We start from the raw sequence: 57,671 nt of genomic DNA, 5'->3' as shown, positions 1-57,671 counted from the left end.
TTATGCGATCGCTCTTTAGAGCATACAGCAGGAGTTATTGAGGGGGCTTCTGACAAAACAGACAAGGGGGGAAAGGGAGGAAAGAATCGCGAACAACCCCAAATCCTCCCATTAACTATACAACGCTATCTTTTAGCTGAACTGGACAAAAGTTCTCCCCCTTGTCTCCCTATCTCCCTTGTCCTGCTATTACCCAGTTTCTAGTCCCTAATCCAGTCAAGCCCTAACTTTTGCAAACAATTTACCCCAGCCAGATCAGTGAGGTTGTACTGCAAAGGTGTCACAGTAATATACCTATCGCGAATTGCTTGAACATCTGTCATCACATCCTGAGGAAGGTGAAGATGTTCTGGTTGTTCAACATCCTCAAGCACTTCACCAGCTAACCAGTAATAAGTTTTGCCTCTGGGGTCAACTCGCTGATCAAAAATATCGAAATAACGACGAATTCCTTGGCGGGTGATTTTGACGCCAGCAATTTCTGAGAGTTTTACTGGTGGCACGTTGACATTAAGCAACATCCCCTCTGGGAGGGATTGCTTCTCTAACTGAGATATCAGTCTCTGAGCGAACATTGCCGCTACTGTAAACTCTTGGGAGACATAGCTCGCGAGACTAAAAGCAATGCTGGGAATGCCTTCAATCGCACCTTCCATCGCCGCTGAGACTGTGCCAGAATAAAGGACGTCAGTGCCCAGGTTGGAACCATGATTGATGCCAGAAACAACCAAATCCGGTGGTTGGTCAATCAATGCACCTAAAGCTAGCTTTACACAGTCTGAGGGTGTTCCAGAACAAGACCAGGCATGGACTGCGGGATCAAACATCTTATGGACGACTTCGGCGCGGATTGGGTCATGGAGTGTTAAACCGTGACCGGTAGCAGAACGCTCTCGGTCGGGACAAACTACAGTAATATCATGACCAGCTTCGGCAAGAGTGTTGGCAAGAGTGCGAATACCCAGGGCGAAAACACCGTCATCGTTGCTAATGAGCAATTTCATGAAACAGTTTGGCAGCCTAGATAAAAGTCGTTGTTCGATTTTAGCCTGACAGTTAGGAGCTTTTTCGGAAAGCGGTTGTAAAAATTCATTCCCAAGGCAGAAGGCAGACTTGTCGAGGAAAAATAAAACCTTTGAGAGAATTACTTCGCTGCTGGGTAAACTGGTAAAGATAATCGGCTTCGGTAAATTAACAATTAAACACTAGTGCTGCTCTTGACAGGAGTAATTAAGCAAGTCGAAGCCGTTTGTCGTTTTTTATGTGTTGCGCTGACCTAACTAACCTAGGCAGGTTAACTCAGCAGGTATCCTCACAAAACTCGAAACTCAAAACTCATTACCTAGCATGACCACTTCGCTCAACGAGCTTGAGACCCAATTAGTCGCACTCAAAGAAGAAGCGACCAAAGCGATCGCACCCGCTGATACCCTAGAACAATTAGAACAGTTACGTGTCAGTTACCTGGGTAAAAAAGGGCAACTGTCTCAGGTCTTGCGGGGCATGGGTAAGCTTTCCCCAGAAGACCGACCCCGCATTGGTGCTTTAGCTAATGAAGTAAAAGAAGCCCTCCAAGAGAAACTAGAGCAAAAACGCCAAGACCTGCAAAAGGCGCAAATCGAGGCGCAATTAGCAGCAGAAACCCTTGATGTGACGATGCCGGGAGTTTATCATCCCCAGGGTCGAATTCACCCAGTTAACAGTATCATTGACCGAGCTTTAGATATCTTCGTCGGCCTCGGCTATACCGTTGCTACTGGCACGGAGATGGAGACAGATTACTACAACTTTGAAGCCCTCAATTTCCTGCCTGATCACCCAGCGCGTGATATGCAGGATACGATGTATCTGCCCGATGGGAATTTGCTACGCACCCACACCTCTACCGTGCAGATTCATTACATGGAAGAGAATGACCCCCCGATTCGGATTGTGGCACCAGGTCGATGCTATCGACGGGATACGGTTGATGCTACCCACGCGGCAGTATTTCATCAGATAGAACTGTTGGCAGTAGATGAGGGACTGACATTTACTGACCTCAAAGGCACTCTTAAAGAGTTTGTTCAGGCAATGTTTGGCGAGGAACTGCCGATTCGCTTCCGTGCCAGTTATTTTCCTTTCACCGAACCTTCGGCAGAAGTAGACGTGCAGTGGAAAGGTGAATGGCTAGAAGTTTTAGGCTGCGGTATGGTTGACCCCAATGTAATCAAGTCAGTCGGCTATGATCCTGAAGTTTACACAGGCTTCGCCGCTGGCTTGGGGGTTGAGCGCTTTGCGATGAAAATGTACGAAATTGATGATATCCGCCGATTGTACAGCTCTGACTTGCGCTTTTTACGGCAATTCTAGCTAAATTTGTAGAGACGTTACTTATAGCGTCTCTACAGCAGGATTAATTTCTCACCAAAACTCCTGGTTCTTTTTGAATTGGCAGAACCTCTAGAACATCGGTTTGAGCGCAGTAATTTAAATCATCATGTCCATCCATGAGCAACAGGCGTTGACCATGACTGGCTTGGCGGAACATCTCCAATAAATTATCCTGCCACTGGGAATATAGAGCGATTGCAGCGATCACTTCATCATTGCCCGCTAGTTCATCTACTGAATTAGTGGTTTGTTGAAGAAGACTATGAGCGATCGCACCAGCACAGACGGTATCTTCGAGAGAGTAAGCTCCTTGCCAACCTGAACCTACCAGCCAAACCGTCTCTGGGGAATTGGCAAGAAGATACTGCACTGCGGCAGCACGGTTAACCAAGGCGGCTGCTAACACCACAGGAGAAGCCTGTACACACTGTAAGGCACGGGTGCCATTGGTGGTACTGATAAATAGTCGTCGTCCCTTTACTCTTTCTGGTGTGCAATCTAAAGGAGAGTTTCCCAAATCACAGCCAGATACTTTGGCACCGCCTCTTTCACCTGCCCTCAGACGTTTTTCTACTGGCCACTCTTCACTTACTCGCATTAATTTTTCCAGATCACTGAAGGCTTGAACCGCCTCAGCACCGGCATTTAATGCTGTAGCAATAGTGGTTGTTGCTCGTAGGACATCAATTGCGATCGCACAATCTGGCACCTTGTCTGTAGGAGTTAGTTCAGGCGTGTGGTAAACAAATAGCTTCACAAAACCTCCACGAAGTTTGGAAGCCCACCTTTTCGGGGTGGGTTGAGCAGCCATTTTGGCTCTTGGCTTAGGTCGTAGGTTGTTGAATATTGCATCTTGACCTGCTTTTTTGACTGCCGATTTTGAATTCTATCAGGTTTTGGCAACAAAACTTTGCTAATCCCTCTCAGTGCTAATTTTGCTGCCTACGAACTGACAATAGCTATCAAATCTGATCAGTTAATTGATGATATCCAAGACAAAAGAACGCATCAGAGTTAATACAGAGGGTCGAATCTCATGTCCCATGTCAAATTCTTGATACTTCAGTTTTACTCCCAGAGCTGTTAAAGTCTCCTTAGCCTGCCGAGCTGCAGCAAGAGGTACAACCTGGTCTTGCTTGCCATGCACAAGTAATACAGGTGGTAAAGATTCTCTTGCCACTGGTTCAGGTTTTGAATGCAAATAGCCACTTAGAGATATTAAGCCAGCCAGAGGCAAAGTTAACCCCACATCCAGCGTCATCGCTCCACCTTGGGAAAATCCACTGAGAATAGTGCGCGACAGAGGCACACCAGTAGTACTCTCTAGAGATTTCAGCCAACTCCTAAGCTGCTGCCGACTGGATATTAACCCCTGATATTCCTTGCTGTTCAAGTCATACCACATCCTACCTCCGGGCTGATTGGGATAGGCAAAAGGAGCATCGGGAAAGAGGAATTGATATTCCGGCAGATTCAGCAATGGGGCAAAAGATGCCAAATCTTGAGCATTTGCGCCAAAGCCATGCAAGCAGACAATCAACTTAGTTGGTGATTGAGAGGTTGCCGGAGGAACTGAGATAAATTGTAAAGACAATGATTGCTCTCCTGAACCAGAATTGATCGAATTTTTGATAGCAGAACTATAGTCTCTTTGGCAAGCTGGCAATAGCAGCGCCATTGAGAGCATGCTACAGCTTTTGAGAATAAATTTACGCCGACTCAATTGACCCTTGCTTTGACTAATTAAGGTTCACTTCTTTAAGGGATTTTAGTTCATTAGTCGATTGATTAACACTCAAGACTCACCTTGTTGATGAGACTGGCAAACAAATCACAAACTCTGTCCCTTTACCAATCTCCGAATTCAACTCAATTTTACCGTGGTGTTTTTCTACGATTTGGTGAGAAATTGATAGTCCCAACCCTGTGCCTTTACCTACTTTTTTAGTAGTAAAAAATGGATCGAATAGTTTGTTTTTAATTTCTGGTGGTACGCCAGGCCCATTATCACAAATTTTTATTCTGATTTGCTTATTAGCGATGTTTTCTGTTTGGATTAAAATCTGGTGTTTTTTCTTGTGGTAATTATCTTGTCTTTTACCATTATTAGTTGGTACATAGTCTCTAGTTTCTGATTCCTCTAGGGCATCAATTGCATTAGCAATAATATTCATAAATAGCTGATTTAGTTGTGCTGCATAGCACTCAATTAAGGGTAGATTGCCATACTGTTTAATTACTTCAACAGAGTTCTTGAGTCGATTGTTAAGAATTAGCAGTGTACTCTCAATACCTTCGTGAATATCCACAGCCTTCATCTCAGCTTCATCCAAGCGGGAAAAGTTACGTAAAGAGACTACAATTTGACGGATGCGGTCAACTCCGAGTTTCATTGATGACATCAATTTTGATAAATCTTCGGACAAGAACTCTAGCTCAATTGCTTCAATTCTTTCTTGAATTTCTGGTTGTGAGTTGGGATAGTGTTGCTGATAAAGTTGAACTAATTCCAGCAAGTCTTCGGTATATTCTCTGGCATATTGAAGATTGCCGAAGATGAAATTAACAGGATTGTTGATTTCATGAGCAACACCAGCAACTAGTTGCCCTAAACTAGACATTTTTTCACTTTGAATTAACTGGGATTGGGTTTGTCCTAGTTCCTGGAGTGCTTGTGTAAGTTCCTGAGTTCTTTCCTCTACTCGCTGTTTCAACATCTGGCGAGCTAGTTCTAGTTGGTGAGTGTATTCACCTACCCATTGAATTAACTGATTTAGAGAGGTGGCTAAAGAACCAACTTCATCTTCTGTAGTGACGGGTGTTCGGAGATTAAAATTAGATTCCTGGGTAACTCGCCTAGCAACACTAGTAACTGTTTTCAGGGGAGAGGCAATTTGGTGACTTGTATAGATTGAGAGTATGCTAGCAATCGCTACACTGAGCAGCATGGTTACTAAAATGATTTGTAATCGTAGTGCTTGAACTCTTTCAATGGTCGTGATTGCTTGTTTTTTTTGAGTTTCTGCTGCTGCTATAATCTGATTTAAATTTTCTGAGAGAAGTTCAAATTCGCTATCTATTTGGTTTGTTGTACTACCGCTCATAAAAGCTAATATCTTTTGCCGTGCGGCGGGGATTTCCTCTAATTCTAAATTGGTAGGATCAATTTCTTGCAAGAGAGAATCAAGTTGCTCAGAGTAAGAGTTAGTGGTGACTTCGTAACTCTTCAGTAACTTCTTAAATTTTGTGGTGTCTACTGCGGAGTAATTAGGGTTAGTTTCTAAGAAATTGGCAAGATTTAATAGTTGATCTCTAACCTGCTCAACATTGGCAGAAAATTTGTAACTTTCTAAGTCAAACCAAATTGATTTTCCTAGTATTGGTAGAACTTGTTGTGGATGCGATCGCATGCCAATTACAGCTTTTTCTAAGTTAGTTACGTGTTGTTGTTGTTCATCCGCCAGAACCAGGGTTTGCAGAGCTTGTTTTTCGTAGTATCCTCCCAAAGCAAGTCCCGCTGTTGTGCCAACAACAGGAATTCCAATTGCTAGAGCATAGCTAAAACCAAATTTTTTTGCTATGCTTAGTCGGTTAATCAGTTTACCAATCCACATTGAGCGAATTTTCTGAGATGCACGGTGAATTGTGTCTGAGATTACCATTTTCTTACCTTGCTTGGTCTGAGCTGCTACATGGCAATTTTTTTGATCCCTATGGGAATTGTTAGAGTCTTCAAGCGGCATGAGAAAACCCCTCTGTTTCTGGTTGAGCTGGCTGCGTATTTGCCTTATTACTGATTATCTTGAACGAAGAAGTACGGCTGTTAGTCTTAACTATAAGAAACAGTGTTCCATAAATATTTTCAGAAAAAAATCTTTCACTGCGACAACTCCACTACTAGATTACAGCTCAAAGCTTAGGGAGCAAGAATTGCTCAGTAGATTAGTAGAGCCTGATTAGATGTAGATGCAGTAAAGTTGGGTAGTTAAAAGAGATTAGTTGCTAAATTGCCATGCTGATACTAACACGTCATAACATTTAGTATCTCATGCTCTGGTAATAGAAGTTAATTATTATTTGCTGAATAAATAATAATTAACTTCTAAAATCTAGCTTAAAATTATGTTTTATCTAGTTGGATACACCTTATTTATTCTCGCTATATTGGCTTAAAATTTACGTTTGTCTGGTCAATTAATGCATCTAAATCTAATAGAAATAGCCTGAATAAATTGTAAAAATGTATATTTTATCTGTCTGTATCTCTAGATAATTTTTTCATAAATCATCGAGGATTATTCTATTTACTTTGCTCAATAAGTTTTTAAAATAAAAAACAACACCCACCTGAAAGAAACTATGACTTGAGGTGCATTTCTAGTCTACACTCAAAAAAATTAGGAGCTTCTACGCTTCCTCTGATAGTTGGCGAATTATGCCATACTTATCAAAGATAAGGTTAAGCTCCTAATAAAAAACTTTTTAAACTCTGAATAAAACTAGATAAGGTATCAAAGGGCGTAATTACCTTTTGTTGGAAGGCGGAATTACCAACAATTCTAAGCTAGCGTTACTAAATCCGTACAACTTCTCTAGGCTAAAGATCAGAAGACAAATGATTATTTGAATTGGCCAAGGTGCAGCAGCAAAGCCAGAGATTGAACAAAATATAGCAGAACCCACACCCAATAATCTAGGAATTTCGTAGGAAGCTCGTAGAGATATCAGGATGCTAACCGCTGCACTAACAAAAAGAATTAAAAAATTCGGAAGCATAATAATTACCTCTAATCTCATAAAAAATTTTATAGAGGGTTTCTTTGAGCCTAAATGACTTAAAAAACCCTCTTGTTCTTAAGCTAACACTGGAACAAAATAAAAGCGTGTATTCTAAACAACAGCTCTCGATTTGTTCAAAAATCTTTGCATAACTTTGTAGAGAATTTTTAGGACTGCACAGCTTCTTCTAAAAACTTTGCCAACCAGTCTTTAAGTTTATAAGTAGCACGACAGTCATCCTCGTTATAGCGTTCAACAGCATCAAGCAGAGAACGATCACCCGTCTCTAGCCATTGATCGTACAAACAGACGGTTTGGGAACCAGTCATACTGGCATCACGCCACTCAAAACCCAACCATCTAGCCAGATGTTTGAGAGAATAGCTTTCAACCGGCAGCTTTACATTATCCATGACTAGCTCATGAACATCCACAAAGCGGGAGAGCAGTTGTTTTACTTGCTCTGGTGGTGTGTTGTAGAGTGAACCTAAACGCCTGACTGTTTCGGCTTCATAATCAGCAAAATGGAAAATTGGTGCATTGGGGTAAAGCTCAGCCAAAGTTAAAAAATTTTGCCAAATTAAGGCTTCATCCCTGGGATGTTCTGCTAAAAAAGGGTAAAATACTTCAGTGTGGTTGAGTCTATCAATTACCAGTACCCCAAGCAAATAGTCAACGTTCAGTTCCGGTTCTGCCTCAATATCGAAGTAAAACTCAATAGATGCAGTTGGTAATAATACTTCTTCGTCTTCATTAAGAGTTTCGGGTTTCTTGCCGTTAGTGGACTCCGTAGAAATAGTCGCAGTATAGCTAGCTTGACGGAGAATTGCCCGACCCTGTACGGTGGAACGAGCCTGCTGCAAAAGCTCAGAAGCAACTTTAATTTCAAAGACTGGCTCTAGGTTGCCAATGGTAGATTGAGCAAGCGATTCTACGGTCATGATGCCTAAACCTTGTAAGTCTTCATAGCGCGTCGGCGTCACTCCTGGCAACAGAGAGATGTGTTTTGTCGATTGCGCGATCGCATAGCAACTGCTGTACCAGCGACATAAACTACATTTTTGACGGGAGATAAACACCTCTGGTTCGTGGCGCTGCAACAGCATCTGAATACATCCCGATAAAGCTTCTTCCATAAGTGGCACCCATTTGTCAAGATGCACTGGGTAAGGATGGGGACGGCGCAACACTAACCAAGCTTTACTTGGCCAGGCTTCCTGGACAGATGCTAGTAACTTGGCATGAAAGGCTGCAAGAATTTTATATTCTGGTTTAGGACGCTTACCTAGCTTAATGCTAGTAGGCAGATACATCCAATCACCAAACACCGATTGTCCGGGCTGTTTTTCCAACAAATCAGGACAGCTTAGCAGCGTCACCCTCTCACTTAGCTGCCTCAATAGTACGCCACCAACAATACACTCTGTTCCCTGCTGCATTAATTCCCAAGTCGCTTGAGATCCAGCCTCCCAATCTCCCCAGTGATAGTTAGGGCGTTGATAAACAGTATTGGCGAGAACCCCTTGCTTATGGGTGCGGCTATCTTGTCGCAATTTCAGCAAAAAGTCTTGTCCTGGATCTTGCTTAGTTGAGTCTCCGTGAATGTTCAGAAACCCCCGACGCTTACAGCGTTTGTAATCTAGCAGTAATTCATCTGTCAGTAGTATGCCTTCAAACCGGTCGAAAAAAGACATTGATTGTATAGATTTATTCTTTGGTCAAGGCAAGTTCTGTTACCTTGTGCTTGGTGATGTCTTCAAAACTTCCTGGGGACAAACTAGCCTTCCTTGAGCATTAAAAACAGAGCGAATTTTTTCAGAATTCCCAATTACTCTAACATCAGAGCCATAGACTTAAGGTGCCAACTTTAACAGAGTCTTCTGTTGAGTTTATTTTGCCGAGTACCAACCAGCGCCACAGGAGGTATCAAGCCTCTGATCTGGTTAATCTGCAACCTGTAAAGCTAATAACGCCGTACCATAAGCGGCTGCTGTGTGCTTTGATGGCAGTACAGGCACTTGTAGATGACGCCCTCGAATTTTTGTCCAAGTAGCATTTTTTGCCCCACCACCAGCAGTATAGACGCGACTGAGTTGGGTTGCGCCTAGTTGTTGCAACAGATGATATCCCCGTGCTTCAATCCTCGCCATTGATTCTAGCAAGCCATGAAGGAATTCTACCGAGCTGGTTGGTTTTGGTTCCAGTTTGGGTGGTAAAAAAGGATCATTAATGGGAAAGCGATCGCCTGGTTTAAGTAAGGGATAGTAATCTAGGGAACTTTCTTGGCGGGGATCTATTTGGCGACTGATATTTTCTAATTCGGTATCCCTAAAGAACTGCCGCAGCACGGCACCACCGCTATTAGATGCGCCCCCTGTAAGCCATAAATCTCCTAGTCGGTGGCTATAAATTCCATAACGAGAGTCATTGACACGCTTGTCACTTAAAAGCTTGAGGACGATCGTTGAACCGAGAGAAGTCACTGCCTCACCTGGTAGTTGAGCGCCGCTGGCAAGAAAAGCGGCAATACTATCAGTGGTGCCAGTAACAACCAAGCAGTCTTGTCGCAACCCCAAATCACAGGCAATTTCAGAAGTTATCTCAGCTACTGGTGTACCGGGAGCAAGGACTTGTGGTAGTACCGGCCAGTCTGGTAGCTGTTCCATCCAGGTAGGATAGCGTAGTTGCTCAGGATCATAACCCAGTTTTAAAGCATTATGATAGTCACTAATGCCTAGCTTGCCGTGCAACAAAAAAGCTAACCAGTCGGCTTGGTGAAGGAAGTAACAGTTTTTAGTAGAGAGGTGATGTTTTGCCTCTTGCTCACACCACCAGAGAAACTTGGCAAGGCTGGAGGTAGCACTGATCACAAGGTGGTTTGGGGGAGCGATCGCTTTTAGTTTTTCGATCTGGGCAACCCCCCGTCCATCGTTGTAGAGGATTGGTTGATCTACAGGCTGACCACTCTGATCACACAAGAGTACAGTAGCAGAAGTGCCATTAATAGCGATCGCTTGGATTTGCTGACGTATGTCTTGGGGAATTTGCTCAATTAAGGCAAATAAAGTTTTCTTCCAGCTAACATGCAGTAAAATCGTTTGGCTATTACCCAATGTGCCAAAGGAATATTGTGCTTCGGCGTGGATAGTAGCTTCAGCATCAATTACCAGTGCTCGTGCGCCAGAAGTGCCAAAATCAATGCCGAGGTAGAAGTTCATCGCTAATTGTCACAGTGGTTGGGATCAGACCAGAGTAAGGGAGACAAGAGGGACAAGAAAGTACCTCTTTGCCGATTTATCAAACTACGTTCTTAATCCTTCCCCGTTCCCTAGTTACTCTACTAGATAGCGTTGTCCACTCCTGAGAACCTCGTTATCGGAGGTGATCTCGACTAATGCCCATTTTTCTTGAACATAGCTTAAATCTTGGGTTTTAGACAGGTAGTTTTCCACATAACCGCAAGTTGTACAAACATAGGTATCAAGGAAAGCGTAGCGATTACTAGCTTTTTGAGCTCCTACTGTGATGGTGTTTAGAGGAATCGATTTTCTATTAGTATTGGCGTAGACATGGCGAGAACCACACTTAGGACATTGACCATTTTTCATTTTGATGACTGCCTCAATGCTAAAACCTGACTAATTTTTTCTACCTTGGTAGAATACAATCAGGATAAAAAGACACTTTTACGGTGATAACTGCTGGCAATCATTGAATAATTGGCGATCGCTCCGAGAGCCTCTCCTATTTATCGGCAATTCGTTCAATTAGGCTAAACAAAGCTTTCTCTTAGCCAGCAGCTTTGAGTTTCCTCTGGTTGAAAAGCGCAAGATGTTATAGTAGCAAGTTTATTCAATTAGAGTTTGTCATCAGGAACAAAAATAACCATCTTACGTCTTAAAATCTAGATAAGGCTGGGTAGATAGCTGAGATGAAAAAGCCAATTTTGAACTTGATTAAGCTGTTGCCAGTAATCTTAATCGCCGCAGGTCAAGGTTTCGCTAATAATGGAGGTAATCTGGCTCAAAACCTCCCGAAATCTCTCTCAACCTGGCAAACACCCCTGATGTCAAAATCTTTGCTAACTCAGCAATCCTCGTTGATACCCGTTAGCTTTCTCAAGCAAGCACAAGCAACTACCCTAACTCGCTGCAATCAAACATCTTCTTCTATCAATACTGGGTACTCGATAAAAACGTCAAGTGGTCAATGGAGTCAGTTGACAGGATGGACGACCATTAAACCTCAAAAGTGTGATCAGGTTTCCTTAGGAATATATAGCGGTTCGGTGAGAATTTACAAAAATATTAATGGTAATAGTCAATTAGTCACCACAATTAGCCTTGATTCGGGGAAAAATGAGTACGCGTTTCGGTAAATAATATTAGCAGCAATAGCTTTAAAGAATCAGCCTTATTTTTCCTCAAACTTAGCAACTGATTGATTACCATAGCGCCCAACCAGGGAAATCCCCTGACAAAGTTGGTGTTCTTGCCGACTGATAGTAGTGTTGTGGTTGAGATAGTCATCCACAATACCACAGCCGCGCTTGAGTAGATAATCTAGTTCCGGATTATCGAGTTCCTCTAGCTTTAAGTTCCACAGGAGTACTGTATCATCCCCACTAGCAGAAGCTAATTTGTCAATATCATAACCAAAGCTTACTGCTAAGACCGCAGCTTGATGACCGGAGAGGGTTCTGAGTTCTTGACCATCGATACTCCAAAGCTTAATAGTTTGGTCATCACTAGCAGAGGCAATAGTTTTACCGTCATGACTGAAACTCACGCTGTTGACTTTATCGCTATGTCCTCTCAAAGTTGCCATTAATTTACCGTCTCGGAGACGCCAGAGTTTGACAGTGGAGTCAAAACTGCCAGAAGCAATCATCTTGCCATCTGGACTGAAACTCAGGCTAGTGGGACTTAGACAGATTTCAAGCCCAAACAAAGCCCAAAGCAGCTTTGTGAGCAAAGAATACGTCCCGATTGTGGTTCAACCACTCCATAAAACGAAAAGACATCGCTGTCCGAAACGCCTCTAATGCTTCAGTAAAGGTGTTTAAAGGTTTCGATGCCCAACGCCGTCTTAATCCTCCGGTTAAAGTGTGCCATAAAATAAATGTATAGGCACAAAACACAAGCATGAAATGTCTTATCAGGCTTCTATAATCTCTGACTTGATATTCAGATAAACCCAACCAGCCTTTGGCTTCCCGATAGAAAACTTCTACCCAATTTCTTTGAGAGTAGGTAGTTACTATCCAATCGGCTGTGGCTTTTGTTGATTCAACATTGGTAATAAAATAGTCAACATCACTAGCTTGGTCGAAGGTTGAGGCATTCATGACGATAGCAATTGTTCTCTTTCCTTCAAGCTGTGAGAGTTCAACTTCTACAGGAGCCACCCAAACGGTTTTCAGTTTATCTAGATTGATTTGAACAGGGGTAAAATCTTTTGGTGACAAGGATTCGGCTAACTTATCTAGGCGAATCTCTTCTCGTTGACTTATCCCTATTTCAATTATCACCTTACGGTTTTTGGCTAATCCTCCTATATACTTGAGTTTCCTTTTTTCCAGTTCCAGCAAAAACGTTGTGTTATTTCCATACCCAGCATCAATTAATACGATACCCGGTCGATATCCTCTGTTCATGCTGCGGTCAATTAATGCTAAGCCTAACTCCGGCTTTTTGGAATTCAATATCTTTTTTTCCTTCAGCTAAAGAACTAGCGTGTTGAGATAACTCTATATCTAACGGTAGGCTTTTTTTCCCATCATATAGATGAGTTGTTACCACTACTATTCCGTTGTCTGTCTTCCCGATTTCTCCAATGTACTGTCGTCCTACTCCCGCCGTGAAATTGCCACTTTTCCTATGTCCTGAGTCATCTACAATTAACGTGAATCCTCTACTTATTCGGGTTGGGCTACACTGATTCATCACCAGTAGACGCCGCTCATTTACCTGTTGAGCATTCCAGGGGGCTTCCGTTAAAAAATGATGTAATCGGTGGTAAGTCACTCCCACCGCGTTATCCGCCATTTGAGACAGGTTTTTTCCTTCACTTTCCCCTAATAATCCCCCAATATAGTTCCTAAACTCCCTTTTTGCGCTTGATGTCTCCAGACATCATCAAAGCGTTTGCACCATCTATCGAAGCAAGGAGGCATGGCGGCGGGGGTTGTCTCTTTCATGTCTTACACTCTAATGTCAAATGGCTGCCATGCCTAAATTATATTTTTATTAACTCTTTATTTTCGTTTAAGTCCCGCTAGAAATACTGTCAGTATGTCCCCGTAAAGAATTGAGCAATTTGCCGTCAACACTCCAGATTTGCACGGTGTTATCAGAACCAGCAGAGGCAATTAGCTGACTATTAGGACTAAAACTCACATTGTTGCCAACATCGCTTTGCCCTTTTAAAGTGTTCAGTAATTTACCATCGCGATTCCAGAGTTTGACAGTTTTGTCCAAACTAGCAGAGGCAATTAGCTGGTTATCGGGACTAAAAGCCACACTCACGACTGGCGCAGTATGTCCCCTTAAAGTTTTCAGCAATTTGTCATCAAGGGTTTTGAGTTTTATTACGTACTCAGTGAGCAAGACTCCCTGTTTAACAGATGTATCATCGCTAGCAATAGATATCTCCGGAATATAAACAGAGCGTGGGATAATAGCGACAAATGCAAAAAGTCAATCGCTCGTACGGAGTGTTATGGGTGCAATTTTAGAAGCCATCGAAAATAACCCCAAGGAGATTAAGCGCTTGCTTGGCATCGACCAAGAGCAATTTCGACAACTGATAGCTAAAACCGAGTTGCTGCATAAACAGAAGCAGGAGGAAATTGAGATAAAGAAGCTTCGAGTCAATAAAAAAGGGGGCGGAAAAAAACCTAAGTTATCTCAAAAAGAGCAAATTCTCTTGACTTTAATATACTTACGACATTCCCCAACATTTCAGTTGCTAGGTATCCAGTTTGGAGTCAGCGAAACTACGGCGAATGATATCTTCCACTATTGGCTACCAATCATCAGTGAAGCTCTCCCACCAACATTGATAGAACAAGTAAAAAAGTGCGAGGGAGATTATGAATGGTTACAGGAACTTTTAAGTGAACTCCAGCTAATAGTAGATACTTCAGAACAAGTTAGAGAGAGACCTGGAGGCTACCTAGAGCCAAAACAGTTCTACTCAGGGAAGAAGAAAACTCATACCATGAAAAATCAATTTATTGTCTTGCCAGATGGAAAGGATATCGTAGATATTCTCCCCGGAGTACCAGGATACCTAAAAGCGACATAAATTTGTTGAGAGAACGCTTTCGACAATTTGCCCCTAAGCAAAAATTTGGTGGAGACAAAGCCTATCAAGGAGAGGCACAGGTGACAACTCCATGCAAAAAACCTAAAGGTGGACAGTTAACTGATGAACAAAAACAACAGAATAGAGAGTTTTCTCAACAGCGAATTTTTGTAGAACACGTTATTCGTCTTATCAAAATATTTAACGTAGCCCGCGAGAGATTCCGTTTGAATTGTCTTAATTACAAGCCAGTAATCCTGGTTATTTGCGGATTAGTCAGACTCCGAATTAAGGCTTTAATTCTATCCTGTTAAAGTTCAGGTAGTAAAGGTGTTAAATGAGTTAATGGGGTGGCTATTTACAGAACAGAATTTAACAGCAACTACCTAAAAGCCTGATTTTGACGTTAAAACTGACTGGGTTGGCAGGTCTCGTTTAATCCTGGAAAAGCCAGTACCAGACGGGCATTGGGAGTTTTCGGAGATGTCTAATAGCAATTAGCTGACTATCGGGGCTAAAAGTCACACTATTAACCACACTATTAGCCACACTTTGCTGATTGCCAAAATTGGGGAGTAACTTGCCATCACTTTGCCAAAGTTTTGCCGTTGCTTGGTCACTAACAGAGGCGATAAGCTTCAAGTCAGGACTAAAACTGACTTTGGTGACAATACCAGTATCGCTGTGACCGTGGAGAGTTTCAGATTCTCCACTATCTAGCTTCCAGAGTTTAATGGTTTTATCATTACTCGCCGAAGCCAGTATCTCGCCGTTGTGGCTAAAGCTAACGCTATTGACCAAATCGCTATGTCCATTAAGGGTTAACAGTTCTCTTCCTTGGAGATTCCAGAGTTTAATGGTTCTATCATCGCTAGCTGAAGCAATCATTTGACCATCAGGGCTAAAAATTACGCTGTTCACTTGGCCACGATGACCAGTCAGAGTTAAAAGTTCTTTGCCTTGAAGATTCCAGAGTTTAATGGTTCTATCATCGCTAGCCGAAGCAATCATTTGACCATCAGGGCTAAAAATTACGCTGTTCACCTGACCATTATGTCCCGTCAGGGTAAGCAGTTCTTGACCCTGGAGATTCCAGAGTTTGACAGTTTTGTCACTGCTAGCCGAGGCAATCACTTGACCATCAGGACTAAAACTTACGCTGTTCACCTGACCATTATGTCCACTCAGGGTTAACAGTTTTGTGCCTTGGAGATTCCAGAGTTTGATGGTTCCGTCACTGCTAGCCGAGGCAAGCATTTGACCATCGGGGCTAAAACTGATGCTGTTGATTTGACCATCGTGACCAGAGAAAGTTCGGAGTAACTTGCCCTGGTAACTCCAGAGTCTCATGGTATTGTCGATACTAGCTGAGGCAATTATCTGGTTAACTCCTCTGGAGAACGCTGACACTCCTTCGTCGCTATCGCTTCGTGTCAGGGGAACGGGGCTAAAACTGACGCTACTGACCCAATTATCATGTCCTTCCCAACGGTTGTATTCTCTGACTCCATAAACCGCCTGCCGTAATGCAGCCACAACCTGAGTTTTAGTTGCCTCTTTGAGCCAGCTAGCTAAGATTCGCGGTTTCAGTTGTCTACCTGCACTTAAGCTTTTGAGTAGCGCCTCAAACTTTTTATCTGAGGCAAAAAGTACTTCTGAAGAGGCGGCAAGTTCAGTAAGACGGGCATTATTTACACTGCTTATGGCTGACCATCCCAGTGCCCCGAAGATCAAGGCAATTACTGATAGGGCTGTTCCTTGGATCAAAACTCGATTAAGCTTGTCCTCAATACTCTTTTGTTTAGCAGTTGCTTGAGTGAGTCTTACTTGTAGTTCTTTTTCTCGAAGTAGTTGGTCAATTGTATCTTGACTTTGCTGATTTTTCTGACGTAGTTCCTCTAATTCTTATTCGAGATAAATTTGTTGTTTCTGGCGGATGAAATCTACCAAATAATCATGAATTAATTGATAGCGGTTTACAGGAAATTCTGGCAAGAGAAATACTAAACCTGATTTTTCTAAAATCTCTAAGATGAGATTCAATTTCGCAGACTCTATACCTGATTCTCTGGCTAACTCAGCACTAGTTTTGAGGGGACGATTGTTGTTTTCATCGGTAAGCAAATACAAAATTAACAGAGCCGACTGTTCGTTTTCCGGGCCACAGTCTCTAACGACTCCTTCTAAAAAGCGCTCTGCTAGTTTTTCTACAGAACCACCTTGCCGATATTGCTCCAGAGTTTTGATATTGTCTGTTTGTAGTTGTGAACCTACAACCTGCAATTCAATAGGACGAACTTCCCCCAAATCAACAGCCAAATCTCTGACTAATTCCTTAATTAGTGCTGGTTCTAAATAAAAAGAGCGTTCAGTTAAGCTTTGAATGAGTTGTTCAGCATCTTCTGGAGGCAAATTACCGAAAGAGTAGCGAAATTCTTTATTGAGAAAATCATTGTTAGTTATTTCTAAAATGTTTAGGCGATCGCATTCTAGGAGGTAATGTAAATAATCCTCTCGCAGCGAGATAATTACTTTTACATAGGGCAGCTCAGAACTATCCAGGCAAATATGCAAAAAATCCCAAAACTTTTTCCTTTGTTCTGGCTTTGGGCAATTGAAAAAAAATTCCTCGAACTGGTCAAAAATTAGAATAGTCAACAAGTTACTATTAGCATTTATTTGCAATTGCTCAGTAATTAATTCTAATGAGTTTAAAGCAGTAGATAAGTTTACGCGTCCAATTTTATCCAGAGCATCTGCTAAACTTTTGCCCAAATTTTCTACCCAATTAGTGTAAACTCGCAGTATCACGGGTAAAGCGTCACGAGCACCAATGTTTTTTTGTTGTAGTATTGGTACTAACCCCGCCTCCAAAATTGAACTTTTGCCCACTCCGGATGGACCATAAATCACTGTTAATTTGTGATCATCACGGCTAATCCTCTCTCGAATCAAACGCTCGACATCTTGCTGCCGCCCTGAAACAGCAATTTCCTTGGCAACTATATCCTGAGTCTCAACTTGTGTGAAGGTTTTAATAGTCTGTCTTTGTGGCTGTAAGCGACTGGCACCGATAAAGGCACGAAAACCATACCGCTGCTCAATCGAGGATTTATCTTGCTTAATCTGAAATACTTTCAGATATTCACCTTGCTCAAAGTGTAGAGAGCGCAACTCTTCTAAAATCCGAATATAAAGCCGTGGATTATGGTGATGGTCACTTTCCTGTCGAGCTTTCTCTAGACTGTAGATAGCTTCCGTAAACTGACCAAGCTGTCGCTGAGATTGAGCCAAAAGAAACAAAAGAAAAGAACATAAGTTCTGATCCTGCGGCTGATTCTCAGTAGTCTGAGTAATAGTTTGCAGCGCTCGCTGAGCTAGTTTATTAGCCCTTTCCCAGTTTGACTCCGATAGGGCAACCTCTACTAACCAACCATAATCCTGCGCTATCGATCTCGGACTGTCAGAGGTTGGATGTAGCTTCAAAGACCTTTGGGCTAAAACTTGCAAATTTTTCCAGTCTCCCTGGTATTGCAGAATCCCACCTAATTTGCTGATAAACTTGTTGGCTAGTTCCGGATTTTGTAAACTCTCAACGATGTCAATAAATGAGTGAATTCGATCAGCTTTGCTATCGTGGCATAAGCTAATATGAAATATTACAAAGCACTCCCACTCTAAATTGTTGCTTTGCTGCCAAGAAGCTAGACTTTGCTGATAGTGAACTAAAGCTACCTCAATCCGCTCACTGGCATAGGCTATGCGACCTTGAACGAACTGCACATATGCTTCGAGTTCTGGCTCCAATTTTACGCCACGACTTTGCAAGTTCTGCAGTGCTGACTCAATTGCTGTGCTATCTTCTAGCGAGATGGTCAGCTTTAGCTCTTGCATAAACTTGCCAGCATCACAATTTAAGAATTGAGAAAATATGCGCTCGGCTTTTTGGCGTAGGGAATAAATCAACTCATAGGTCAGCTCTTCTGTAGCGATCGCAAACTCAACACTGGTGGCCCAATTTTCAAAATCTGGTGCTAAGCGGAGCAACTTCTGTAAAATATGGTCGTTGATCCACAAAACTAGTGGAAATCGCAGATTTTTCTCAAATTCTTCCCTAACGCGGTTAGTAGAAGTTAATACAGTGTCGAGGTCGCTTACTGACTCTAGACCCAATACCATCAAAGCTTGTGGTTGTTCATCTGCCAATTCTGCCTGGATGGTGGTGTAGAGCGTCTTGACAGACTCAGGTAAAACTAACTCTCGAATCTCAACAATACATACTTTCCGCAGCCTTTGCAACGTGCGGTCGCGCAAAGCTGCGTAGTTACAACGTGCTAAAATCAGACAAAATTTACCCTGAGAAAGTTTAATTGCCCGCACCAAAGTCTGTAGCGAATTCTCGTTATAGGCAGCCACATCTTCTGGTTGGTGCAGATTGGTCATAGCTGAAATTCTTGAGCTTCTGCTAAAATCGGATTGATATCAAACCAAGAACCTTGCTGGTCTCGGTATTCAAATACGAACAGGTCATGTACTAGTATCTGGTATCTTTCCTCTCCTCTCAAGCTTTTCTGGTAGGTTACTTGACGTAATAAATCCCACTCATTCTCAGTGAGTGCTAAGGCTAGCTCATTACGGCGTTGTCTAATCACACCTTCTAGGCAATTACGTGATAGGGGGGGATCTTCTCTTTGCAGACAACGCGACAGCAGTCCTAGTAAGTTGCGCACATGACCACCACTAACTTGGCACAATCGCTTTAAGGTCTCAGGACGATCAAAAACTTCTGTAATTAAATCAACGCGCTCAATTAAATTAGCATCGGAAAAGGCTCTTGCCATAACCATCTGTTGCAAAAGATCCATCCCTTCTTGGCAGTTACCGCCCTGCCGTAGCTGCACTGGCACCATTGGCAACACCTTGGGGTCTGTCCCAAATCGATTTGTTAACCTTCCCAAAGCATTAGAAAAAATCAATACTAGGGGAATTGTATAGACAACGTGGCAATTGAGCCGCTTTAACTGTTCACCTCGGTCTACAAACAAATGTTCTGGCTGAATGCGTCCTGTAGGCTTCAGAGAATTATCCAATCGGTCAAGATTATCGATAATAACTACTAGTCCCTCTTTACCGATGCGCTTGAGTTTTTCTATGGCAGGTGCAAATAGCTCTCGGTTAATCGCGTCTAAAATTCCATTGGTACGGGGTTCTAGATATTGTCTTAACTGAGAGTGCAGCTTCGGGCTATCTTTAGTCTTGGCAGTAATCTCGGCAATGCCGACAGAAAAACCCACTTCGGATATTTCTATAGGTGTTTGCAAAATTTCAGTAATTTCGTGAAACAATTGAACAAAGTATCTTGGTTTCAACCGGATTTTAATGGCTTCGAGGCTTTCGCTTACCTGACGAGCGATTGCCAGCATGATATCGGTAACATCAACGTCTACCATGTCTAAATCTTGGCTGGACTCGAAATAGACTACATGAAATCCTTGCTCTTCTAAATCTGCCTTGAGTCGTTGCAATTCTGTAGATTTGCCACAGCCAATATGTCCGGTAAATAGTTGGCAGGTTGGCTTTTCTGGTGAGAGGCGGCTGATAGTGCGACCTAACTCCTGAATAATATTAGCCCCTCTTACCGTAGAAAAATCTACGTAATATTTTTGCTCTTCACTATTGCCCGCCATCAGGGGGCCAGGATTACATGCTTGATAAAATTTTCTTAAGTCTATTTTCATTAATTCCCTGGAAAATAGCTCCCCACTATTTTCTACTGCTACTACTATAGATATTCCGTAAAAAAAGTAATTTTTCGTGGAAATTTTGGTAACGGAGCTATTCCAATGGTGCCAGTTAGTTAACTAAGTTAATATCTCAACTCAATACTTATTTTTGAGGATAAATTTTGTCACATAAGGTGCGATCGCTTGTTTCGACATTGGGGTTATTTTTTAAATAATCGCGCACCTGATTACAGCCTTGGGCTAATAAATCATCGCGCTTTAGATTTGCTAAGTCCCACAAAATTACGGTTTTGTCATTACTAGCAGAGGCAATTAGCTTACCATCGGGGCTAAAACTCACCCAATTGACTGAGCCGTGATGCCCTCTAAGGGTAATCTGTAATGTGCCGTCTAAGTTCCAAAGCCTTACAATTCCATCCCGACTTCCAGAAGCCAGGGTATTACCGTCAGGACTAAAACTGACACTAAATACCTGGTCAGTCTGATGGTCGAAGGTTTTGAGTTCTTGACCATCTAGACTCCAAAGTTTCACAGTTCCGTCTCTACTGGCAGAGGCAATAGTCTGACCATCTGGACTGAAACCAACCCAGTTGACCTGACCTTGATGACCAGACAAACTTCTGAGTAACTTACCCTCTCTTGTCCAGAGTTTTACTGTCTTGTCATCACTAGCCGAGGCAATCATCTGACCATCTGGGCTAAAATTGACCCGATTTACTGGTTCGCTGTGACCTTCTAAGGTGTTGAGTAACTTGCCGTTGCGACTCCAAAGTTTAATCGTTTTATCTCTACTCGTCGAGGCAATAATTTCGCCATCTGGACTGAAACTCACGCTCAAAACAGTATCAGAATGTCCTTGGAGAGTAAGTAGTAATGCGCCATCTTTTTGCCAAAGTTTCACGGTATGGTCAGCACTAGCAGAAGCAATTGTCTCGCCCTTGGGTGAAAAAGCCACACTCCAGACAGGCTGCTCATGTAGGAAGGTACTCAAAAGTTTCCCGTCAGACTGCCATAGCTTAATACTCTTGTCTTCACTAGCAGAGGCAATTAGCTTACCATCGGGGCTAAAACTAACATGGCTGACTCCGCCTTGATGTCCTTTGAGAGTTTTCGGTCCCAGATTATGGAGACTCCAAAGTCTAACAGTGCGGTCTCCACTTGCCGAGGCAAGTGTCTCGCTATCCGGGCTAAAACTGACACTGTAGACCCAATATTCATGGCCCTGCAAAGTACTTAGTAAATTTCCATCTCTACTCCAGAGTTTGATAGTTCCGTCCTTACTTGCCGAAGCAATCATCTGACCATCGGGGCTGAAACTGACACCCATGACATCATCTTCGTGACCTGTGAGAGTCTTTAGCAACTGACCATCTCTGTTCCAGAGTTTGACTGTATCATCCAAACTTGCTGAGGCAATCGTCTGGCCATCGGGGCTAAAACTAACACCAATGACACGATCACTATGTCCCTCCAATGTTTTAATGAGAGTGCCATCTAAACTCCATAAGTTCACCTTGCCATCCAAACTAGCCAAAGCCAAGATGTTACCGTCGGGACTAAAGCTGAGGTCTCGGATGGCTGCTGCCTTTGCTGGTAAACTAGCCCTCAAGCTACCGTCTCGGTTCCAGAGTCTGAGGGTTTTGTCCGCACTAGTGGAGGCAACCGTTTGACCGTTGGGGCTGAAACTAACACTGAGGACAGCAGCCTGATGACCCTTTAAAGTTTTCCGCAGAGAACCATCCAAATTCCAGAGTTTTACGGTGCCATCGGCGCTCGCTGAGGCAATAGTCTGACCATCGGCGCTGAAACTGACGCTATTGACCACCTCTTTATGCCCTTCTAGGGTTTCCAGCAAGCGACCATCTAACCTCCAGAGCTTGAGAGTACCATCACTGCTCGCTGAGGCAACCAGCTTGCCGTCTGGGCTGAAACTCACCCTAATTACGTCGCTTTTGTGACCTTCCAAACGGTTGCGCTCTTGAGTATTGTAGACAGTTTGCTGGAGTGCAGTGACCACCTCAGCAGCAATCTTATCAGCTTTAGTCCAAGGTGCTTGTTTGAGTTGTCTGCCAGCTTTTAAACTTTCCAACAGGGCGTCAAAGGGTTTATTCACAGCGAAGAGTGCTTCTGAGGAGATAGCATGAGCTTTAATTTCGTTAGTGATTGCCCTTTGTCTCTGACGTTCTGCCCAGGTGGCCAGGAGGGCAAAAATGATGCCTACTGCCACCGCAGCTCCCAAAAACCATCTGAACTTACGCAGTTGCTGAATTTCTGCTTGTTTGTGCTGGAGTTCTTGTTTTTGCTGCTCTAGCTTGGCTAATAAATTATGCTGTTGGCGAATGAAAGCTACCAGATAATCATGAACTAGTTGGTAGCGCTCAGCCTGAACTTCTGGTAACAGAAAAACCAAACCAGACTGTACTAGAATTTCTAAAACTAAGTCTAATTTTTCCGGTTCTTCCAATTCTGCTAACCCTCTGGCTAACTCCTCTCGATTCTTAAAAGGACGAGTGCCATTTTCATCGGTTAATAAATACAAGACAAAGCGAGCAGCTTGTTCATTTTCGGAACCACAGTCTTTAATCACTTGTTCCAAGAAGCGCTGGACTAGTTTTGCCTTGGGTCCAGCCCGTTGATATTGTGCCAGGGTGGTAATTTTCTCGGCTTGCAGTTGTGCGCCGACTAGTTGTAATTCAATAGGGCGCACTTCCCCTAATTCTGCCGCTAAATCCTCCACTAATTTATCAATCAGAGCAGTTTCTAAGTTGAAATTGGCTTGACCTGTAAAGTTTTTAATAACTGCTTTGGCTGCTTGCTCAGAAAAATTGCCAAAGTAAAATAAAATGTCTTTATTAAGAATATCGTTATTAACTACGTCCAAATTGGTATAGCGATTCCACTCCAATAAGTAAGAGAGATAATCTTCTCGAAGGGAGAGGATTACTTTGACGTAGGATATATTTAGACAGCTACGTAGAAATTCATAAAAAACCCGCCTCTGGCTGGGTTCTTTGTAAATAAAAAAAAACTCCTCAAATTGGTCAAAAATTAGTACAGTTAGCAAATTGTTCTCTGCATTGATTTGCAACTGTTGGAGGAGTGCTGCCGTGGAATCAAGGATCACAGGCTCAGGCATGTTAGCAAAGGAGCAACTAAGGCTTGACACCTGTTGGTGCAATGCTTCTGTAGCTACGGCCTGGTAGCTAGTACAATTTGGCATCTGAGCCAGTGCCTGTACGAGACATTCCCCCAGTTTCCTTGGCCAATCAGTATAAACTTGTTGTAGAACTGGTAAAACTTCCCGGCTGCCGAGGGGCTTCTGTTTTAAAGCGGGTATTAAGCCGGCCTGAACCAAGGAACTTTTGCCCACGCCTGACTGTCCGTGAATGACCGTTAGTTTATAATCATCGCGTCCTAAGCGCTCCACCAGGCGATTAACTTCTTGCTGCCTACCAGAAGCCGCAATTTCTGGGGCAACTGTTCCCTGCTGCTGAATGGAAGGTAAGACGGGATTAGTCACCTGTTGTTTGGGCTGTAGGCGGCCAGCACCGATAAAGGCACGGAAGCCGTATTGATGCTCAACCACTCGCCTCTCTTGCTTGGTTTCAAAGGCTTTAAGGTAATCCCCTTGTTGAAAGTAGAGCACTCGCAACTCTTCCAAAATCTGGATGTAAAGCTCCGGATCATACTGAGATTTGGTTTGTGCTTTCGCCGAGATCAGGGTGTTGAGCGCTTCTGGGACTTGAGAGAGTGAAGAGTAGGCTTTAGCTAACGAGAATAAATACCAACCCTGATGAAATGACCTCTCCCAATCTAACTTGGCTCTTTGCTCCTCTGAAAAGTCTTCCCAGGAATTGGCTTCTGCGGTTGCTAGCAACCACAGTGCTCGTAATGCCGATTCTTTGGCTTGATTCCAGTCAGATTTGCCTAGCGCCACCTCAGCAAAAAAGCCATGAACTCGTGCTAATCTGAATTGATCAGAGTAAATTTGATGTAACTCTAAAGCTTTGTGGGCAACAATCTCTAGTTCGTCCCAACGCTTGAGCCTTTGCAGAGAATCCCCCAAGGCGTTGATAAATTTAGCCACCAGGTCGGGACGGTTGGCTTGCTCAAATACTTCGACAGTTCGCTCAAAGTAACTCTTGGCTCGATGGCAAGCTTGCTCATATTCGTGGCGGTGTCCTAACAGATAGGTCAACCACCAAAGTCCCAAATAGAAAAAGATGCAGCCGTGCCGTTCTAAGTTATAACTAGGCTGCCATAGGGCTAAAGAGCGCTCATAGTGTCGTCGCGAGTGTTTTGGTGAACTGCTAACATCTCGACCAAGGACGAATTCTAAACAGGCTTCGAGTTCTGGCTCTAGGCTTACTCCCCGATGTTGTAGTTCTGTTTGAGCAGACTCTAATTCGGCGTGACTGGGAAAGCTGTTATCCAGACTGAGGGCAACATTATCTAGAAAGATGCTAGCACCCGCATCCAACACTTTGCTAAAAACTTGATTAGTGCTTTGCTCGATGAAGTTAATTAATTCATCGGTGGTGAGCGTAAAATCAACGGCAGTTGACCAACCCTCAAAATCAGGTGCCAAGCGAATTAGCTTTTGCAAAACCTCATCTGTCACCCACAGCACCAAGGGGAAGGTCAAATGGCGGAATTCCTCTCGCATTTGGTTAGTGGCGCTGAGCAGTTGCTCAAGCTCATTTACCGACTCTAAGCCAGAGATGATTAAGGCGTTGGGTTGCTTTTGGTTAAGTACTTTTTCAATTGCTGCAGAGAGCGTCTTGGAAGATTTATCCAAAACTAATTGGCGAATCTCAAGATCAGGTTGCTCCTGCAACTGGGTTACTATTTTCTCTCGTAACTTACTATAGTTGCAACGAGCTAAAATTAACGAAAAACTTCCTCCAGACCAGCTAATTGCCCGGAGTAAAGTATTTAAAGAGTTGTGGTTATCATTCACCTAAGCATAGTTAAGGCTGTTTCCTTTAAGGAGTCAAACTGGTTATCATCAGTGATGACTCTAACTCCTTATTCCTATTATTATTGATAAATATGAGGATTGTCAGGAAATAGATTTAGCAAGTAAGCTTAATGAAGTATTCTGTGAGTAAATAATTTTTAGTTAATTGGGCAATCTCCTCTTGCATGACATCCCGGCGACGGTTCGTCTATCGCTGAGATTAGAGATTTATCTACTTGGGGAGTGTTGAATATGTTAGTCTTAGCTGGTCTATTGGCTCCATAGGCATCAGCCGATAAGCTTTCCAGGTTGTGGTTGCTCAGATGAGGGATATCTATACCAGCAAGAACCGCCAGCAAAGGTAAGGTGATAATGGTACTTACGGTTTTCCTATTCATTTGAGTTATATTCTCCAAACTAAAACAGTAAACTAGTAATAACGACAAAACGCTGGCTTAGGCAAAACGCAAGCAAGCATTAGCTAGGCCTTCCTGAAGGCTATAACTTCAGGAATCCTGATCTAAAAATATGAATTTAGGCGCTCTCACTTATCAGTCTTTGAGCGTCTAGTTAATGGTTGAGCATCCTATAGTGGGGTGCTACAGCCTATGCCTGCTTACTCTGTCTGATGCACCCATGGCTTATTTGGTTCCCAGTAACAGTAGTAGACAATTGGGTTCACCGTTGGGACAAATTCCGACTGCCGATTGCTCTGGGGCCGGTATTTGTCCGATAGTAACTATTACGTGGCTTTTTCCATAAATCAGCAATTTCCCTGAGAAAATCAATTGTGCCATCTAGTTTCGCGGTTGAAGGGAAACTTTCTGTTGACAAACTTTAAGAATTAGTAATTAACCCCAACAAAAGGCTTCTCTTAAGTTGGGTTCCTCTCGTAACTACTTAAGCTACTGACTGTAGCGCAGCGCTATATTGAGCTTCAGCAACCGCCAAACTAAATTCTACGCTCGTTGCCCAACTCTCGAAATCAGGCACCAATCTAATTAGCTTCTGTAGAACTTCATCTGTCACCCACAATACCAAGGGGCAGGCAAAATTGCGGAACTCCTCCCGCACAAGATTCGTCGCAATTAGTAACTGATCAAGAGCATTCACAGACTCTAAACTAGATACCATTAAGGCTGTGGGCTGTTCGTGACCAACTTCTTCAAGTATGGTGGTGTAGAGGGTCTTGACTGAGCGATCAAGAACAAGCACTCGAACTTTAACAGGACATTGGTCGTGAAATTGCTGTAAGAGGCTCTCTCGTAGCTGAGTAGAGTTGCAGCGCGCTAAAATTAGTGAAAAGTCCCCTTGAGACCTAGTAATTGCTCGCATCAGAGTTTTCCAAGAATCCTGGTTATTAATACCGATTTCTTTAGGTTGATGTAAACAACTCATATCTGCAACTCTCTAGCTTCCTCTAAAATAGGGTTGATTTCAAACCAGCATTCATCGCGATCGCAATACTCAAAGATAAACAAACTACGCAATAGTGCTTGGTATCGATCTTCACCCCTAACAGTTTTCTCTTGGTTGACTTGCCGTAGTAAATGCCACTCATCCCTAGCAATGGCTAGGTTGAGTTCGTTACGGCGCTGACGAACTACACTCTCTAAGCATTCACGCTTAATTGGTGGATCTTCTCTCTGAAGACAGCGGTACAGCAGCACCAGCAAGTTACGTACATGACCACCACTGACTAAACAGAGACGATCTAAAGTACCAATACTATCAAATACTTCCGTAACTAGAGCAAGTCTTTCTTCGGGAGTAACTTCAGGGAAGGCTTTAGAGAGTATTACCTGTCGTAGCAAGGCAACTCCCTCCTCACACCTAGTACCGTCTCTGTGCTTTACCTGCACCATCGGCAACATCTTGGGATCAATACCAAAACGATTGGTTAACCGACCTAAATCACTAGAGAAAACCAAAATCCTGGGGATAGTGTAGACTACATGGCAATGTAGTTTATTTAACTGCTCTCCCCGGTCTACGAACAGATATTCTGGTTGAGTGCGCCCTGGTAACTTCTCCGTGTTGTCCACTCGGTCAAGATTATCAACAATTACCGCCAATCCTTGTTTGCCTTGCTGCTTGAGTTGCTCAATTGCTGGTTCGATCAACTCATGGTTAATCGCTTCTAAAATCATGTTGACTCGTGGTTCCAGGTATTGCCTGAGCAAAAAGCGAATTTCTTGAGAATCCTTTGCCTTGGCCGTAATTTTGCCAATTTCTTGAGCCAGAGAAAAGTCTTGCTTTAGTGCACTGGTACTAGTATCAACTAATACGGAAGCCAAATCATCCTCACTGAGAGTGATTTCTGCTGGCAAAAGCTTAGTAGTCCCTTGGAGTAAACCCTTAAATTCTCTGGGTTGGAGGCGAACGTGCACTTCTTCTAAACTTTTAGAGACTTGGCGAGCAATTGCTAATAAAATATCGCTAATGTCTACATCTGCCATGTCTAAGTCTTGGGAAGACTCAAAATAAACAACATGGAATCCCTGTTGTTCTAACTCAACTCTCAGCCGCAATAATTCTGTGGATTTGCCACAACCAATATGCCCGGTAAACAACTGACAAGTTGGTTCATCAGGAGAAAGGCGGGTAATCGTGCGTTTGAGTTCTTGAATAATCTTGTTACCCCGCACCGAGGAAAAATCAATGTAATAGCGTTGGTCTTCCGCCTTCCCCAGATCTAGTGTTTTGCTAGGATTAGATGCTTGGTAAAATTTCTCCAAATCCAGTGCCATTAGTTTTTTGGCAAAATATCTTGTTCCTGTTATATACGTCAGCTTGGATAAATCTTCCGGAAAAGGCTACTGGATGTTGGATTTGAACAATTTGCTGCTAGTTTAGTATCCCCTTGGGTAGAGCTGTTTTAAGCATGGGTTTGCCGATTGACAATTTTCTTGCTGGGTTGTGAGCTATTACTTACAGAAGTTTTTTGCTGAGGAATTTTCTTAGAGGAGGCTAAAAATTCCTCAGCACAAGAATCATTTTGACTGCAACTGCTTAGCTTCTGACAAGATGGGATTAATACTAAACCATCCCCCTTGTTCATCCTGATACTCAAAAACAAACATACTGCGTAGCAGAGTTTTATATTCGTCCTCGCCTTTTACCATCTGCTGCTGTGATACCTTGGAGAGCAACTCCCACTCATCATCAGTAACAGCCCGCACTAGTGCATCCCGTTGGCTTCTCACAACATCTTCTAAAGAGCTACGAGAAAATGGTGGATCTTCTTTTTGAAGACAGCCATAGAGTAAACTAAGCAAATTCCGTGCATGTCCGCCACTAACTTGGCACAGGCGGTCTAAAGTCTCAGGAGAATCAAACACTTCTAGAGTGAGCGCCAGTCTTTGTTCTAGACTAAGGTCTGGAAAAGCTCTAGCAAGCACCATTTGCTTGAGTAGACGCAGTCCTGCTTCACAATCGCTACCATCTCGTGACTTCACCCGCACCATCGGCAACAATTTGGGTTCTACCCCAAAGCGATTTCTCAGCCTCCCCCAGTCATTAGAGAAAATTAGTACCAAGGGAATAGTGTAGACAACATGACAATTGAGCTGTTTGAGCTTCTCTGCTCGGTCTACAAACAGGTATTCTGATTGAGTACGACCGGTAGGTCTAATCGATTCATCCACCCGGTCGAGATTATCGACAATTACCACCAGTCCTTGCTTACCCTGTTGCTTGAGTTGATCAATTGCCGGTTCGAGCAATTCAGCATTAATCATTTGGATGAGGGTATCTGTACGTGGTTCTAAGTACTGCCTCATCTGAGAGCGGAGTTCTGGGCTATTTTTAGTTTTGGCTGAGATTTTGGCAATACCAAAACTCAGAGAAAAATCTCCCTGAGTGTTAGCACTAATCTCCCCAACTCCTGGCAAAGAGGTTTCTGCCTCTAACTCGATTTCGGTTTGCAAAATCTTGGCAACTTTTTGCAGTAGAGCTCTAAAACCGGTGGGTTGTAACCTAATTTTCAACTGCTCTAAGCTTTCACTGACCTGACGAGCGATTGCTAGCATGATGTCGGTGACATCAATATCAGCCATATCCAAGTCTTGAGAAGATTCAAAGTAGACTACATGAAGTCCTTGTTGCTCTAACTGATTTTTGAGCAGTAGTAGTTCAGTAGACTTACCGCAGCCGATATGACCAGTAAATAATTGGCAGGTGGGTTCATCGGGAGAGAGGCGGGTGATGGTCCGCCGTAACTGGTCAATAATATTGCTGCCTCGTACAGAGGAGAAATCGATATAGTATTTTTGATCCTGAGCATTACCTGCAACCAGCGTCTTACTGGGATTACAGGCCTTATAGAACTGTTCTAAATTCAGTTTCATTGGTTACCTGTTGTCAAATAGCTTGCCACTATTTTCTACCAATAACCAAGAAAGTGCCTCTTTTACTAGCTTAAGATGCCCGTCTGGAGGCATCTTAAGTATGAGCTAAAGGCGTAGATTTTAATCTCTGTTAGCAAAGAAACTAGCTGGAATAATCTATCTCCGAGGAAAAGCATCCTAACACTATCAAAAGTAAAAACTCTTAAATCAAGGATTTACCTGGCATGAAAATCTGAGCAATTGTTTGTTTTTCTGTTACACTCTCTATAATTAGCTCTCCTCCGTGTAATTGGATAATACGTTGGGCAATTGTTAGACCCAAACCAAAGCCTTGTTGTTCGTAAAGCTTGCGCTCAAATTGTAGATAAGCCCCTAGATTAGAAATTTGCTTGGCTGTCATGCCTCGTCCATAATCTGTAACAGATAACTTAAAAGTATTGTTGTAGCAACTGCTATTAACTAAAACTGGTGTTCCCGGTTTGGAAAACTTAAATGCATTATCAATTATTTCTTCAACAGCTTTTTTGAATTTCGGTTCAGAAATAATCAGCATTGCTTCTTGCAGTTCTAATTCTAAATCAGCTTCTCTACTTAGCAGTTTCGCTTTACCAGTAGCAACTTCGGCAATCAAGGTTTTTGTCCAAGTTTTGATGCCATTACTGCGTAGTGCTTTGACTCGCTCTTGATCTGTAGAGATTAGCTCAAGATCAGCATAGAGCAAAAAATTTTGAGTTAGCCGATAGAGACGCTCGCCAGAAGCATGTATTTTATCTAGCATCTCTAAAGCTTCGCTCTGCTCTAATGAATTATATTCATCGATCATCAATTTTGATAACCCAAGAATACCATTTAGAGGTGTGTGCAACTCGTGGGGAAGTGAATGACTTATATTACCACGCAACTCATCTAATTTGTTACGAGATTGCCTCTCAAGAGCTACTTTTTTTTCTAAGCGAGCAGTAATTGCTCCTAGTAGTTCGTTTCTGGTAAAAGGCTTAGTTAAATAATCATCAGCACCTAATTCCATCCCTTGACGCAAATCTTCTTTTGCGGCTTTAGCTGTGAGAAACATGAAAGGAATTGCATCAGTAAATGGATTCTGGCGTAGTTGGCTAAGTACGCCGAAGCCATCCAGTTCTGGCATCATAACGTCACAAATAATCAAGTCCGGAAACTCTTTTTGGGCTAATTGCACTCCGGTATGACCATTATCTGTATCAATTACTTGAAAATTTTCTGCCTTAAGGATTTCGCTAATATTTTCTCGAATATCTTCTTCATCTTCTATCAAGAGGATTTTTTTCATAATTTTTTTCCTCTAAGTAAATTATATTGTTGTAGTCGATTAAAATTTTCTGGAGTTATCACTTTGCGCAACTCTGATAAATCGTTGAGTATCTTCATTTCTCTTTCGCATTCTTCTTGCAGGATTTCTAAATAACGCTTACATTGAACTTTGTTGGGTATATACTTCAACATGTTTGTTGCTAAATTAATTTTGGAAATGCTTTGACCCAAGTCTTCAGAAAATCTTTGGATAATTTCCTCTATAGTTTCATTAAATTGCTGAAGTTCCTGCACTCTTTTCTCTAATTCTTTATATTTCTGCTGCTCAGCAGTACAGTTTTTGAGTAGGGCTGATTGTTTATCTAAACGGACTGTGACTGCCTTCAGTAATGCGTCTATTGTAAATGGTTTGGTCAAAAAATCATCTGCACCCAATTCCATTCCTTGACGTCTATCTGCTTGACTGACTTTAGCTGTGAGAAAAATTAAAGGAATGATGGCAGTGGTAGGTTCACTCCGTAAAGTAGTTAGTACCTGATAGCCGTTTAGTAATGGCATCATAATGTCGCAAATAATCAAAGCAGGAATCTCTTGTTGCGCTAATTGCACGCCGAGATGACCATTTTCTGCACCAATTACCTGGAAATTTTCAGCAGTGAGTGTGTCGATAATACCCTCACGTACTGTTAGCTCATCTTCAATTACTAAAATTTTAGTCATTTTTTTAGCTCTCTTTATTTAGGGGAAGATAAACTGTAAACGTTGTACCAACACCAACTTGGCTACTGACGCTGATTCTGCCACCATGTAAATCAACTGACTTTTTGACAATCGCTAGTCCTAACCCAGTACCTGGTAGTTTGCCAACATTTTTTGCTCGATAAAATGACTCAAACAAATGCTGTTGCTCTTCACTAGGTATACCAATACCTTCGTCTTGAATTCGGACAATAGCTTCTCCCTCGTGAGCGGTTATTTCAAAGTTAATGGTGCTGCCCAAAGAAGAATATTTAATGGCATTAGAAAGTAAATTACCGAAAATGTGTCTTAGCAGCTTTTCATCTAGGTAAGCAAATACTGGAAAATTTTCGGTTATTGCTACTAGAGAATTACTATTGAGGCACTTGCCTTGGTGAGAAAAGATGATCTCGTGTCCACTACCAGTACCGAGTTGGAACTCTTCTACCAAAGAGCTACAAAACTGAACTATATCTAATGGTGTTGATTGCAGGCTTAATTTTCCAGCTTCTGCCTTACCCAAGAGCAGTATGTCATTTAACATTTGGGTCATATGCTGAACGTTTGTTTGTATGCGGTTGAAGTGAACAATTTTTTTATCCTCACTCCAAGTGTGGCTGTAATATCTCAGTAATTCAGTAGATCCAAGAATAGAAGTCAAAGGTGTGCGAAATTCATGGGAAGTCATCGAGACAAAACGAGATTTTAGTTCGTTTAGTTCCTTTTCTTGTTCTAGAGCTTTGCGTAGTTTCTCTTCTACTTGTTTGCGTTCAGTAATGTCGTAAAGGGTGCCAGACATCCCAAAAATTGTGCCATCGGTATTGAATACTATCCGAACTAAAGCATCAATCCAGTGAAAATTACCCTCTTTGGTAAGAAAGCGAATCTCCCGTCGCCAGTCTCTTTTTTGACCTTCAATGAATTGTTGAAATAGCTCTAAACATTCTTGTCGATCTTCAACATGGATGTAGTCAAAAAACTTTTTACCCATGCTTTCTGAGATAGTAAAACCAGTAATTTCCGTCCAGGCAGGATTGAGAAATGTCCACAATCCCTTGGTGTCTGTCTGGAAAATCACTTCCTTGACACTTTCAACCACAGAGCGATATCTTTGCTCACTCTCTTGTAGCGCCCTCTCGGCAGATTTGCGATCGCTAATGTCTTCAACCACGCCAACAAAGTAATCCACCTCACCAGAAGGCTTGCGTACTAGCGATCCGGTAAGATTAACCCAAATCAGAGAGGAATTTTTGCTGTAATAGCGCTTCTCCATTGAGAAAGTCTCAATTTCCCCTGCCAATAACTGTTCTACATACCGCTGATCAGCATCAATGTCCTCAGGATGGGTAATGTCGATAAAGGTTTTCCTACATAATTGAGCATGAGTGTAACCAACGATGTCGCAGAACTTGCGATTAACTCGCAAAAACCGACCATCTAGCCCCGTGTGAACAATGCCAACAGCTGCCTGCTCAAAAGTGGCGCGGAATCTTTCTTCAGAAGCTCGCAGCGCGGCTTCGGCTTGCTTGCGCTCAGTAATATCCCGCATAATTGCCATAACCTCGTCTGTGTCACTGACAGCAAACCTAGCCTCATAATCATGGAGCCTATCGCTCAACGTCATTTGATACTCTATGCTTTGGATATCACCCGTTCTTAATGCTCGCTCTACACAGCTCATTGCCAGAGCTGCTACCTCAACAGGAAAGACTTTATGCAGACTTTTACCCAAATATTGGTAAATCGGCAATGCCATTTGGCAGTCTTTTCCTGCTTTATAGTTCACTAGGGTGCCATCTCGACTGATGCGAAGAATTAAATCTGGCAACGCGCTCAAAAGAGCCCGATTGGTAGCTATACTACGACCGAGAGCTTGATTAACTTTTTCTAGTTCTAGCTCCGTCTGTTGACGCTCAGTTAGTTTTGCCTGTACTCCATCAAAAAGTGTAAATGGCTGAGCGGTGCTTCCTACTTGCTGTGCCACATTCTCCAGAAAATCCTGGATGGCGCTAGGTATGTCTAGGGGGTTAAGTGATCTCAACAAACTAGTTTGGGTGAGAATTCCAACTAATTCCCCCTGAACTCCAGACACCAATAATTGGCGCTGCCCTAACTGCCGCATTCTTTGATAAGCTACCCACAAAGAATCTTCTGGGCTCACACAGGCCAGAGGTGAGCTAATCACATTTTGGGCAGAGAGCTTATCTAACTCCCTGCCTCTAGCTTCTATTTGCACAATATCCCGCTCAGTAACAATGCCAAGAGGCATAAGGAATTTGCGGTGAACAGCACCTTCCACAACTTCCTGTTCTTGCGCAATCACAACACAACTAATTCGATGCTTGACCATCAATTTGGCTAGATCTTGCACGGATGTAGTTAGAGGAGTGTGGATAACCTTGGTAGTCATTACCTGGACAACTCTACGTAGTCTGAGTATGTCAGTTGGTTGCACTACTTGCTCGATACTGTCCGGCGTAATAATTCCTAACAATTGACCAGTATCTTTGACTAGCGGCAAATACCGAATACGGTGCTGATGAAATAGGTTGAGGACAGTGAAAATGTCCTGAAAATCAGCCTCAAAGAGTCTGATAAAATGCTGCGCCATGACATCAGCAACTGTAACTCCTTCTAATTTCATTCCTTTAGCAACGAACTTGACCAAATCCCGCTCCGTTAACAAACCAGCTAGCTTTGTCTGATTCATTACCAAGACGTAGCCACCTGCCGTCTGATGCCTTCGAGACAAGTTAAGGCGTGTCTTTACAGCCGACTGCTCGTAGAGAGATACCGACGGTTTAGGCTCCTGTAATCTCTGCAACGTGCAGCTACTTCTTCCTTGACTGATAAGATCGATAGCATCTATCAGGAAAGTCTCAGGTGCAATGCTTAAGTGGTGAGAGTCAACGGTAGTCTCTAAAATTACCGTAGAGAGAAGTGAGTCTTTAAATCCCATAGCCCGGTTTAATTTGTAGTCGCTACTGCAAGGAAGCAGGCATTCATCTTGGGTTTAACGGTTGGAAGGATTGTCTAGTAGTTCTTACTTGATAAAACGTCAAAAAAACCTAGTTTGTCATCCGTAGGTTTACGTGCTTAAATCTTTAACTCGCTTAATCACACCCGTATTTACCGCAACCACGGAGCAGAAATTGGGCTCTGGAGTAATCAGCACAACTCCCGAACGCAAGGAAACTTAGGAATAAAGGGAAAACAAGAAAAGGTCTGCTATGCCAGATGCAGAATCACAACAAAAGTTTTCCGGCTTACCAAAATAATGGGTCTAAAGCCCCGTGCTTTTAGCGCGGCTTTCTTTAACTGCGCTATACTTACGCTAAGTAAGTCAGCGTAATCATGTGGGTATTTGAAGCAAAACTTCAGGGAACAAATGGGCAGTATGAGCGGCTTGATGAAGCCATTCGTACTGCTAGGTTTGTTGGCAACAGTTGCCTCAGATACTGGATGGACAACAAGGGAATTGGGAAATACGAGTTGAGTGCATATTGCAAAGTTCTTGCCAAGGAATTTCCTTGGGCGAACAAGCTTAACTCTATGGCTCGTCAGGCTTCTGCTGAACGAGCTTGGTCTTCTATTGCTCGGTTCTACGACAACTGCAAAAAGAAGGTAAAAAAGAAAGGTTTTCCACGCTTCAAAAAGCACCAAACTCACGGTTCTGTTGAGTACAAAACAACGGGATGGAAGCTGTCGGAAGATAGAAGAACCATCACCTTCACCGATGGCTTCAAAGCTGGAAGCTTCAAGCTGTGGGGAACCCGTGACTTGCATTTCTATCAGTTGAGTCAAATCAAGCGGGTTCGAGTTGTTCGTCGTGCTGATGGGTACTACGTTCAGTTTTGTCTTGATGTTGAGCGGGTTGAGAAACGAGAACCGACTGGTAAGACCATTGGGTTAGATGTTGGCTTGACTCACTTTTATACCGATTCCGATGGACAGACTGTTGAGAATCCCAGACATCTGAGGAAGTCCGAGAAAGCTCTTAAGCGATTGAGTAAGAAGCTTTCTCGCACCCAAAAAGGCTCGAAAAATAGAGCCAAAGCTCGAAACCGTTTGAGCAGAAAACACCTCAAGGTAAGTAGGCAGCGTCAAGATTTTGCCGTGAAGTTGGCAAGATGCGTAGTTCAGTCTAACGACTTGGTTGCTTATGAAGACTTGATGGTACGAAATATGGTTAAGAACCGGAAGCTGTCCAAGTCGATTTCTGATGCTGCATGGTTCGCTTTCCGCAATTGGTTGGAATACTTCGGCAAGGTGTTTGGAGTGGTGACGGTTGCCGTTGCGCCCCACTACACCAGCCAGAACTGTTCCAAGTGTGGGGAAGTCGTCAAAAAGTCTTTGAGTCAAAGAACACATCGCTGTCACCATTGTGGGTTTGTTTTAGACCGAGACTGGAATGCCTCCCGGAACATTTTGGAACTAGCACTACGTACCGTGGGGCGACACGGGAACGCCAGCCCTGAGCTTTGTCGAAGGGTTAAACGCCTCTGGAGACATCGACCTCTGCATTGGTGGGGAAACTCCTCAATGTAAGCCGAGTCGTGGAAAGAGGAAGCCCAAAGAGTGATCTTTGGAATCCTCGTACCTAAAGGTCGAGGAAGATGTCAACTCTCTATCTGCCTATCAATCGAAGTTTTTCTAAAAATTTCTGAGACTAGGGGCAAGAATTTCAGTAGGTGGAACACTTGTGCTGCGGGTAGTGGTAGCGTAGAGAGTAGCCCGTCATAATCTAACTAGCAGTAGTTTGTTTGTTAAAGAAGTCACTGGTGCTGATGCAGGGAAATCTCCGACAGCGTTACACTAGTTGTTGGCAGTTCTTGGCTGTCATCACTGGGCATTCTCAGATTTTATCTTTGAACAATTTTCATGCAGACCAAGGCTTTTAGTGAGCTTTTTCCACTTTTCAATACAGCTAACCCAGAGACATTAGAATGGTTTCTGTCTGTTGTGGTAGAACACGATTACCCCACAGGTAGAGCTGTATTAATGGAAGATGCTTGGGGCAATGCAGTGTACTTTATTGCTTCCGGCTGGGTAAAAGTTCGACGCCTTTATGGTGAGAGCACAGTAACCCTAGCAATTTTGGGTCGAGGAGATTTTTTTGGTGAGATGGCAATTCTTGATGAATCTCCCCGCTCAACCGATGTTGTTGCTCTTTCTGATGTGGAGTTACTCAGCGTCTCCGCCCAGCGATTCATTCAAACTCTTTTCAAAGATCCCCAGTTACAGCATCGCATGTTGCAACTGATGGTGAAACGTTTACGCCAGAACAATGTCCGCTTTCAAAGACGACATCAGCCGTCGGCAGTTCAGTTAGCTAATACTTTGGTGAGTTTGGCAGAGAGCTATGGTCAATCCACTGAACAAGGGACTGAAATATTTAACATCCCTTATAAAGATTTGGCAAACGTCACAGATATCAGCCTTGAAGACACGACCAAAATTATGGAAAAGCTCGACAGCAAGGGCTGGATTAAGATTGATCCCGAAAATCAAACTATCTGCCTAATTAATACCAAACAACTGACTCATCTGGCTAGTGGGACACGTTTAGGCGCTAGAACACCAGTTCAGTAGATAAGTGGGTGGGGATGAATAAGATAAGAGAAGATATGTCAAGAAATGTTAAGAACGTAAGATTCTCTTTGCTGCTGCTTTACCCCAACGGCAAACATTAATACCAACTACTTATAAATTAATAAATTACTAATTATTCTCTCAAGAGAAGGCAACTCTCTAAATTTTTGCCTTCTCTTTCTTGCCCATAACAACCGCAATACGGTTATTTAAGTGTTGTTCTAGAGAAAATCAGAGACTGTTTGCAGGTTCCTTGTAATTTGGTTCCTAGGCAAAGCGCAGGAGCAATTTGCTCCTAGCGTTCAGCAAAACTGTGACAAATGAGCAGATTTAACGTCTTAAGCCCATTTATCATCCTACAGTCTTTCACCAGACATAAAAAGGTCTTGGTGTTTTGAGTTTATTCCTTTATTGTAGGAAACTTCAACCACTTTATTTTTGTCCCACTTGTTGTTTGTCCCCCAGGTCTTAAGACGCTGGGTTTTGTATTTATATGACTGAAGCAACGATCATTCGCCCCAACAATGTAGTCAGCACTGCACCGGCAATCTACTACCAGGTGACCATGCCTGAGCCTCAATCGCATCTGTTCGAGGTAACTTTGCAAGTACGAGACTGGCAGGAACCTTTACTAGATTTGAGAATGCCAGTTTGGACACCAGGCTCTTACCTAGTGCGGGAATACGCTAAACATGTACAGGATTTCTGCGTTGCTGACGAGCGAGAGCAGTCATTGTCCTGGAGCAAACTGGGTAAAAATCGCTGGCAAATTGATACAGCGGACGCCTCAAACATTACAGTACGCTACCGCGTTTTTGCCAACGAATTAACGGTACGAACTAATCACTTAGATGCTAGCCACGGCTATTTTAATGGTGCTGCCCTCTTCTTCTTACTCCAGGGACATCAACAAAAACCGATTCGGGTGACTATTGTACCGCCACAACCGGGCTGGCAGGTGACCACGCCACTGCCACCAGTTCCGAGGGAAGCCAACACCTTTCTGGCCGCAGATTTCGATACGTTGATAGACTCCCCCTTTGAAATTGGTCATCAGCGACTGTATGATTTTGAGGTACTAGGTAAATCTCATCAGCTAGCAATCTGGGGAGAAGGTAACGCTGACCCGGAGCGCATTATTGAGGATACGAAGAAAATTATTGAGGTAGAAGCACAGTTATATGGAGGTTTACCCTACGACCAGTATTTGTTTTTGTTACATTTATCATCTCATGGATTTGGTGGTTTAGAACACAAAAATTCCTGTTCGTTGAATTATCCCCGCTTTGGTTTTCGCAGTAAGGATAAGTACAACCGATTCGTGCAGTTGGTTGCCCACGAATTCTTTCACCTCTGGAATGTCAAGCGGATTCGGCCGAAAGCGCTGGAGAAGTTTGATTACGAGCAGGAAAATTACACGACTTCTCTGTGGTTCTGTGAAGGGGCGACGAGTTACTACGACTTGCTAATTCCCCTGAGGGCAAAAATTTACGATCACAAGACTTTCTTGGATAGTTTAAGTAAAGAAATTACAAAATTGCAGACAACACCGGGTCGTAAGGTACAGCCGGTGAGTGAAGCGAGTTTTGATGCCTGGATTAAACTTTATCGGCGGGATGCCAACAGTGACAATTGCCAAATTTCCTACTACTTGAAAGGGGAAATGGTTTCGTTATTACTAGATTTACTAATTCGGGAGCGTCATCGCAATCAACGTTCTCTCGATGATGTGATGCGCCAGATGTGGCGGCTTTTTGGCAAAAAGGAAATTGGCTATACTCCAGAACAATTGCGCAGTGCCATTGAGTCTGTCGCTAATGTGGATTTGAGCAAATTCTTTGAGCTTTACGTCAACGGAACCGCTGAATTACCTTTCAATGAATACCTGGAACCTTTTGGCTTGCAGCTCAATGAGATTCAAGAAGAAGAACCAATTCCTTACTTGGGCATAAATGTCAGTACAGAGAATGGTCAAGATTTGATCAAGTTTGTTGAGACTGGTTCCCCAGCCGGAGTTGCGGGAGTTGATACAGGGGATTTGTTGCTGGCCATTGATGGCTTGCGGGTAACCGCTGACCAACTGAGCGATCGCCTCAAAGACTATCAGCCAGGTGACACTATTGGGCTGAGCGTTTTCCATCAAGACCAACTCCTGACTTTACCAGTTAAGTTGAGGAAGCCGCATCCTAGCAGCTACCGAATTGTGCCACTGAAGAATCCTAGCAATGTCCAAAAACAAAACTTGGCCGGTTGGCTGGGAACTTCCTCGGCAAGTTAGAAGGGTTGAAGATGGGAAGGTTGTTCGCGCAGCGTTCCCCAGAGGAGTAAGTTGAAGGTTATTTTATTTCACTCTCAAGATAGCTCGATCAAGAGCAGGAGACAACCTGATAACTTGTCTACCTCCAACTCTGATTAGAATCGACTCTGACGGTACCAACGAGCAATTCGTGCTGGAGAAACTCCCAGAAGATAGGCAATAATTACTAGCTGGTTAATTAATGTCGTCTTGATCACACCGAGCTTCTGCCAGCGCCGTCCAGAAGTTAACACGGCGGCTGATAAAATGACAATTTTGCCGCGAGGCTTCAAGTGTCGCATTAATTCAAAATCTTCCATAATTGGCAGATTTTGAAAGCCTCCAATTTCTTGAAAGACGGTGGCCCTCAAAAAGATTGCTTGGTCACCGTAGGGCATTGAAAAAAAACGCGATCGCACATTCACCATCTTTTCCAGTAACCGCAACCCCCTCAATTGGGCGTCAACACGCAACTCGAAAGCACCAGCAACTGTTCGGGTCTCTTGCAGTGCTTGGCGAACCAAGGTATCAAACTCTGTTGGTAAATGGGTGTCGCCGTGGAGAAATATTAGAATTTCACCTGTAGCCACCGTTGCACCAGCATTCATTTGATGAGCACGACCAGCTGCCGTAGAAATGACCTTGACGCCCGTAGATTGAGCAATTGCTACTGTTTCATCTTGGCTGCCGCCGTCTACCAAGATTACTTCCACGTTCCCGGCTTCTAGTGCCCTTGCCAAAACCGTGCTAATTTTGCTCGCTTCATTCAAAGCGGGAATAATAATTGAAATTTTTTCAATTGCCATTGAGCTGTTTAAGAGCAAAGCCTCGTGCTTAGATACCAAGATGTATTGATTAAGGTAAGTGGCAAGGCTGACTCTTACCTGAGGGAAAAATGAGAATACACTTAGAATCTCAATTCTAAAAGCTTCGCCCTGCTAAATCCTCTGGACGGTCAATATCGTTGAGTACCGGAAGATAAGCGATCGCCAAATTCAATTTTTGGGCAATCTCCACGGTTTTTTGGCGAACTTGGGAAGTACCCCAGCTAATACCGATAAATAGCTGATTAATTAAACGACGCAAACCAATTAGATAATAGCCTCCATCTTCTGCTGGGCCCAGCACTAAATCATGCTGATTAAGGGCTTGAAATGCCTGCTCAATTAGTTGAGTCTTTAAATCAGGGCAATCAGTGCCAATAATTACCACCCTAGTCATGCCAGCATTAAAAGAAGCCTGGAATGCTGAAGCCATGCGCCTGCCCAAATCACCCTGGCCCTGTTGTTGGTAAATAACATCAGACCCTAGCCAGTCTCGCATTAATTGTTGATCGCCACCAGCAAAATGGACTTCTACAGACAAAGAATTTGACGCTTTAAGTGTCTTGGCTGTAATTAGCGTCTGTTCTGTCATCTGGCGTTGCAGTTGTGCCGCACCTTCGTCGCCCAGCAAGGGGATCAAACGCGTCTTGGTTTTTCCTGGTTCGGGATAGCGACTAAAAATGATTAAGCGTTCCGATACTTGAGACACTTATAGCTCCTTAACTTGTCCCCCGCTTGAGGTGGCGGGGGATTCATTGTCAATTGGAAATAGTTAATTGAAAATTGAGAACAGGAACTCCGGCTTTAGGCACTCATCTCCAGCATCCGTTGAATCGGTCGTAGTGCAGCAACTCGAATCTCCTCTGGCATGGTGATTTCTGGCTGGCGATGCTTCATAGCAAAGTACAGCTTTTCTAGGGTATTAAGCCGCATATAAGGACATTCATTACAGTTGCAGTTGTTGATCCCTGGGGCTGGGATAAAGTACTTATCAGGTGTCTGCTTGCGCATTTGATGAATAATGCCCGGTTCAGTGGCGACGATAAATGCTTTAGTGGGACTTACTTGAGAATACTTGAGCAGCGCTGTTGTTGAACCAATATAGCTAGCGTGACGTAGTACTGTTGGTTCACATTCTGGGTGGGCAATGATCTCTGCTTCTGGGTGTTCGAGCTTTAGCTGCACGATATTCTTTTCTGAGAAGGTTTCGTGAACTATGCAGCTACCCTGCCAGAGTACCAGGTCGCGACCAGTTTGTTCCATTACATAGCGCCCTAAATTCCGGTCTGGGGCAAAAATAATTGGCTGGTTTTGGGGAATTTGGTTGACAATCTTGACGGCGTTGGAACTGGTACAGATAATATCGCTCATCGCCTTGATCTCAGCAGAGCAGTTGATATAAGAAACCACCAAGTGATCAGGATATTTTGCCTTAAATTGGGCAAAAGCCTCGACAGGGCAACTATCTGCTAGAGAACAACCGGCACTCAAATCTGGCAATAGCACCAGTTTATTGGGGTTAAGGATTTTGGCTGTCTCTGCCATGAAGTGGACACCAGCAAAAACAATGACGTCCGCATTGGTGCTTGCTGCTTGCCTTGAAAGTCCTAGAGAATCACCTATGTAGTCTGCTACGTCTTGAATATCGGGGTCTTGGTAGTAATGGGCAAGTATGACGGCGTTGAGCTCTTGCTTAAGGGCTTCAATTGCCTCAAACGGGTCATAGGGTAGAGACCCGACAGTCTGTGTCTTTTGAGGAAGTGCACTCGTAAACAAAGTTTTGAGTTACCCCGTGTAGGTATATGAATGAAGTTTCATGAATTATAGTGAAATTTACCAAAAGCTGCATGGCTAGTGTCAATTTCTTCCGACGGAAGGTGATGGGTCTTGAACTGAGACCATTGAGGTTGATTGCTAAGGTGGTCAACGACAAAATTATCTAGGACAAAAAACGGTCAAAACCCTTAAGGCTTTTCTATCCTGGAAAAGAGTCAACTAGAATACAGAAAATGACTAATCATTGCAATCAACTAATTAAAATAGCTGTTATTGGCGATATTCATGACCAATGGGAGATTGAGGATAACCTTGCTCTGAAGGAGTTGGGTGTCGATTTGGTCTTGTTTGTGGGAGATTTCGGCAATGAAGCGGTTGAAGTAGTGCGCCTGATTGCCTCACTTGATCTTCCCAAAGCAGCGATTATGGGAAATCACGATGCCTGGTATACGGCCTCGGCATGGGGTAGAAAAAAGTGCCCTTACAACCACAAGCAAGAAGACTGGGTGCAGGAGCAGTTAGACTTGCTCGGTAATACTCATGTGGGTTACGGAAAGCTTGACTTACCGGAATTTAAGCTTTCTGTAGTAGGAGGACGTCCCTTTAGCTGGGGTGGCCCAGAGTGGAAAAATGAGGAGTTCTTGAGGGAACGTTACGGCGTCAAGGACTTTACAGAATCTACTGCTTGTATAGTCGCAGCAGCAGAAGATGCGGCTTATGAAACCGTTATTTTTATTGGTCATAATGGACCAACGGGATTAGGCAATCAGCCAGAAGCACCTTGTGGTAGAGACTGGAAACCTCTTGGTGGTGACCATGGTGATCCGGATTTTGAGGAAGCGATCGCCAAAACTAAGACATTGGGTAAAATAGTTCCCTTAGTTACTTTTGGTCACATGCACCATCAACTGCGTCATACTACTGAGCGACTGCGAAGAAGTATTGCTACTGATGCCGAGGGGACAGTTTACTTGAACTCGGCGAGTGTGCCTCGGATTATCCAAACTGAGACTGACAGAGTGCGTAATTTTTCACTGGTGTCTTTAGAAGGGAGTGTGGTTAAGCAAATTTCTTTGGTTTGGGTGGGTAAAGACTACACTGTGGTGTCTGAAGAGCTGCTCTACCAGGATACAGAATCCGTTTTAGTAGAATCTGTTTACAGTAAGTCGTCATGAGTGTCCAAGGCTTGGTAATATAGATAAGCTACATTAGCCCGGAGAGGTGGCAGAGTGGTCGATTGCGTCCGACTTGAAATCGGATGAACCGCAAGGTTCCGGGAGTTCGAATCTCCCCCTCTCCGTTACTCAGTTTCGCTGGTAACTATTTTGGATTAAAGTACTCAAATGCGTCGAGTGATTTAGCAGCGCGCCGCAAGTCTATTGGTTTTGGCTTGAGCAACTTTAACAAATCTCGGATTATTGACTACTCCAGTATTAGAAGTAAGGTGAACAGTTAACCTTTGAGCAGTTGGTTAATTAGCAAGGGGTATTGGCTAAGCTCATGGCAGACAAATGGTTTGAGGATCCTCCGGCGTTAGAAATAACTGCTAATCTTGGCGACGACGCTTTGAGCGGTGCGAATCTCGAACCCGGCGAACCAGCCAAAACCCCAAGAAATAACTACAAAATGCACAGACTAATCCCACTGTTAGGCAACCCACCAATAAAGTCGAGATAATCGTTAATCCCAACTCTTCCACTTCCGGCCAGGATGACAAACTGATATTGATCTGATTGTCATCATTGAGCAACCATTGACCAACATGAAAGTTGAATGCATAGAGAGGAACATAAGTCAAAGGATTACTAATCCAAGTTCCCGCTGCGGCGACGATTTTGTTTCCCCTTAAGGCAATTGCTAGCAAAATACCAACAACTATCTGAAGGCCAAATAAGGGGAATAAGCCAGCAAACACGCCACAGGCTAAACCACGAGCGATTGCGTCTGGCGAGCCTCGTAAGCGAACCAGACGCCAGTAGAAGTATTGTAAGCGTCTCCGGAAACTCCGCTTCGGACCTCTCAACTTGGGATTACGAGATAATTGTAATTGGGTTTGTGCGGGAGAACGCCGAGGATAGCCTGGCGGAGAAATTCTAGACATCTTGGCAAAAAATCAGCAACCCTTCGCCAAGTAATGGCGAACTCTTCTTTTACTAGGGTATCTCTACTGACTCCGAGACAGGCGAAGTATTTATTTTCCTTAGTGCATTATGTCGGGAGAAACTCCTGAAAAACCGAGAGAAACCATATAAGTTTCCAGACAAAGCAATTATTAATAGAGTGAGGAGTTCTGATGTGATTATAGAGAATTGCTCTGGTATTGCCTAGATGGTGATAGGCGAATCAACGTAAATTGTAGGTTCATTCATCTTAAACTGGAGTCCGTAAGCCATTAGCTGCTTGGAAATTTTCTCATTTGCTAGTTCCAATAGACGCTTACGCAGCTCAATTGAATTTTCATTAGAACCTAGAATAAAGAAGCTCACCCTAGCACGTGTGTAATTATTTTCTGGTTGGTTGATTAAAGCAATGCTAGTACTACCTGGGTCAATACCAAATAAAGAATTGGTACTCTCTGCAATCACTTGCTCCACTAAAGCTTGCTCCTGTTCTCCTATAATCTGAGAAAAATCCAGGTACAGCAAGACCATGACCTTTTTCCCCCTGGTAATATTCTCAATTTCCCAGTTGGCCATAGTTGAGTTAGGCACAATCATCAAGGTGCTTTTCGCTGCTGTGCGAATTTTAGTAGAACGTAAACCTATAGATTCAACGCGACCAAATGAGCCATTAGGCAGCCGAATATACTCTCCAGGAATAAAAGGACGGTCTAGATATAAAACAACAGTGCCTAAAAGCTGTTCCAATGTTTTTTGGGCAGCAAAAGCAATTGCAATACCGCCAATACCTACACTGGTAACCAAAGTAACTAAATTTATATTCTGGCTTTGGGCAAATACTACAAAAGCAATAAACCCAATGACGATATTAGCAACAGTTTCAAAGACTAGCAGTAATTCATCGACTTCCCAACCTATCTTCCGAATTAAATCAATGCCGTAACTACGAACTAATTGCCTAAATAAACGAGAGGCTAACCAAGCAACGCTAATCGTTACCGCTAAATCCATAAAAGGTTGAATAAAGTTATGCAATCCTTGATACTTTCTCAACCATTCTAAGGATAAGGAAACTAAAACTAATGTCCCGGCAATTTTAAAAATTTGCTGAATTGGCTCAATCAGATTGTCATAAATCTCTTTGCCTTTCTGAGGAGAAAACCGATGAATAACCAGGCTGACAATACCAGGAGTATATCGCCCGATCAAAATTGATAAAAGGGCAAAGATTAGGAAAATTACATAGTTAGGAATTTTTGAAGTGTCTAGAAAATTGTAAAAGCCGCTGAGGTTGCTGCTTATATTCGATAAATCCATCTGCTAGATAGTAATTGGCGAATCAACGTTAACCATTTTGTCTTCAATATCAAAAGCTATGCCATATTCTTTGAGTTGCCTAGTGATGTTTTCTTTGGCAATATCAAGCAGTTGGCGACGCAATTCCATGGAAAACTCTCCAGAACCCAAAATAAAGAAGTTGACTTGGGCTTGGGTAATACTCTGACTTTTATCGCTGATTAGGTCTTTAAATATAACCCCTGTACTACGGGGGTCAATTCCGAAAATATCTTTGGTACTTTCTAAAATTACTTGGCGTACAAAGGCTTTTTCTTCCTCAGGTACAGTGCGATAAAAGGTTAAGTAAATTATCGAAATAACTTTCTTAGCACCTGTGAAATTTTCAATGCTAACTTGAGTGATTGAACTATTAGGTACTACAACTAAAGTACCTTTCCCTGAAGCTCTAATTTTAGTGGAACGTAAACCAATTGATTCTACCCGACCAAAGGTTCCATCGGGTAAACCAATGTAGTCATCAACAACGAAGGGTCGGTCAATGTAAATAACAATACCACCCAGTAACTGTTCTAGAGTTTTTTGGGCAGCAAAGGCAACAGCAAGACCACCAACTCCTAAGCTAGCCACCAAACCCAAAATATTAACTTGATGGGTTTGAGCAAAGACGATGACGGCGATTACAATAATTAAGAAATTGACTGCAACTTTGGCAAGAAGTAACAGCTCACTATTAACCTTGCGTCCACTTTTGAGAGTGCCAGGTAAAAGATATAGGTCAAAAAAGCGCTTGAAAGTTCGAGAAGCTAGCCAGCTAGCAGTAATTGTTAAGGATAAACTGACTGGTAGTTCTACTAGCTTGAGTAAATTAGCTTCAGGTACTAGAGAGATAATAATATCAGCTGCCGCTAGAAAAACTATTAGACCAATTAAGTCGTTGTACGGCTCAATTATTCTTTGATAAGCATCTTTGAGCTGAGAAGAAGCTAAACTTTCTTGCAATGAAAAGAGCAGTCTGGGAACAAAAAGACTAGCTACGACAATCAAAATCCCAGCTAATACCAGCATCACAATTGATAAGTCTAAATTCAGACTAACGGTTTCTGGTAAAGCATCTGGCGTTGGCAAACTCCCATATAAAATACTCAACATCAGTTTAATTAAGCTCACCTTGATCCGTTTACTTGAATTTTACAAGGCGTAATTGCCCTGATTAACCCATCACAGGCAACACCTAGTGTAAAATACACAGCTTACCTCAAAAGTCAACAACTGGGTAATTAATTTTTTCAAGCTGCAACGTTATCTTAACAAAAGCCTAGCACCTACTATGAGGCTTCTCATTTCGCTACTTATACTCTCTTTTGTAACAGAAACGTTACATTGCTAATGTCAGTATTGCCCTCAGCTTGATAGCCACTTACAGTTGATTGCCTGCCGCTTCTAGTCCCTGTTCAGCTTTTGCCGCCCACTCAGCATTACCTTGGGCATTGTAAAGCTCTTTCGCATATTGCAAAACCTGCTGAGCGTCAGTATATCGGTTCTGGCGGAGAAAGACCAAACCAGCAGCGTAGTAGGCATTGGCGTAGTTAGAGTTGGCAACGGCTGCTTGCCGAAAAGCTTCCAGGGCTTTCTCTAATTTCCCCTGCGTAAAGAAAATTGAGCCGAGGCTGTAGTAGGCTTCGGAGTATTGAGGGTTAATCTGAATCGCTTGTTGCAATGCTTTTTTTGCCTCTTCTATTTTCCCCTGTTGCACATAAGTTAGACCTAAGTGATAGGCAGGTTCTGGGGCGTTTTTACTCAATTGCATGGCACTATTGAAGGCCGCGATTGCTGACTCTAGTTCTCCTGACTGCGAAAGTACCAGACCTAAGTTGTAATGAGCAACACCCAATTTGGGGTCAAGTTCCAGTGCTTTTACCAAATAAGCTTGCGCTTGGGATAAATTATTACCTTCTAGAAGCGCCGCTCCCAAATTGGCAAAGGCTAGGGCAAAGTTGGGGTCAATTTGTATGGCCTGATAAAAGGCATCAGCCGATTCTTGCAATCGTCCCGCTTGCCGTAAGGCTAACCCTAAGTTGTAGTGTGCTGGTGCCAGTTGTGGATCTAGTTGTACTGCCTGACGAAAGGCAGTGATCGCTTCTGAGACATTGCCCTGCTGAATTAATGCTAATCCTTGCTTGAATTGCTCAAGCGCTGCTGGTTGTGTTTGCCCAGTTGTTGGCAGCGACTGCGCTAGCGATTCGGCAATAACTGGTATTGATGGCACGATCACACTACTAGACAACAGTAAGCTTAGCCCTATCTTACTGAAAAATCTTACACTGGTCGATGGCAAATTGTGTTTCAATTTGAAACAAGTCAATTGACTACTGTTGCTTATATTCATGTTATTTATAAATAATTCATTTCAATTGATTTTACTTAACTTTGAAGAGAGTTTTCCTTAAAAGAGATTGCGAGTTTAAGAAATTGATCCCAGAACAGGTTAACCTCACAAACAGATAGCTTGAACTCCATCTCCGCAGGACTTAAGCCGATACTGATAACTTAACTTGGGAGGAGATAAGGAAAGCAGACCTTAGGGAGCGCCAGAGATGAGACCAAAAATCGCTCCCTCGCTTCAAAAGTAACCTACACAGGTCAATCATCTTGATTATTCTGGGGGTAAATTATGAACCAAAAAGTTGTTTCTGCTACCCGTAATGTGGCAATCGTTGGTCCTTATTTGAGTGGTAAAACCACTCTGTTGGAAAGTTTATTGTTTGTCAGCGGTGCGATTACACGCAAAGGTAGCACTAAGGACGGTAATACCGTAGGCGATAGTGCAGCAGAGGCACGCGATCGCTCCATGAGTGTAGAAGTAGCTGCTGCAAGTACAGAGTATAAAGACATTCGCTTCAACTTTCTAGACTGCCCTGGCTCAATTGAATTTGCTCAGGAAACCTACAATGCTCTAGTTGGTGTTGATGCTGCTGTAGTTGTTTGTGAGCCAGTAATTGAGCGTGTCCTCACTCTAGCTCCCTTATTCAAATTCCTCGACGACTGGCAAATCCCGCATCTGGTCTTTATTAATAAAATGGACCGATTCAATTGTATTGGTGATGCCTGGGGTCAATCTTACCGAGAACTGCTGGATACCCTTAAATTAGTCTCGACGCGCCCCTTAGTGTTGCATCAATATCCCATTGGTAAGGGGGAACAGTTAACTGGGTTTATTGATTTAGTCACAGAACAAGCATACCTCTACCACTCCAGTGCTCCAGCTGACCCAGTACCACTACCAGAGTCTTTGCAAGAGCAAGAACACCAAGCAAGGACTCAATTACTGGAAACCTTGGCTGATTTTGATGATCACCTGCTAGAAGAACTACTAGAAGAGATTGAACCCCCTCAAGACGAAATTTTCCAAGACTTGAGGATGGAACTAGGGGCAGACTTGATTGTGCCAGTGTTCCTGGGTGTCGCCGAGCAAGATTACGGCGTTAGGCCTCTAATGGATGCCTTGTTGCGAGAAGCACCAGCACCGGAAACTACAGCCAAGCGCCGGAAGTTTAATGGTAATTCCCAGACAACCCTAGCCCAGGTACTTAAAACTTACTACACTCCCCAAGGTGGTAAACTCTCGTTGGTACGTGTCTGGCAAGGTCAGCTCACTGATGGCATGATGCTTAATGGAGTTCGGGCTTGTGGCTTACACCACATGCTGGGTCAGCAGACCAACTCAATTTCTGAAGCCTCAGCAGGGGAAATTATCGCTGTTGGACGCCTAGAAGGCATTGCCACGGGTACAACTCTCAGTAACAATACTGAGCAATCAGCGCCAGAATTACCAAAGGCTGAGGCAGTTACACCAGTATATGCTTTAGCGATCGCTCCAGATAAACGCAAAGATGAAGTGAAGCTCTCTGGTGCCTTAACCAAGCTTTTGGAAGAAGATCCATCTCTGGCTTGGGAGCAACATGGTGATACTAACGAAATCATTCTCTGGGGACAGGGTGAAATTCATCTTCAGGTAGCGCTAGACCGATTGGGGCGCAAGTATAACCTGCCAATGACAACTCATTTGCCACGAGTTCCCTACAAAGAAACTATCCGCAGACCGACATCTTCCCACGGACGCTACAAACATCAAAGTGGCGGTCATGGTCAGTTTGGTGATGTCCATCTCGACATTAAACCTTTACCTCGCGGCGATGGCTTTAACTTCTCGCAAACCATTGTCGGCGGTGTCGTGCCGAAGCAGTATATTCCCGGAGTAGAAGTAGGAGTGCGGGAGTATTTAGTACAAGGACCTCTGGGCTTTCCGGTGGTAGATGTCGCCGTGACGCTGACTAATGGTTCCTACCACTCTGTTGATAGCTCAGAACAAGCTTTTAAGCAAGCAGCGCGATTGGCAATGACGCAAGGAATGCCCAACTGCGAACCAACGCTGCTAGAACCAATTATGGTGATTGAAGTATCTGCACCAGCAGAATTTACTGCCAAAGTTCTCCAACTGATGACAGGGCGTCGCGGGCAAATTCTCGGCTACCAAGCTCGTTCAGATTGGTCTGGCTGGGATTGTGTCTCTGGGTATCTCCCTCAGGCAGAAATGCATGACTTCATTGTCGAGTTGCGATCGCTTACTCTAGGTATCGGCTTCTTTGACTGGAAGTATCACCATCTCCAGGAGGTTCCAGGTAAGTTGACTAAAGGCGTGTTGCAGACAACTAGTAGTAATGGCAACGGCAATGGTAATGGTTAATCAACCACAACCAGAATTCTCCCAATTTCATGATTAATTATCTTGTGGGTAAGGGAGATGTGGGAAATGAGGAATGCTTTTTTTAAAGCAAGAGAGGCAACTAAGGAGAGTATCTTTGACTCTGTTTCCTGAATCAGACAAAACTTTCCCCCTTGTCCCCCTTGTCCCTTATGCTTAGGAGTTGTGGGTAGTGCATAACAATGGTGTATCAGAATAGCTCTGAAACTTGGTATATTGTCAAGCGCCAAGAAGGTCACTGTGAGATTGTATCTAGTGGACAAGCTCAAAACCCATCGGTAGCCTCAGATGTTGTAGAACGCTGGGGGCCATTTGATTCCCAACAAGAAGCAATTGCCCGCCGTGTGGGGTTAATTCGCGCCGGCAAATGTCAACCAATGTAATAAAGCTTTCCTAATGCTAATTTCCCTAGAGCATACTTGACTAATTGCTCTAGGCACCGAATGCACTAGAAAGCCGACTCCCGATGGGCCGGATATTTTCTTTTTGCCTTTACTTCTGTAAAGGCTAGGTAGGGAGTGCTATTGACTTCTCCCTGCACAACACCCATAAAGTTATAGAGCAGGAGAGGCTGCTCTATGTTCTTGTTTGGTAGCAATCTCCTTCTTTAATATTTCCTCTGCTTTGGCATACTGAGGATCTTCTTGAGTACCAATTCTGGTGCGATTGAGCTGCAATTCCTTGCGCTGCTCTTCCGAGAGTTCTACTACCACGTCTGGGGCAATCCCTGCCTTATTGATATCACGACCACTAGGTGTTAGATACTTAGCAATTGTCACAGCAAGACCAGAGCCATCTCCTAGCCCTCGCACTGATTGCACTAAACCTTTACCAAAAGTTTGAGTACCCACCAGCGTTGCTCGTTCATTATCTTGCAATGCACCGGAAAGAATTTCACTGGCACTAGCTGAGCCACCGTCTACGAGTACCACAAGCGGCTTCTCTGTTAGCGGACGATTATTGGCTTTCTGAGCGTCAGTAACACCTTTTCTGTCCACAGTCGAGACAATCGTACCATCCTTGAGCCACATCCTAGCGATTTCGATGCTGGAGTAGAGCAATCCACCGGGGTTAGAGCGCAAATCTAAGACATAGCCACTTACCTGCTGGTTTTCTAAATCTTTAATCGCCACCCGCATTTCCTGAGCAGCAATGGCGCTAAATTGATTGAGGCGAATAAAGCCAATACCACCAGCAGGACTAGGGCGATAGCTATAGCGTACGGGATGAATTTCGATTAGTGCTCTAGTGATTTGATAATCTTTTTCCTCCTTCTCTCGCTGAATAGTCAGCGTTACTGAGCTTCCTGGTTTACCCCGGATCAGGCGCACGGCGTCGTTAACGTCCATGCCTTCGGTACTCTGACCATCAATTTTGGTGATCACATCCTTCGCCAAAATCCCGGCCTCAAAAGCAGGAGTATCTTCAATTGGCGAAATCACGATTAATTTTTTCGTTTCCTCATCCAGAGCAATCTGAATGCCCACACCTGTTAATTCCCCAGAAGTATCAATCTGCATGTTCTTGAACTCTTCTGGATCCATAAATCTGGTGTAAGGATCTTCTAGCTTCTCCAACATTTCCCGGATGGCTTTATAGGCCTCTTCCTTGTCGGAGTAAGGGCGGTCTAGATATTCATTACGCGTTTTATCCCAATCTACCTGATTGAAAGTGGCATCAACGTAATCATGCTTAATAATCTGCCAAACTTCATCAACTAGCTCTTTTGGACTTTCGCTTAAGAAAGCTTGACTTTGAGATAAATGAAGGCCAGCACCTGTAACCGCGACAGTTGTTAGGACTACTGCTGTCGCACCAAGAACGAGGCCACGCTTTGTAATTACCATGATCCTTTCTGAGCTGAAGGAAAACTACTGCAAAGGAGTTAAGCTCACTCTAACACAGGCTATAACAGGAAGTTCCATAGCACAGATTTCTTTCTTTTCAACTTAAGTTGCCATCACTGCCGAAAAGACTAAGGCTAGTTGGTTGTCGGGAAAGCTGTTTGAGGTGTAAGTTTGCACATAAGTTGAAATTTTTCCCACGGACTGACAGCACTTTCAGCCCTCTGATTTGCACATAAGATGAAAAATTTTGACCCAATAGATGAAAATTTCCTACCCTTATGACGCATTAGATGAAATTTTCGACCCTCAGGCGCTGGATTCCAGCCCTTAACCGAACTTGGTTAAGGCTTTGAGAGCCGTGGAGGAGAACTAGAGAAGTACTAGAGCCGGCTAACAGAGAATGACAATCATTCCAGAGGTGGGAAGTTCTCCCTAAAGGGAGAACTTCCGTCAGTGAGGTTTGGGGTCGAAAGCTCCAAATGAGAGAGTAGGTATTGTTCCGGCTCTCTATACATCTAAAATCTAGAAGCAGTCAGAGAAGTATCTCATCCGAAAGAAAAGGGTTTCTTTATACATATCGATTCGACTTTCAGCAAAAAGTTTAGCTAAGGTTAGTCCTTCCAGTTCCGACCTAGATGCTAATTTTTCGGTTAGACGAGTTTTTCGAGTTAACGAGATACAAATTGAGTAATACCGAAATTTTTTATAGAAAGATATCTGGATATTTTTAATGGCAACCTTTCTCAAAAATCTTTCAAAATAATCGGCGAAGACCTCTTGGATAAATTCCCAAGACTCTTGAGCGAACCAAATAAACACTGATTCAAAAAAAATCATAACATCTCTGAACCGCCAACCATAAACATATCTGTTAGAAGCACCATATCCAAGAAAAACCTCGTGCCTATCCATTAATTGACAGAAGTTATCCTACCAATTTTTCAATAAAGCAAAAACTCGCTCAAACTCACTTACCGATTTCAAGTCAAATGCTAAACTGGCTTCTTTGGGCGGAAACACTTGGTATCTAATTCCCGGAAGGCGACAAAATCTTAACAGAGAAACTAAAAGATTCACTAGACTCCCCAAATTTAATTGAGTCACAGGATTATCTGAAGATACTCTTAAGTGATTCTCAGAAGGCAAACCCCCTAGATGACACAGCTTATAGATAAGACTGGATAAGGTGATGTGTTCATTTTCCACGGCTGGCGGCTGGAAAGAGCGCCAGTCAAATTGACAGGAGCATATAGCTATTTTAGGTCTAGACCAGGGAATCGGCTCTTGACACTGGGGACATCTATCAATCAGTAAACAATAGACATCTCCAAAATATAAATTATGAGATAATTAAGGCATAACTAATTAACGTTTGGGGTGCAGAAACTGTGAGTTATACCTGGGAGTACTTGCAACGTAATCATCAAGAAGCCAAGCGCTTGGTAGGAATTAGCTATGAGCAGTTGATTCAACTAATTGAACAAGCCAAACTTTGACATGAGCAGAGACAGAGAGAAATTGAGAAAAAGAAAACTCGGCTGATTAGTGCTGGCGGTGGCAAGACTTCTCTTCTTGCTCTTGAAGAACAAATTATATTAACTTTAATCTATTTACGTCATCATCTGAGCTTTCAGATTCTGGGCTTATTATTTCAAGTAAGCGAATCGACAGCCAATAACATGTTTAATTATTGGCAAGTTCTGTTGCGAGAATCACTACCAGCTAGCTTACTAGAACAAGTAAAAAAGTGCGAAGAAGAGGAGGAAGCAATTATTAGACATCTCCAAAATATAAATTATGAGATAATTATGGAGAACAAATCAGTGTTTGAGGTGCAAAAACTGTGAGTTATACCTGGAACTATTTGCAACGTAATCAGAAAGAAGCCAAGCGTTTGGTGGGAATTAGCTACGAGCAGCTAATTCAACTGATGGACAGGCTAAACGTTTACATGAGCAAAAACTCTCAGAAAGAGAAAGAAGTAAAACTCGGCTGATTAGTGCTGGTGGTGGCAAAAAGCCTCAACTTGAAGAAGAAGAACAAATTATCTTAACTTTAATCTATTTACGTCATCATTTGAGCTTCCAGATTCTGGGTCTGTTGTTTCAAGTAAGTGAATCTACAGCCAATAACATTTTTAATTATTGGCAATCTCTGTTGCAAGAATTACTACCAGCTAGCTTACTAGAACAAGTAAAAAAGTGCGAAGGAGAGGAGGAAGCAATTATTGAGATGTTGGCAGAACACGAGTTAATAGTAGATAGCGCTGAGCAAAGCCGGTCAAGACCTTCAGTATCTCAAGAGCAAAAAACATTTTACTCAGGCAAGAAAAAAGTCACACCTTTAAAAACCAGCTAATTGTCTTACCAAAAGGTAAGGATATTATCGATGTAGTAGCAGGGAAACCCGGACTGACAAGTGACATAAGCTTAATGCGAGAACGTCTGAAACAATTTGATAAAAATCAACTCTTTAGTGCTGATAAAGCTTATCTAGGGGAACCACAGATTCGTACTCCTCATAAAAAACCCCCAAACGGAGAACTAACCTCACAACAGAAAGAAGCTAATAAAAAGCTATCTTCTAACCGCATTTTTGTCGAACACGTAATTCGTCTAGTCAAGATTTTTAAAATAGCACAAGAAAGATTTCGTTTAGATGCTCACAAGTATGAATCAATCATAATGACAATTTGTGGGTTAGTAAGATTGAGAATTGAGCGGTTAGTTTTCCCAGCCGTAAAAATCGACGACGACACCAAAACAATTGAGGTTAATAATCTTCTTACTTCGGGGTCTAAATTAACAACAATGGCTTCTAATGCTAATTATGCCGTTGAAATTCGCTGAAACTGCTCCAATCATTTTAAGGGATAAACAGTAGTCAGAGAGCTACTTTCGACTTTCTGGAGATGTCTATTGAGATGTTGGCAGAGCAGGAGTTAATAGTAGATAGCGCTGAGCAAAGCCGATCAAGACCTTCAGACTATCAAGAGCAAAAATCATTCTACTCAGGTAAGAAGAAAAATCACACTTTTAAAAATCAGTTTATTGTCTTGCCCAAAGGTAAAGATATTATCGATGTAGTAGCAGGAAAACCAGGAACCAAAAGTGACATAAGTCTGATGCGGGAACGTCTGAAACAATTTGATAAAAATCAACTGTTTAGTGCTGATCAAGCCTATCTAGGAGAACTTCAAATTCGCACTCCTCAGAAAAAACCGAAAAATGGAGAACTAACCTCACAGCAAAAAGAAGCCAATAAAAAGCTATCTTCTAACCGCATTTTTGTAGAACACGTGATTCGTTTAATCAAGATATTTAAAATAGCACAAGAAAGATTTCGTCTGGAAGCCAGTAAATATGAGTCAGTTCCTAACCATTTGTGGTTTAGTAAGACTGAGAATTGAGCGGTTAGTTTTCTCGGCAGTGAAAACCCCTGAATACTCAAAGAGAAATGAGATTATTAACCTTGATAGTTTGGCAGTTAAATTAACAACAAAAGCCCCTGATGCTTATGGAGCCGTTGAATCGAGCTAAATCTGTGGAAGTTAGTTTAAGGCTTCAAAGTAAGTCAGGGAGACACTCTTAGCTTTCTGGAGATGCCTAATGATGAAGAGGACAGGCACTAACAACTGATAACTCCCAAAAGAAACGATAATAAGGTTTTTCCTGCAAACAAATCGGACACAGTTGAATCTGCTGGCGATTTAAAGCATCAGTTGGAACAATATTGCCAAAAACCTTAACTTGCTTCACAGCTTTAGGGTAAATCAAGGTATTGGCAGGAAATGCCATCGACCAAAGAATATCTGCCTCGACATCAGAAATATTGCTCAGCCTAGATAAATCATCTTTCTCACGATTGAAGACATTGCCATATATTCCTCTTGCTCTTAAACCGGACATTTGAAAAATCCACTTAGGAGACGAGTAGTAGTTGGTCTCAGTAAGTCGGATGATATAACCCCCCAGACTTTCATCGGGATAGGGTCGAGGTCTCCTCAACAGTCTTCTACTCTTCACGATGATGCTTACTGCTCTCTTACTCTATTTATGCAAAACATCAGATACCTTTTTAGTTTTCTTCTTCGGTTTGATTCTGGAGTTAGTAGCTCCAACCTGAGCTGGCTTGAAAAAAGTCAGATTCTCTTGACTATCCTCCATAAATTCATCAGTTAAAAAAGGATTGTGCTTAGTTGGCTTATCGGCTTTGACATACTTGTCAAAAGCAATTGCTAAAACATTTAAGTCCAGTTTTTCTTTGCCTTGTTTGAGTGCTAGATGTCGCTCCATACCGAACCAGCTTCATGACGTAGGCGACAATTCCATCCGAGGCATAGTAAAAACGGAGTGCCATTTCCTCACTAGCCAAATCCGACGGCTTCAATAAGGGAAGTTGAGACTCGACTGCGTGGAGAAACGTGCGAAATTCTTTCCCAGCATCCACCGACCACTCAAAAGGACTAATGGGACTTAGACAGATTTCAAGCCCAAACAAAGCCCAAAGCAGCTTTGTGAGCAAAGAATACGTCCCGATTGTGGTTCAACCACTCCATAAAACGGAAAGACATCGCTGTCCGAAACGCCTCTAATGCTTCAGTAAAGGTGTTTAAAGGTTTCGATGCCCAACGCCGTCTTAATCCTCCGGTTAAAGTGTGCCATAAAATAAATGTATAGGCACAAAACACAAGCATGAAATGTCTTATCAGGCTTCTATAATCTCTGACTTGATATTCAGATAAACCCAACCAGCCTTTGGCTTCCCGATAGAAAACTTCTACCCAATTTCTTTGAGAGTAGGTAGTTACTATCCAATCGGCTGTGGCTTTTGTTGATTCAACATTGGTAATAAAATAGTCAACATCACTAGCTTGGTCGAAGGTTGAGGCATTCATGACGATAGCAATTGTTCTCTTTCCTTCAAGCTGTGAGAGTTCAACTTCTACAGGAGTTCACCCAAACGGTTTTCAGTTTATCTAGATTGATTTGAACAGGGGTAAAATCTTTTGGCGACAAGGATTCGGCTAACTTATCTAGGCGAATCTCTTCTCGTTGACTTATCCCTATTTCAATTATCACCTTACGGTTTTTGGCTAATCCTCCTATATACTTGAGTTTCCTTTTTTCCAGTTCCAGCAAAAACGTTGTGTTATTTCCATACCCAGCATCAATTAATACGATACCCGGTCGATATCCTCTGTTCATGCTGCGGTCAATTAATGCTAAGCCTAACTCCGGCTTTTTCTGGAATTCAATATCTTTTTTCCTTCAGCTAAAGAACTAGCGTGTTGAGATAACTCTATATCTAACGGTAGGCTTTTTTCCCATCATATAGATGAGTTGTTACCACTACTATTCCGTTGTCTGTCTTCCCGATTTCTCCAATGTACTGTCGTCCTACTCCCGCCGTGAAATTGCCACTTTTCCTATGTCCTGAGTCATCTACAATTAACGTGAATCCTCTACTTATTCGGGTTGGGCTACACTGATTCATCACCAGTAGACGCCGCTCATTTACCTGTTGAGCATTCCAGGGGGCTTCCGTTAAAAAATGATGTAATCGGTGGTAAGTCACTCCCACCGCGTTATCCGCCATTTGAGACAGGTTTTTTCCT

The 57,671-nt window shown here is 43.0% G+C and carries 41 protein-coding genes, 1 tRNA gene and 5 pseudogenes (2 of these 47 running past the window's edge); 15 read left to right on the top strand and 32 right to left on the bottom strand.

Translation table 11 applies throughout. The annotated features are described in order from the left end of the window. Window positions 1-19, top strand: partial view of a GTPase HflX gene (hflX, locus tag ACT7WV_RS04895; RefSeq protein WP_445105578.1) — the end only. Its footprint begins 1,721 nt before the window's first position; the window shows 19 of its 1,740 coding nt (coding positions 1,722-1,740); its start codon lies beyond the left edge, outside the window; its stop codon occupies window positions 17-19. A 181-nt stretch (window positions 20-200) separates the two neighbouring features. Here the strand turns inward: hflX and surE are convergent, their stop codons facing one another. After that, a complete protein-coding gene (gene surE, locus ACT7WV_RS04890) occupies window positions 201-1,004 on the bottom strand; it encodes a 5'/3'-nucleotidase SurE (RefSeq protein WP_445101820.1) in 804 nt (267 codons plus the stop codon). Window positions 1,005-1,347: 343 nt separating this feature from the next. On the opposite strand from surE, the gene pheS reads away from it, so the two are divergent. After that, on the top strand, window positions 1,348-2,352 hold the full coding sequence (gene pheS, locus ACT7WV_RS04885) for a phenylalanine--tRNA ligase subunit alpha (RefSeq protein WP_445101819.1): 1,005 nt from the start codon (window positions 1,348-1,350) through the stop codon (window positions 2,350-2,352). Between the two features lie 43 nt (window positions 2,353-2,395). Here the strand turns inward: pheS and ACT7WV_RS04880 are convergent, their stop codons facing one another. From ACT7WV_RS04880 to ACT7WV_RS04855, 6 genes are all read right to left on the bottom strand, one after another. Further along, window positions 2,396-3,130, bottom strand: a complete 735-nt coding sequence (locus ACT7WV_RS04880) for a 2-phosphosulfolactate phosphatase family protein (RefSeq protein WP_445105577.1) — start codon at window positions 3,128-3,130, stop codon at window positions 2,396-2,398. Between the two features lie 219 nt (window positions 3,131-3,349). Then, a complete protein-coding gene (locus ACT7WV_RS04875; protein ID WP_445105576.1) occupies window positions 3,350-3,967 on the bottom strand; it encodes an alpha/beta hydrolase in 618 nt (205 codons plus the stop codon). Window positions 3,968-4,175: 208 nt separating this feature from the next. Next, the gene (locus ACT7WV_RS04870) at window positions 4,176-6,116 is read right to left on the bottom strand and encodes a sensor histidine kinase (protein ID WP_445101818.1); all 1,941 of its coding nucleotides are present in this window, start codon (window positions 6,114-6,116) and stop codon (window positions 4,176-4,178) included. 1,203 nt (window positions 6,117-7,319) lie between these two features. Beyond that, complete coding sequence (locus ACT7WV_RS04865; RefSeq protein ID WP_445101817.1) at window positions 7,320-8,846, bottom strand: TM0106 family RecB-like putative nuclease; 1,527 nt, start codon at window positions 8,844-8,846, stop codon at window positions 7,320-7,322. 249 nt (window positions 8,847-9,095) lie between these two features. Next, a complete protein-coding gene (locus tag ACT7WV_RS04860) occupies window positions 9,096-10,370 on the bottom strand; it encodes an FGGY-family carbohydrate kinase (RefSeq protein ID WP_445101816.1) in 1,275 nt (424 codons plus the stop codon). 114 nt (window positions 10,371-10,484) lie between these two features. Then, a complete protein-coding gene (locus ACT7WV_RS04855; protein WP_445101815.1) occupies window positions 10,485-10,760 on the bottom strand; it encodes a hypothetical protein in 276 nt (91 codons plus the stop codon). Window positions 10,761-11,083: 323 nt separating this feature from the next. Between ACT7WV_RS04855 and ACT7WV_RS04850 the strand changes: the two genes are divergently transcribed. Next, entirely contained in the window at window positions 11,084-11,530 is a 447-nt protein-coding gene (locus ACT7WV_RS04850) for a hypothetical protein (RefSeq protein WP_445101814.1), read from the top strand. A gap of 35 nt (window positions 11,531-11,565) precedes the next feature. Here the strand turns inward: ACT7WV_RS04850 and ACT7WV_RS04845 are convergent, their stop codons facing one another. The 3 genes and pseudogenes from ACT7WV_RS04845 to ACT7WV_RS04835 all read right to left on the bottom strand — a co-directional run bounded on the left by ACT7WV_RS04845 (window position 11,566) and on the right by ACT7WV_RS04835 (window position 13,760). After that, window positions 11,566-12,102 carry a WD40 repeat domain-containing protein gene (locus ACT7WV_RS04845; protein WP_445105575.1) on the bottom strand — a complete coding sequence of 179 codons (537 nt, stop codon included), beginning with the start codon at window positions 12,100-12,102 and terminating at the stop codon, window positions 11,566-11,568. Beyond that, window positions 12,089-13,351, bottom strand: a pseudogene (locus ACT7WV_RS04840) (IS701 family transposase). Before ACT7WV_RS04840 ends, ACT7WV_RS04845 begins: the two are co-directional and overlap by 14 nt. A gap of 67 nt (window positions 13,352-13,418) precedes the next feature. Next, window positions 13,419-13,760 carry a WD40 repeat domain-containing protein gene (locus ACT7WV_RS04835; protein ID WP_445101813.1) on the bottom strand — a complete coding sequence of 114 codons (342 nt, stop codon included), beginning with the start codon at window positions 13,758-13,760 and terminating at the stop codon, window positions 13,419-13,421. A 112-nt stretch (window positions 13,761-13,872) separates the two neighbouring features. Here ACT7WV_RS04835 and ACT7WV_RS04830 point away from each other — a divergent pair, with 112 nt between their 5' ends. Further along, entirely contained in the window at window positions 13,873-14,460 is a 588-nt protein-coding gene (locus ACT7WV_RS04830) for a helix-turn-helix domain-containing protein (RefSeq protein ID WP_445101812.1), read from the top strand. A gap of 5 nt (window positions 14,461-14,465) precedes the next feature. Next, window positions 14,466-14,774 (top strand): transposase family protein, encoded by a 309-nt coding sequence (locus tag ACT7WV_RS04825; protein WP_445101811.1) that lies wholly within the window; start codon window positions 14,466-14,468, stop codon window positions 14,772-14,774. Window positions 14,775-14,895: 121 nt separating this feature from the next. On the opposite strand, the gene ACT7WV_RS04820 is transcribed toward ACT7WV_RS04825, so the two are convergent. The 11 genes from ACT7WV_RS04820 to ACT7WV_RS04770 form a co-directional block, all read right to left on the bottom strand. Further along, window positions 14,896-16,227, bottom strand: coding sequence for a WD40 repeat domain-containing protein (locus ACT7WV_RS04820; protein ID WP_445101810.1), 1,332 nt, complete (start codon window positions 16,225-16,227; stop codon window positions 14,896-14,898). A gap of 138 nt (window positions 16,228-16,365) precedes the next feature. Then, complete coding sequence (locus ACT7WV_RS04815; RefSeq protein ID WP_445101809.1) at window positions 16,366-18,903, bottom strand: nSTAND1 domain-containing NTPase; 2,538 nt, start codon at window positions 18,901-18,903, stop codon at window positions 16,366-16,368. Next, window positions 18,900-20,198 (bottom strand): P-loop NTPase fold protein, encoded by a 1,299-nt coding sequence (locus tag ACT7WV_RS04810; protein WP_445101808.1) that lies wholly within the window; start codon window positions 20,196-20,198, stop codon window positions 18,900-18,902. Before ACT7WV_RS04810 ends, ACT7WV_RS04815 begins: the two co-directional genes overlap by 4 nt. Before the next feature lie 148 nt (window positions 20,199-20,346). Beyond that, entirely contained in the window at window positions 20,347-25,164 is a 4,818-nt protein-coding gene (locus ACT7WV_RS04805; protein ID WP_445101807.1) for a WD40 domain-containing protein, read from the bottom strand. A 158-nt stretch (window positions 25,165-25,322) separates the two neighbouring features. Continuing rightward, window positions 25,323-25,562, bottom strand: a complete 240-nt coding sequence (locus ACT7WV_RS04800) for a hypothetical protein (protein WP_445101806.1) — start codon at window positions 25,560-25,562, stop codon at window positions 25,323-25,325. A gap of 502 nt (window positions 25,563-26,064) precedes the next feature. Next, complete coding sequence (locus ACT7WV_RS04795; RefSeq protein WP_445101805.1) at window positions 26,065-26,562, bottom strand: hypothetical protein; 498 nt, start codon at window positions 26,560-26,562, stop codon at window positions 26,065-26,067. After that, the gene (locus ACT7WV_RS04790; protein WP_445101804.1) at window positions 26,559-27,914 is read right to left on the bottom strand and encodes a P-loop NTPase fold protein; all 1,356 of its coding nucleotides are present in this window, start codon (window positions 27,912-27,914) and stop codon (window positions 26,559-26,561) included. The genes ACT7WV_RS04795 and ACT7WV_RS04790 overlap by 4 nt, the downstream gene beginning before the upstream one ends. A gap of 243 nt (window positions 27,915-28,157) precedes the next feature. Further along, window positions 28,158-29,513, bottom strand: a complete 1,356-nt coding sequence (locus ACT7WV_RS04785; protein ID WP_445101803.1) for an ATP-binding protein — start codon at window positions 29,511-29,513, stop codon at window positions 28,158-28,160. 202 nt (window positions 29,514-29,715) lie between these two features. Then, window positions 29,716-30,819, bottom strand: coding sequence for a hybrid sensor histidine kinase/response regulator (locus tag ACT7WV_RS04780; protein ID WP_445101802.1), 1,104 nt, complete (start codon window positions 30,817-30,819; stop codon window positions 29,716-29,718). After that, window positions 30,816-31,520: a response regulator transcription factor gene (locus tag ACT7WV_RS04775; protein ID WP_445101801.1), complete on the bottom strand. Its 705-nt coding sequence runs from the start codon at window positions 31,518-31,520 to the stop codon at window positions 30,816-30,818. Before ACT7WV_RS04775 ends, ACT7WV_RS04780 begins: the two co-directional genes overlap by 4 nt. A gap of 4 nt (window positions 31,521-31,524) precedes the next feature. Continuing rightward, window positions 31,525-34,497, bottom strand: a complete 2,973-nt coding sequence (locus ACT7WV_RS04770) for a PAS domain S-box protein (RefSeq protein WP_445101800.1) — start codon at window positions 34,495-34,497, stop codon at window positions 31,525-31,527. A gap of 395 nt (window positions 34,498-34,892) precedes the next feature. Between ACT7WV_RS04770 and ACT7WV_RS04765 the strand changes: the two are divergent. The 3 genes and pseudogenes from ACT7WV_RS04765 (at window position 34,893) to ACT7WV_RS04755 (ending at window position 39,408) form a co-directional block, all read left to right on the top strand. Next, a pseudogene (locus ACT7WV_RS04765) lies at window positions 34,893-36,120 on the top strand (RNA-guided endonuclease InsQ/TnpB family protein). Between the two features lie 299 nt (window positions 36,121-36,419). Next, window positions 36,420-37,130, top strand: a complete 711-nt coding sequence (locus ACT7WV_RS04760; RefSeq protein WP_445101798.1) for a Crp/Fnr family transcriptional regulator — start codon at window positions 36,420-36,422, stop codon at window positions 37,128-37,130. A 493-nt stretch (window positions 37,131-37,623) separates the two neighbouring features. Further along, a complete protein-coding gene (locus tag ACT7WV_RS04755) occupies window positions 37,624-39,408 on the top strand; it encodes a M61 family metallopeptidase (protein WP_445101797.1) in 1,785 nt (594 codons plus the stop codon). Window positions 39,409-39,542: 134 nt separating this feature from the next. Here the strand turns inward: ACT7WV_RS04755 and ACT7WV_RS04750 are convergent, their stop codons facing one another. The 3 genes from ACT7WV_RS04750 to nadA all read right to left on the bottom strand — a co-directional run bounded on the left by ACT7WV_RS04750 (window position 39,543) and on the right by nadA (window position 42,026). Further along, window positions 39,543-40,232 carry a TIGR04283 family arsenosugar biosynthesis glycosyltransferase gene (locus ACT7WV_RS04750; RefSeq protein ID WP_445101796.1) on the bottom strand — a complete coding sequence of 230 codons (690 nt, stop codon included), beginning with the start codon at window positions 40,230-40,232 and terminating at the stop codon, window positions 39,543-39,545. A 115-nt stretch (window positions 40,233-40,347) separates the two neighbouring features. Next, complete coding sequence (locus ACT7WV_RS04745) at window positions 40,348-40,959, bottom strand: TIGR04282 family arsenosugar biosynthesis glycosyltransferase (protein WP_445101795.1); 612 nt, start codon at window positions 40,957-40,959, stop codon at window positions 40,348-40,350. 95 nt (window positions 40,960-41,054) lie between these two features. Continuing rightward, the gene (gene nadA, locus ACT7WV_RS04740) at window positions 41,055-42,026 is read right to left on the bottom strand and encodes a quinolinate synthase NadA (protein ID WP_445101794.1); all 972 of its coding nucleotides are present in this window, start codon (window positions 42,024-42,026) and stop codon (window positions 41,055-41,057) included. 233 nt (window positions 42,027-42,259) lie between these two features. Here nadA and ACT7WV_RS04735 point away from each other — a divergent pair, with 233 nt between their 5' ends. Together ACT7WV_RS04735 and ACT7WV_RS04730 are read left to right on the top strand one after the other, a co-directional pair. After that, complete coding sequence (locus tag ACT7WV_RS04735) at window positions 42,260-43,201, top strand: TIGR04168 family protein (RefSeq protein ID WP_445101793.1); 942 nt, start codon at window positions 42,260-42,262, stop codon at window positions 43,199-43,201. Window positions 43,202-43,241: 40 nt separating this feature from the next. Next, window positions 43,242-43,326, top strand: a tRNA-Ser gene (locus ACT7WV_RS04730). Window positions 43,327-43,572: 246 nt separating this feature from the next. Here the strand turns inward: ACT7WV_RS04730 and ACT7WV_RS04725 are convergent. From ACT7WV_RS04725 to ACT7WV_RS04710, 4 genes are all read right to left on the bottom strand, one after another. Next, on the bottom strand, window positions 43,573-44,127 hold the full coding sequence (locus tag ACT7WV_RS04725) for a DUF2062 domain-containing protein (RefSeq protein ID WP_445101792.1): 555 nt from the start codon (window positions 44,125-44,127) through the stop codon (window positions 43,573-43,575). A gap of 223 nt (window positions 44,128-44,350) precedes the next feature. Continuing rightward, window positions 44,351-45,463, bottom strand: a complete 1,113-nt coding sequence (locus ACT7WV_RS04720; RefSeq protein ID WP_445101791.1) for a mechanosensitive ion channel family protein — start codon at window positions 45,461-45,463, stop codon at window positions 44,351-44,353. A gap of 3 nt (window positions 45,464-45,466) precedes the next feature. Continuing rightward, window positions 45,467-46,594, bottom strand: coding sequence for a mechanosensitive ion channel family protein (locus ACT7WV_RS04715; RefSeq protein WP_445101790.1), 1,128 nt, complete (start codon window positions 46,592-46,594; stop codon window positions 45,467-45,469). 268 nt (window positions 46,595-46,862) lie between these two features. Further along, on the bottom strand, window positions 46,863-47,711 hold the full coding sequence (locus ACT7WV_RS04710) for a tetratricopeptide repeat protein (protein WP_445101789.1): 849 nt from the start codon (window positions 47,709-47,711) through the stop codon (window positions 46,863-46,865). Window positions 47,712-48,116: 405 nt separating this feature from the next. Here ACT7WV_RS04710 and ACT7WV_RS04705 point away from each other — a divergent pair, with 405 nt between their 5' ends. Both ACT7WV_RS04705 and ACT7WV_RS04700 read left to right on the top strand, forming a co-directional pair. Next, complete coding sequence (locus ACT7WV_RS04705) at window positions 48,117-50,189, top strand: elongation factor G (RefSeq protein ID WP_445101788.1); 2,073 nt, start codon at window positions 48,117-48,119, stop codon at window positions 50,187-50,189. A gap of 200 nt (window positions 50,190-50,389) precedes the next feature. Beyond that, the gene (locus ACT7WV_RS04700; protein ID WP_445101787.1) at window positions 50,390-50,590 is read left to right on the top strand and encodes a DDE transposase family protein; all 201 of its coding nucleotides are present in this window, start codon (window positions 50,390-50,392) and stop codon (window positions 50,588-50,590) included. A gap of 171 nt (window positions 50,591-50,761) precedes the next feature. Here ACT7WV_RS04700 and ctpC read toward each other — a convergent pair whose 3' ends face one another. After that, the gene (ctpC, locus tag ACT7WV_RS04695; protein WP_445101786.1) at window positions 50,762-52,054 is read right to left on the bottom strand and encodes a carboxyl-terminal processing protease CtpC; all 1,293 of its coding nucleotides are present in this window, start codon (window positions 52,052-52,054) and stop codon (window positions 50,762-50,764) included. Window positions 52,055-53,571: 1,517 nt separating this feature from the next. On the opposite strand from ctpC, the gene ACT7WV_RS04690 reads away from it, so the two are divergent. From ACT7WV_RS04690 to ACT7WV_RS04670, 3 genes and pseudogenes are all read left to right on the top strand, one after another. Continuing rightward, window positions 53,572-53,901, top strand: a complete 330-nt coding sequence (locus tag ACT7WV_RS04690; RefSeq protein WP_445105574.1) for a helix-turn-helix domain-containing protein — start codon at window positions 53,572-53,574, stop codon at window positions 53,899-53,901. Further along, window positions 53,898-54,903 (top strand): annotated as a pseudogene (locus ACT7WV_RS25815) (transposase). The gene ACT7WV_RS04690 and the pseudogene ACT7WV_RS25815 overlap by 4 nt, the downstream one beginning before the upstream one ends. A 59-nt stretch (window positions 54,904-54,962) precedes the next feature. Next, a pseudogene (locus ACT7WV_RS04670) lies at window positions 54,963-55,593 on the top strand (HARBI1 family protein); the annotation flags it as partial. 66 nt (window positions 55,594-55,659) lie between these two features. Here the strand turns inward: ACT7WV_RS04670 and ACT7WV_RS04665 are convergent. The 3 genes and pseudogenes from ACT7WV_RS04665 to ACT7WV_RS04655 form a co-directional block, all read right to left on the bottom strand. After that, a complete protein-coding gene (locus ACT7WV_RS04665; RefSeq protein WP_445101782.1) occupies window positions 55,660-56,079 on the bottom strand; it encodes a TniQ family protein in 420 nt (139 codons plus the stop codon). A gap of 24 nt (window positions 56,080-56,103) precedes the next feature. Beyond that, complete coding sequence (locus ACT7WV_RS04660; RefSeq protein WP_445101781.1) at window positions 56,104-56,349, bottom strand: hypothetical protein; 246 nt, start codon at window positions 56,347-56,349, stop codon at window positions 56,104-56,106. Window positions 56,350-56,540: 191 nt separating this feature from the next. Next, window positions 56,541-57,671 (bottom strand): annotated as a pseudogene (locus tag ACT7WV_RS04655) (IS701 family transposase) (it continues 110 nt past the right edge of the window).

Source organism: Symploca atlantica LB2515 (genome assembly GCF_052546295.1).
Note: the sequence above shows the minus strand (reverse complement) of the source record. Positions and strands in the feature narration are given on the sequence as shown.

Bases quoted from the DNA above. Each gene is read 5' to 3' on its own strand.
- ACT7WV_RS04715 (WP_445101790.1), bottom strand. From the start codon at position 46,594: ATGTTGAGTATTTTATATGGGAGTTTGCCAACGCCAGATGCTTTACCA.
- ACT7WV_RS04720 (WP_445101791.1), bottom strand. From the start codon at position 45,463: ATGGATTTATCGAATATAAGCAGCAACCTCAGCGGCTTTTACAATTTT.
- ACT7WV_RS04775 (WP_445101801.1), bottom strand. From the start codon at position 31,520: ATGACTAAAATTTTAGTAATTGAAGATGAGCTAACAGTACGTGAGGGT.
- pheS (WP_445101819.1), top strand. From the start codon at position 1,348: ATGACCACTTCGCTCAACGAGCTTGAGACCCAATTAGTCGCACTCAAA.
- ACT7WV_RS04855 (WP_445101815.1), bottom strand. From the start codon at position 10,760: ATGAAAAATGGTCAATGTCCTAAGTGTGGTTCTCGCCATGTCTACGCC.
- ACT7WV_RS04870 (WP_445101818.1), bottom strand. From the start codon at position 6,116: ATGCCGCTTGAAGACTCTAACAATTCCCATAGGGATCAAAAAAATTGC.
- ACT7WV_RS04735 (WP_445101793.1), top strand. From the start codon at position 42,260: ATGACTAATCATTGCAATCAACTAATTAAAATAGCTGTTATTGGCGAT.
- ACT7WV_RS04700 (WP_445101787.1), top strand. From the start codon at position 50,390: ATGGTGTATCAGAATAGCTCTGAAACTTGGTATATTGTCAAGCGCCAA.
- ACT7WV_RS04705 (WP_445101788.1), top strand. From the start codon at position 48,117: ATGAACCAAAAAGTTGTTTCTGCTACCCGTAATGTGGCAATCGTTGGT.
- ACT7WV_RS04850 (WP_445101814.1), top strand. From the start codon at position 11,084: ATGAAAAAGCCAATTTTGAACTTGATTAAGCTGTTGCCAGTAATCTTA.
- ACT7WV_RS04785 (WP_445101803.1), bottom strand. From the start codon at position 29,513: ATGAAACTGAATTTAGAACAGTTCTATAAGGCCTGTAATCCCAGTAAG.
- ACT7WV_RS04795 (WP_445101805.1), bottom strand. From the start codon at position 26,562: ATGAGTTGTTTACATCAACCTAAAGAAATCGGTATTAATAACCAGGAT.
- surE (WP_445101820.1), bottom strand. From the start codon at position 1,004: ATGAAATTGCTCATTAGCAACGATGACGGTGTTTTCGCCCTGGGTATT.
- ACT7WV_RS04860 (WP_445101816.1), bottom strand. From the start codon at position 10,370: ATGAACTTCTACCTCGGCATTGATTTTGGCACTTCTGGCGCACGAGCA.
- ACT7WV_RS04760 (WP_445101798.1), top strand. From the start codon at position 36,420: ATGCAGACCAAGGCTTTTAGTGAGCTTTTTCCACTTTTCAATACAGCT.
- ACT7WV_RS04770 (WP_445101800.1), bottom strand. From the start codon at position 34,497: ATGGGATTTAAAGACTCACTTCTCTCTACGGTAATTTTAGAGACTACC.
- ACT7WV_RS04755 (WP_445101797.1), top strand. From the start codon at position 37,624: ATGACTGAAGCAACGATCATTCGCCCCAACAATGTAGTCAGCACTGCA.
- ACT7WV_RS04750 (WP_445101796.1), bottom strand. From the start codon at position 40,232: ATGGCAATTGAAAAAATTTCAATTATTATTCCCGCTTTGAATGAAGCG.
- ACT7WV_RS04790 (WP_445101804.1), bottom strand. From the start codon at position 27,914: ATGGCACTGGATTTGGAGAAATTTTACCAAGCATCTAATCCTAGCAAA.
- ACT7WV_RS04725 (WP_445101792.1), bottom strand. From the start codon at position 44,127: ATGTCTAGAATTTCTCCGCCAGGCTATCCTCGGCGTTCTCCCGCACAA.
- ACT7WV_RS04865 (WP_445101817.1), bottom strand. From the start codon at position 8,846: ATGTCTTTTTTCGACCGGTTTGAAGGCATACTACTGACAGATGAATTA.
- ctpC (WP_445101786.1), bottom strand. From the start codon at position 52,054: ATGGTAATTACAAAGCGTGGCCTCGTTCTTGGTGCGACAGCAGTAGTC.
- ACT7WV_RS04810 (WP_445101808.1), bottom strand. From the start codon at position 20,198: ATGAAAATAGACTTAAGAAAATTTTATCAAGCATGTAATCCTGGCCCC.
- ACT7WV_RS04815 (WP_445101809.1), bottom strand. From the start codon at position 18,903: ATGACCAATCTGCACCAACCAGAAGATGTGGCTGCCTATAACGAGAAT.
- ACT7WV_RS04830 (WP_445101812.1), top strand. From the start codon at position 13,873: ATGGGTGCAATTTTAGAAGCCATCGAAAATAACCCCAAGGAGATTAAG.
- ACT7WV_RS04660 (WP_445101781.1), bottom strand. From the start codon at position 56,349: ATGGAGCGACATCTAGCACTCAAACAAGGCAAAGAAAAACTGGACTTA.
- ACT7WV_RS04780 (WP_445101802.1), bottom strand. From the start codon at position 30,819: ATGAAAAAAATCCTCTTGATAGAAGATGAAGAAGATATTCGAGAAAAT.
- ACT7WV_RS04800 (WP_445101806.1), bottom strand. From the start codon at position 25,562: ATGAATAGGAAAACCGTAAGTACCATTATCACCTTACCTTTGCTGGCG.